The organism is Bacteroidales bacterium (assembly GCA_014860575.1).
Lineage (GTDB): Bacteria > Bacteroidota > Bacteroidia > Bacteroidales > JAAYJT01 > JAAYJT01.
This window is the reverse complement of record JACZJK010000004.1, coordinates 1-46,141: the sequence shown is the minus strand read 5'-3', so window position 1 is coordinate 46,141 and position 46,141 is coordinate 1. Positions and strand designations below refer to the sequence as shown.

27 protein-coding genes are annotated in these 46,141 nt (G+C 43.7%); 13 read left to right on the top strand and 14 right to left on the bottom strand.

Features of this window, described 5'->3' with window-relative positions; genetic code table 11:
• On the top strand, positions 1 to 5,740 hold a 5,740-nt coding region (locus IH597_00400; protein MBE0660903.1), incomplete at its 5' end, for a T9SS type A sorting domain-containing protein.
• A gap of 481 nt (positions 5,741 to 6,221) precedes the next feature.
• On the opposite strand, the gene IH597_00395 is transcribed toward IH597_00400, so the two are convergent.
• Genes IH597_00395 through IH597_00365 form a run of 7 tightly spaced genes read right to left on the bottom strand, consistent with a single transcriptional unit; the run spans position 6,222 to position 12,015 of the window.
• Complete coding sequence (locus IH597_00395) at positions 6,222 to 8,552, bottom strand: putative monovalent cation/H+ antiporter subunit A (protein MBE0660902.1); 2,331 nt, start codon at positions 8,550 to 8,552, stop codon at positions 6,222 to 6,224.
• Positions 8,549 to 8,968, bottom strand: a complete 420-nt coding sequence (locus tag IH597_00390; protein ID MBE0660901.1) for a monovalent cation/H(+) antiporter subunit G — start codon at positions 8,966 to 8,968, stop codon at positions 8,549 to 8,551. The genes IH597_00395 and IH597_00390 overlap by 4 nt, the downstream gene beginning before the upstream one ends.
• A 13-nt stretch (positions 8,969 to 8,981) precedes the next feature.
• Positions 8,982 to 9,254: a cation:proton antiporter gene (locus tag IH597_00385; protein MBE0660900.1), complete on the bottom strand. Its 273-nt coding sequence runs from the start codon at positions 9,252 to 9,254 to the stop codon at positions 8,982 to 8,984.
• Complete coding sequence (locus tag IH597_00380) at positions 9,251 to 9,724, bottom strand: Na+/H+ antiporter subunit E (GenBank protein ID MBE0660899.1); 474 nt, start codon at positions 9,722 to 9,724, stop codon at positions 9,251 to 9,253. Before IH597_00380 ends, IH597_00385 begins: the two co-directional genes overlap by 4 nt.
• Entirely contained in the window at positions 9,721 to 11,235 is a 1,515-nt protein-coding gene (locus IH597_00375) for a Na+/H+ antiporter subunit D (protein ID MBE0660898.1), read from the bottom strand. Before IH597_00375 ends, IH597_00380 begins: the two co-directional genes overlap by 4 nt.
• Before the next feature lie 16 nt (positions 11,236 to 11,251).
• The gene (locus IH597_00370; protein MBE0660897.1) at positions 11,252 to 11,605 is read right to left on the bottom strand and encodes a Na+/H+ antiporter subunit C; all 354 of its coding nucleotides are present in this window, start codon (positions 11,603 to 11,605) and stop codon (positions 11,252 to 11,254) included.
• A gap of 2 nt (positions 11,606 to 11,607) precedes the next feature.
• On the bottom strand, positions 11,608 to 12,015 hold the full coding sequence (locus IH597_00365) for a Na+/H+ antiporter subunit B (GenBank protein ID MBE0660896.1): 408 nt from the start codon (positions 12,013 to 12,015) through the stop codon (positions 11,608 to 11,610).
• Positions 12,016 to 12,223: 208 nt separating this feature from the next.
• Here IH597_00365 and IH597_00360 point away from each other — a divergent pair, with 208 nt between their 5' ends.
• On the top strand, positions 12,224 to 13,909 hold the full coding sequence (locus IH597_00360) for a Na/Pi cotransporter family protein (protein MBE0660895.1): 1,686 nt from the start codon (positions 12,224 to 12,226) through the stop codon (positions 13,907 to 13,909).
• Between the two features lie 91 nt (positions 13,910 to 14,000).
• Positions 14,001 to 16,277 (top strand): inorganic phosphate transporter, encoded by a 2,277-nt coding sequence (locus tag IH597_00355; protein ID MBE0660894.1) that lies wholly within the window; start codon positions 14,001 to 14,003, stop codon positions 16,275 to 16,277.
• A 50-nt stretch (positions 16,278 to 16,327) separates the two neighbouring features.
• Here IH597_00355 and IH597_00350 read toward each other — a convergent pair whose 3' ends face one another.
• The gene (locus tag IH597_00350; GenBank protein ID MBE0660893.1) at positions 16,328 to 18,025 is read right to left on the bottom strand and encodes a S8 family serine peptidase; all 1,698 of its coding nucleotides are present in this window, start codon (positions 18,023 to 18,025) and stop codon (positions 16,328 to 16,330) included.
• Between the two features lie 158 nt (positions 18,026 to 18,183).
• Between IH597_00350 and trmD the strand changes: the two genes are divergently transcribed.
• The 8 genes from trmD to IH597_00310 all read left to right on the top strand — a co-directional run bounded on the left by trmD (position 18,184) and on the right by IH597_00310 (position 29,462).
• Entirely contained in the window at positions 18,184 to 18,861 is a 678-nt protein-coding gene (trmD, locus tag IH597_00345; protein ID MBE0660892.1) for a tRNA (guanosine(37)-N1)-methyltransferase TrmD, read from the top strand.
• Between the two features lie 430 nt (positions 18,862 to 19,291).
• Positions 19,292 to 19,630, top strand: coding sequence for a 50S ribosomal protein L19 (gene rplS / locus IH597_00340; GenBank protein ID MBE0660891.1), 339 nt, complete (start codon positions 19,292 to 19,294; stop codon positions 19,628 to 19,630).
• A 100-nt stretch (positions 19,631 to 19,730) separates the two neighbouring features.
• Positions 19,731 to 20,261 carry a DUF5063 domain-containing protein gene (locus IH597_00335; GenBank protein MBE0660890.1) on the top strand — a complete coding sequence of 177 codons (531 nt, stop codon included), beginning with the start codon at positions 19,731 to 19,733 and terminating at the stop codon, positions 20,259 to 20,261.
• 343 nt (positions 20,262 to 20,604) lie between these two features.
• The gene (gene lpdA, locus IH597_00330; GenBank protein ID MBE0660889.1) at positions 20,605 to 21,996 is read left to right on the top strand and encodes a dihydrolipoyl dehydrogenase; all 1,392 of its coding nucleotides are present in this window, start codon (positions 20,605 to 20,607) and stop codon (positions 21,994 to 21,996) included.
• A 183-nt stretch (positions 21,997 to 22,179) separates the two neighbouring features.
• Positions 22,180 to 24,243, top strand: a complete 2,064-nt coding sequence (locus IH597_00325) for a BatA domain-containing protein (GenBank protein ID MBE0660888.1) — start codon at positions 22,180 to 22,182, stop codon at positions 24,241 to 24,243.
• Positions 24,244 to 24,282: 39 nt separating this feature from the next.
• A complete protein-coding gene (locus tag IH597_00320; protein ID MBE0660887.1) occupies positions 24,283 to 27,198 on the top strand; it encodes a DNA gyrase/topoisomerase IV subunit A in 2,916 nt (971 codons plus the stop codon).
• 211 nt (positions 27,199 to 27,409) lie between these two features.
• Entirely contained in the window at positions 27,410 to 28,633 is a 1,224-nt protein-coding gene (locus IH597_00315) for an FprA family A-type flavoprotein (GenBank protein ID MBE0660886.1), read from the top strand.
• Positions 28,617 to 29,462 (top strand): hypothetical protein, encoded by an 846-nt coding sequence (locus IH597_00310; protein ID MBE0660885.1) that lies wholly within the window; start codon positions 28,617 to 28,619, stop codon positions 29,460 to 29,462. Before IH597_00315 ends, IH597_00310 begins: the two co-directional genes overlap by 17 nt.
• A gap of 50 nt (positions 29,463 to 29,512) precedes the next feature.
• Here IH597_00310 and IH597_00305 read toward each other — a convergent pair whose 3' ends face one another.
• On the bottom strand, positions 29,513 to 33,226 hold the full coding sequence (locus IH597_00305; protein ID MBE0660884.1) for a hypothetical protein: 3,714 nt from the start codon (positions 33,224 to 33,226) through the stop codon (positions 29,513 to 29,515).
• A 244-nt stretch (positions 33,227 to 33,470) separates the two neighbouring features.
• Between IH597_00305 and IH597_00300 the strand changes: the two genes are divergently transcribed.
• Complete coding sequence (locus IH597_00300; GenBank protein MBE0660883.1) at positions 33,471 to 33,878, top strand: hypothetical protein; 408 nt, start codon at positions 33,471 to 33,473, stop codon at positions 33,876 to 33,878.
• 38 nt (positions 33,879 to 33,916) lie between these two features.
• Here the strand turns inward: IH597_00300 and IH597_00295 are convergent, their stop codons facing one another.
• The 5 genes from IH597_00295 to tsaD all read right to left on the bottom strand — a co-directional run bounded on the left by IH597_00295 (position 33,917) and on the right by tsaD (position 43,691).
• The gene (locus IH597_00295) at positions 33,917 to 35,377 is read right to left on the bottom strand and encodes a hypothetical protein (protein ID MBE0660882.1); all 1,461 of its coding nucleotides are present in this window, start codon (positions 35,375 to 35,377) and stop codon (positions 33,917 to 33,919) included.
• 33 nt (positions 35,378 to 35,410) lie between these two features.
• Positions 35,411 to 38,683 carry a choice-of-anchor D domain-containing protein gene (locus IH597_00290; protein ID MBE0660881.1) on the bottom strand — a complete coding sequence of 1,091 codons (3,273 nt, stop codon included), beginning with the start codon at positions 38,681 to 38,683 and terminating at the stop codon, positions 35,411 to 35,413.
• A 53-nt stretch (positions 38,684 to 38,736) separates the two neighbouring features.
• Positions 38,737 to 40,956, bottom strand: coding sequence for a T9SS type A sorting domain-containing protein (locus tag IH597_00285; protein ID MBE0660880.1), 2,220 nt, complete (start codon positions 40,954 to 40,956; stop codon positions 38,737 to 38,739).
• Between the two features lie 404 nt (positions 40,957 to 41,360).
• Positions 41,361 to 42,530 (bottom strand): hypothetical protein, encoded by a 1,170-nt coding sequence (locus tag IH597_00280; GenBank protein MBE0660879.1) that lies wholly within the window; start codon positions 42,528 to 42,530, stop codon positions 41,361 to 41,363.
• 138 nt (positions 42,531 to 42,668) lie between these two features.
• The gene (gene tsaD / locus IH597_00275; GenBank protein MBE0660878.1) at positions 42,669 to 43,691 is read right to left on the bottom strand and encodes a tRNA (adenosine(37)-N6)-threonylcarbamoyltransferase complex transferase subunit TsaD; all 1,023 of its coding nucleotides are present in this window, start codon (positions 43,689 to 43,691) and stop codon (positions 42,669 to 42,671) included.
• A 28-nt stretch (positions 43,692 to 43,719) separates the two neighbouring features.
• Here tsaD and IH597_00270 point away from each other — a divergent pair.
• Positions 43,720 to 46,141, top strand: a 2,422-nt coding sequence (locus IH597_00270; protein MBE0660877.1) for an AsmA family protein, incomplete at its 3' end; no start/stop codon positions are given.

The following is a 46,141-nucleotide window of genomic DNA, read 5'->3' as shown; positions in this document are numbered from 1 at the left end:
CACGGATGATAACGGCTGCACCGCGTTTGTCAGCATTTTGTTGGTTGATCCCACCGGCATCACCGCAACGATCACCGGCAAAACCAATGTAAGCTGCAATGGCGGCACCAACGGCACCGCCACAGTAACCGGATCAGGCGGAACAGCGCCATACACTTATTTGTGGAGCAATGCACAAACCACAGCTACAGCCACCGGCCTTTCCGCCGGCATTTACACCGTCACCGTCACTGACGATAACGGATGCTCAGCCCTGGCCTTTGTAGAAATCACCGAACCCACGCTGCTGATCGCAGAGATCATAGCAAGCACTGAAGTAAGCTGTTATGAAGGAAGCGATGGCACAGCCACTGTGAACGCCACCGGCGGCACCACACCATATACATATGAGTGGGATACCGATCCAATCCAGTACGCAGCAACAGCCAGCGGTCTTGAAGCTGGCATGTACACTGTGACTGTTATTGACGCCAACGGTTGCGAAGCAGAAGCGATTGTGTTCATTTATGAAGGTACGGTACTCGAAATTAATCCGATCTCAGATATTGGACCGGTTTGCATTAACAGTTTGATTCCAAATATTTTACTTTCGGCTGTTCCTGCAAATCCATCCGTCGTGTACAATTGGGTTGTAGATGGCGATAATGTGGGTCTGATAAATGGCTCAAGCACCGGTTTGAACCCTCATATTCCCGCTTTCTTAACATCATCATTTGCTGGTTTTGCTGAAGTAACTGTCACGGCAACTCTGAATGAATGTATAGTTACCGAAGTATTTACAATTTCGGTTATTGAGAGCGCAACGGCGGATGCAGGTTCAGATTTCAGTATTTGTGCCGGCGACACATACATATTGTCTGGAAACGTGGAAAATCATTCAGGCTTTTTATGGACTAGCAGCGGAACCGGAACTTTTGATGATGCCACATCCCTGACAGCTACCTATACCCCAAGCGTGGGTGATATTTATGCGGTTCAGGTTACTTTGACCTTGACTGCTTTTGGTCAGGAAAATTGCGATAATGCCAGTGATGAGATGGTGCTTTCGATTTTCCCACCTCCAGCAGCCAATGCCGGACCCGATGCTTTCATTTGTGAAGGCGAACAGTTCCAGGTTTCTGGTGCATCTGCATCCCATTATTCTTCCATCAGCTGGTCTCATAATGGTTTAGGTGAAATTATTGACGAAAACACCCTGAATCCGATTTATGTTCCAGGAACTGCTGAAACAGGAATAGTGACCTTGACGCTAACTGCAGCCGGATATGGAACTTGCGAAGCTTTTAGTGATGAGTTATTATTGAATATCGTGCCTGCGCCGCTTGCCAATGCCGGTTCGGACAACGACTTGTGCGGTGAAAGTTTTATCCTGCTCACAGGTAATTTTGTTGCAAATGCAAGTGTTCAGTGGACACAGGTTTCAGGGCCAAACATGGCGTTCATCTTTAATTCGAACACCAACAACGCCTTAGCCTTTGGGGTCGTACCCGGAGAGTATGTTTTTGAATACACGGTTACCCTTGGTTCCTGCTCAAATTCTGACCAGGTTACCATCACCAACTGGCAATCACTTGTTTGTTGCATTTATGCCGGGCCGGATATAACTGCCTGCGATACAGAATCAATATTCATGGATGCCATAATGCCAATAGTTGGCACGGGTATGTGGTCGCAACATTCTGGGCCGGGCCTGGCCAACATTGTTGATCCGTTTAATCCGCAAACCGAGGTCAATGAACTTGTTCCCGGAAGCTATATTTTCCGCTGGGCTAATTTCAACGGGCCGGCCTGCGATACTATATGTGATTATATGCAGGTAATTGTTTCAGGATCAGCAATCGCTGATGCCGGGCCTGATGCGAGCATTTGTGTGGGTGAGGTTTATGAACTCATTGATGCAACTGCAGGCAACTATACGTCTTTACAGTGGAGTACAAGCGGTACAGGCTTGTTCAGCGATGCAAACATTCTGAACCCAATTTACTATCCAACTGCAAGCGACATCCTAAATGGTTTCGCGGTTCTTACCCTAACAGCTCACTCAAGCCCTCCATGCCCGACTGTTTCAAGTTCCATGTACCTGACCATAAATCAACTGGCAGAAATTCTTGCAGTTGATGACACAGGAATACCGGTGAATGGATACGAAGGTGGTATTTCGGTAATAAACGTGTTGACTAACGATCTGATCAATGGCCATATTCCCGATATTTCGGAAGTGATCATTCATCTTATTGAGCCGGCCTCGCATCCGGGCATAGTGTTGGATATTTCCAGCGGCCAGGTTACTGTTGCTGCCGGCACACCTGCCGGAATCTATACCTTGATTTACAGCATCTGTGAAGCATTATGCCCTGCAAATTGCAGTGATGCCATAGTTACCGTTGAAGTGCTGGCTCCGGAAATCCTTGCCATTGACGACGATTATACTCAGAACCCGGTGAACGGCTACGAAGGCAATCCGAATGTCGGCAACGCACTGGATAACGACCTGCTCAACGATCAGCCTGTTGATATCAGTGAGATAACGATTGAAGTGCTAATTCCGGCGGCTAATCCCGGTGTTATATTGGATATCACTACAGGAATTGTGAGTGTTGCCCCCGGAACACCTGCAGGAACCTATACAATCACTTACCAGATTTGTGAAATTCTGAACCCCTGGAACTGTGATGATGCTGTAATAACTGTGCTGGTAATTGCTCCTGAAATCCTCGCCATTGACGATGACTACACTCCGAACCCTGTTAACGGTTACGAAGGCAATCCGAATGTTGGCAACGCACTGGATAATGACCTGCTCAATGGCCAGCCAGTTGATATCAGCGAAATTACGATTGAGGTTCTTATTCCGGCGGCTAACCCCGGAGTTATATTGGATATCACTACAGGAATTGTGAGTGTTGCCCCCGGAACACCTGCAGGAACTTACACCATTACTTACCAGATATGCGAAATACTGAACCCCTGGAACTGTGATGATGCAGTAATAACTGTGTTGGTAATTGCTCCTGAAATCCTTGCCATTGACGATGATTATACTCCGAACCCGGTGAACGGTTACGAAGGCAACCCGAATGTTGGCAATGCACTGGATAATGATCTACTCAACGGTCAGCCGGTTGATATCAGCGAAATTACAATTGAGGTTCTAATCCCGGCGACGAACCCCGGTGTTGCATTGGACATCACCACAGGAATTGTGAGTGTTGCCCCCGGAACACCAGCCGGAACCTACACCATTAATTACCAGATTTGCGAAATACTGAATCCATGGAACTGTGATGATGCGATTATCACTGTGCTTGTTATTGCTCCGCCTATTGAAGCAAACAACATCAGCTTCGGGCCGGTAAATGGATGCGTAGGCAATGTAAATACCGGCAATGTTCTTGTAAACGATTTGCTTAACGATAATCCAGTCAGCATAAGCGAGATTACAATTTCTGTATTGATACCACCGTCGCATCCGGGCATAGCGCTTGATCTGGCCACCGGAATTGTCAGCATTGCACCTGAAACCCCTGCGGGAGTTTATACACTTACGTACCAGATCTGCGAAATTCTTAACCCGGATAATTGTGATGATGCAGTGGTGGAGATTAGCATCTTCGAGCTGATTATGGAATGTCCTGATGATCTCGTTGTTTGTGAAGATGAGTTACCTGTTATCCTAAGCGGTGCTACTCCCGAAGGCGGGATTTATTCCGGCGATCATGTTGCCTTTAATCCGAACTCAGAGGAATACGAGTTCAGTGCTCCTAGCTGTGGCATCTATACGATCACTTACACATTCACGGATGATGATGGCTGTACAAGATCGTGCGAATTTACCATTACCGTTTTTGAAATTCCGAAGCCGGTTATCGTTGGTCCTTCAGAGGTTTTTTCATGCACCGAAACTGATTATAGTATTGATGAGCAATCTGTGTGCAACGATCATTCAATAATCTCCTACAATTGGGTATTAACAGGTGGAGTATTTGTTCCGGATGGTTTGACCACTGCTACAGGAACACAGGTAACGGTGCAGTGGGATAATAGTTTGGTTCCCGGAAGCTTATCGGTTCAGGCAAGTATTTTTGATGTGATTGAATGCATTGGAAATGATGAAATGACGCCAATTGTAAAACTGAGTCCCGAATTTGCCGGTCAGGTCAAGTATTGGAACCAGTTTGAAACCTACATGCCGACACCGTTCCCGACAGTGGATTATGCAACCTACCCGCATGATTACTTCTATGTGATCCTTTGCCTCGATAGTGGCCAGGGTGTCATTGAACTTGATACGGTTATTGTTCAGCCCAGATTGCTTGAAGGCATCATTGACCTTATGTCGTATTTCGAGTTTGATATGAATTATTTTGTACAGGAATATGGCTGCGAAGGATATTTCCTCAAAATCTGGGATGGCGGTCTGGTGCATTATGATATGCCCGGAGGTTCAGGATTGAACCCGCCTTTAGCAGCAAGACAACTTGGAAATAACTTTACCTATAACAATTGGGGTGGAGTGAATGCTACCGATGCGCTTGCTATCCAACTGATGGCAACCCAGATCAATATCAATGCTGCTCCCTACTATTTCAATTGGGTTGGATCTATGGCCTGGGCTCCGCGTTTTGGATATTATTCACACAGCGCTGCCGATGTAAACAGTTCGAACCCATACATGAATGGTGGAATAACCGCACTTGATGCGCTTACAACCAATTACCGTGCTGTAGGCCTGATTGATGCTTTCCCCAATAACCAGTCAGGAATTCAGTACTCACCAAATTTCCGTGTAACCGGAAGATTGGTTCCTGAATTACCATACACAACATGGCCCGAACCGTTCAATTATGAGTTTGCTGCCGGCAACCCTGTAGCGCCAACAGCAGGCAATCCTCATGATGTGCCTTTCTTCCATAGCAATACTTCCTACCTCTACTTTACACCGGCAACCGATCATAAATACAGCAGTACTGCCATTGCCCTCACTGACAGGAATTTTATCAATATCTATTATCTTGCGCTTGGCGACATCAATTCCAGTCTTGTACCAACTTCTGCGGGATTCAAAGCCGAAACAAACCTGGCGTTGGTTTTTGATGGTGAAAGGGCTGTGAACAAGGGAGAAATCGTTAATATCCCTGTTAGGGTCACACGTGACACAGAATTAGGTGCTGTTACACTTGGCCTGAATTACCGTATTGATCTGATTGAGGTGCTCGGAGTTGATCAGGAAGTGTTTATGATAGATTCGGAAAAGGGAATTGTTCGCATAGCCTGGGCCGATTATAACCCGGTTTATGTGAGTAGCGACGAGGCGATTGTAAATATCAGGGTAAGAATTCTTGACGACATTGATAGTGAAACCCGTTACTTTGAGTTGGATGGAATTTCTGAACTTGCCGATGGAGAAGCACAGGTGATTAAAAACATCGGACTTGCCACTGATGCGCTGAATACTTCCACCAGCAACAGTAAACTGTTTATTACCAATTATCCTAATCCGTTTAAGGAAACAACAATGATCAGCTATAGCCTGCCGGAATCCGGAACGGTGAAACTGGTTGTTTATAACAGCATGGGTCAGATTGTTGAAACACTTGTAAGCCAGCGCCAGGAAGCCGGTACTTACTTAGTTGAGTTCAGCAATCCAACAATTAAACCCGGCGCTTATCTCTACCGGATATTCCTGCAAGGCGAGAAGAGTGACCATATGCAATCAAACACTATGATCCACATGCCTTGATAAACGTGGATCATAAAGGTTTATATCCCTGATTTATTAAACCAGACCGGGGCCGTTTCAATTACAGAAACGGCCCCGGTTTATTTGCACATTACTGAAATCAGGATCGTACGGCTATCGAGTGGTTGATTAGTTGAATGGTCGATTGGTGAAATGGTTGATTGGTCGATTAGTGGGAGTGGTGGAGTAATGGTTTACTGGAGTGATGGTGTGGTGAAGTGATTGGTTAATTGGTTAATCTGCAAATTTGTAGTTCGCTGATTCATTGTGCTTTGAACCTTGGATTTTGAGTTTTGGATTTTGAATTTTGTGTTTCAGCCCCCTATGAGCGTGGAGCGTGGGGAGTGGGGAGTAGGGAGTAATGGAGTTATGTTTGGTTAATTGGTGGGGTAGGTGGAGTAATGGAGTGTTTGGTAGTCAATCCTTTGATCTTTGAATTTGGGAATTGGGATTTAGGACTTTTTACATGGGTCCCAAACGGCTAATTCTGCTTGTCCTTAACCAAGGCATCCTTCTTTTCCTTACCCATCCTGAGTTTCAACAAGGTGATTACACCAACTGCAGCAATGGAGAGCACTGTTATTTCTCCCATGGTATCAAGTGCCCTAAAGTCAACAAGGATCACATTAACTACATTGCGGCCATGAGCAAGTATGTAGGAGTTATCAAGGAAATAATGACTGATGGTTTCTGGTGGTTCAGAACTCAATAGAACAAGTAATATGACTGTAATAAATGAGCCAACAGAAATTGAAATGACGGCATCACGGATCTTTGTGCTTTTTGAAGAGTAGCTGGCAAAGCGTGGGATTTTATAAGCGATCAGCACCAGCAGGACGACAGTGAGGGTTTCGATTGAAAACTGCGTAAGGGCAAGGTCAGGTGCACCATAGAATACAAAAATAAGGGCAACTCCATAACCTGTTATCCCTATTGATGCAACAGCGCCCAATACTGACTTCGATTTGATAGCAAAAAAAGCAGCAAGTAACAGTACCACCACAATCAGAATCTCATAAAGATAGATCTGATGAATCGTGAGAGAAATAACGCTTAGGTCTACAAAGCTGAATAATGACAGGAATCCAATAACCAACACAGTAGTCATCATCCAGTAAATATAATGCCGCAGGTAGCCGTCTTGGAAAAATTTGGTCTGCCAGCTGGCAAACTTCACCATTCTATCAATTACTTTATAATAAACAGACTCCATAAGGTATTCGGAGTGCGACGTGTAAAAGTTATTAATCTGCCTGCCAATGCTTCTTATATAGAAGAAGAAAAAACCTCCTAACAGCGTGAGGACGCTCAGCAACAAGCTCAGATTGAAACCATGCCACAAATGTAAATTCGCTGTAAAAGTTGTACCCATACTTGCACTTGCTGCCGGAGCAATAATAGTTTCTGACAACAATGAAGGGAAGATCCCAAAAATCAAGCCCAGGGAAGCCAGCAACATTGGAGGAAACCATAACCGAAATGGAGCATGGTGGGGGTGTTTTGGTGTTTCCCTGAAAGGTCCGAAAAAGGGTTTTATCCCAACAATTATGGCAGTAGCAACCAGTAGCATGTTAACCAGCACTGCTATAGTTGTCAGCAATATTGTCACCCCTTCGCCATGGAGTGTGCTCTCGTAAATCATTTCTTTCCCAATAAATCCAAGCAGGGGAGGAAGGCCGGCATAAGAAAGTGCGGCAAGCACGGCCGCAATCATTACGTATGGGAGTTTTTTCCCCAGGCCTCCAAGAAAGCGCACATCCCGGGTGCCGGTTTCATGATCAATGGCGCCTGCCACAAGGAACAAGGAGCCTTTATACAAAGCATGAATTACAAGAAAAATGATGGCAGCCGTAATAGCCGTTTGTGTGCCTATACCAATCAAAAATACGAGTATGCCGAGGGCGCTGACCGTTGTATAAGCAAGGATACGTTTTAAATCCGTCTGACCCAGTGCCTGCACAGCACCAAGCACCATCGTAATGCCACCAAATATCAGCAAGGTATATGTCCACGGCTCAGTACCTCCTATGGCCGGGTTTAAACGGGCAAGGAGATAAACACCTGCCTTTACCATAGTAGCTGAGTGCAGGTATGCACTTACCGGGGTTGGAGCCTCCATGGCGCTGGGCAACCAGAAATGGAAAGGGAATTGGGCTGATTTCGAAAAAGCGCCCCAAAAAATCAGGAAGAGCATTGCAAAATACAGTTCATGTGAAATGATAGCGTCATGTTGTGAAAGCAAATCACTAATGTTAAAGCTACCACCGGCAAAGCCCATGATGATCATTCCGGCCAATAAAGCCAGGCCGCCGCCGCCGGTAACGAGTAATGCCTGCAATGCAGCATTCCTTGCTTTTTCCGATTCATGGTTAAAGCCAATCAGAAGGTATGAACTAATGCTTGTAAGTTCCCAGAAAATAAAGAGTGTAATCAGGTTATCAGATAAAACCACGCCAAGCATCGAGGCCATGAAGAAGAAGGTGTAACCATAAAATCTACCCAGCTTTTTATGTCCATGGAGGTAACTGCTTCCATAAAATACTATGAGGGCACCGATACCGCTGATAATTAACGCAAAAGTTAAGCTTAACCCATCAATCAAAAAACCAATATGAATATTCAGTTCCGGGAACCATTTATAATGGCTGCTTATAATTTCACCGTTTGCGATAGCAGGAATATAAGTTCCCAGATAAGCGAAAATGGACAATGGAACAAGGGTCAGAAAATATCCGGCGAGCCGGGGTGCAGCCTTGTGAATATATGGAGCGGCAATAGCCGCTATAAAACCAGCCAGAATTGCCGTTATCATAGTAGATCGTTTTTAGTACTATTCTCGTTTTCAGCTATTGTTGATCCGCCATTTTCTTCTTCTAAGCCACTCTCTGGTGAGCGGCTCCCTTTCTTGTATTTCCCTTCGAGGCGATCCAGCACAGTTTTATCCCACTTTTTATATTTTGATTTATGTGCAGCCCTTCCCATAAGATGTGCTCCCACAGGAACTGTCAGGAAAAGAAAAATATTGGTACCGATCACATGCACAGTAATGCCAAATTCAGCAAAGTGAATAGCCAATGCAATCAGAATGCTTGAAACACCTAAGGTTGCTGCAATTGTTGAGGCGGACATCCGAAGAAATACATCCGGCATTTTGAGTAAGCCAATGGCCCCAAGGAAAATAAAAACGGTTCCCAATACCAGAAAAAATATAACTACAATTTCCCTCATGTTATTAGTTTGATTATTCCTCGCCTCCTTTTTCGTAGTAGTAGGTGAATGCTACAGTACTCAGAAAAGCAATAAGGGCAAGAATCAGTGAAACATCAATGATAATGGATTCGTTGAAAAGTATTGAGTAAGATGAAATAAACCCGATACCAACAATGACGAGCAGGTCAAGGGCAACAACCCGATCCATCAGGCGGGGGCCACGGATAACCCTAATAAAAATCAGCACCATCGAAAGACTCAATACGGGCAGGATAAAGTAGAGCAGAATGTTAGTCAGGTTCATCGCATTGCCTCCAAAAGTTTCTTTTCAAGTCCATTTTTAATAGCGGCTACATCTTCCTGTTCATCGTTGATGTAAACAGAATATACGTAAAGCACCTTGCGGTCAAGCGAAACGTCCATGCTCATAGTACCAGGAGTGAATGTTATTATATTTGCAAGAAGGGTGATCTCCAAATCACTTTTTGCGGTAAGTGGAACGGCTAGAATGCCAGGGCGCATATAGTGTTTAGGTGTAGCTATATCAAACGCGATTATTACGGCTCCTTTCACGATTTCATAAATAAAAAGTGCCAAAAAGCTAAGTACCCTGGGGATTCGCATAAAATATCCGGGATGCTGTCTGCCGTAAATCAACCACAGGATAGCAAAGCTGATTAAAAATCCAAAAGCGAAGTTAACAACCGTCATTTTCATTGTCAGCATGATCCAAACGATCGTAAGAAACACATTGGTAAGGAACATTTTCATTATCTGGCCCCTCCTAAAACTACGTTAATATATTCTTGCGGATTTAACAATTGCTCGCTTGCACGTGAAGCCAGTGCAAAAAGCGGTTCAGGGTAAAAACCAATAAACACAGTAATGGCGGCAAGAAAAATGATAGGGATGACCATGAAAATAACCGGCCTGCTGAAGAGATTTACTTTTACTCTTTCAACTCCCACATGTTCTTTTGGGGAATTTTTCCAGAAAGCCTCATTCCATATCTTCATCATCGAAAACAACGTAAGCAATCCAACCAGTAAGGCCACCGCAGCAACAATATAACTCTGATCTTCAAAAGCTGCCTTCAATAAAAAGAACTTTGACCAAAATCCCGATAAAGGAGGCATTCCGGCAAGTGACAAAGCAGGTATGAGGAACAAGATAGCAACCAAAGGATAGCTGTTCAAAACACCTCCAATTTTCCTTACATCATAATCTCCTTTTAGCTGTTTTACGAGGCCACTTACCAGAAACAGGTTGGTTTTTACGATGATATGATGAAGAGTATAGAAGATAGCACCTGCAATAGCCAGCGGTGTGAATAAAGCCAGCCCGAAGATCATATAACCAATCTGGCTGATAATGTGAAACGATAGAATTTTGCGCATATCATACTGCGAGGCAGCGCCAAGTACACCTACAAACATTGTAAAAGCTGAAATTATGAGTATCAATGTATGCGTAAAGTCAATATTTCCAACAAACAACAGTGTGAACACCCTGATCAGGCTGTAAACACCAACCTTTGTTAAAAGCCCGGCAAAAATGGCGGTAATCGCTATAGGTGGAGTATGGTACGAAGCGGGTAACCAGAAAAATAGTGGGAACACTGCAGCTTTAATCCCAAATGAAGCAAGAAAAAACATGGAGACAACGGTAATCATGCCCTGGTTTTCGTGATTGGCCAACTTTACGGAAAGGTCGGCCATGTTCAATGTACCCACAATTCCATATAGAAATCCAACCCCTACCAGGAAAAGGGCTGAAGAGATAAGGTTGATTGTAACGTATTTGAAGGTGCCTTCAATTTGCTTTGATTCGCCTCCAAGAGTAAGTAATACAAAGGATGATATAAGCATTACTTCAAACCAAACATACATATTAAACAGGTCGCCGGTTACAAAAGCCCCGCACACACCCATATACAATGTGTTTATCAAAGAATAATATCCAAACTGTTTTCTGCGCTTATCAATTGTTACAAGTGAATAGATTGAAAGTGCGAACGCAATGATTCCGGTAATGAGTACCATAGAAGCGCTGAACAAATCAGCTACTATGGTAATACCAAAAGGTGCAGGCCATTCGCCCATTTGAACAGCTTGTATGCCATCAAGCCAAACGGTTCGCACCAGTAGGATACCAATGACAAGCAGTCCGGCGCTGCCCAAGACATTCAATGTAGATTGAATACTGCGCCGAAACCAGAAAATGGTAACAATGATTGCCATAGCCAGGGGCCATAGAATGGGTGCAACAAGAATTAAGTGGTTCATAGATGTGTAATTCCTGTTAGTTAGAAGTGTCAGTTACTTTTAGTTTATCCACATCGTCAACGCCTATTACCTGGTAAACCTGCTCAATAAGAACGATGACAAAGGCAGTTAGGCCAAAACTGATAACAATAGCGGTTAAGATAAGAGCCTGTGGTATGGGGTCGGCAACCTGCTCGGTGATTCTCTTTGCCCCTTCTTCAATTATCGGAGCCTTTCCACGTGTAAGCCTGCCGATAGTAAAAATCAACAAATTAGCAGCGTGTGAAAGCATTGCGAGCCCGATGATTAGCTTTACAACACAACGCCGCAGAATCATGTATATGGCTCCCGCAAATAATCCACCAATTACAAATGCAAGCAAAATTTCCATAATTATTCTTTCATCTTCAGAGTATATATAATACTGGTAGTAATGCCAATAACAACAAAATAAACACCCACATCGAAAAATATTGGTGTGCTTAACTGCCCGATAACCGGTAATGAGAATTTTGTCCAAAGGCCTGTAAATGCAGCTTTCCCAACAAAAGCTGAGAGCAACCCACTTGTAAGCGAAAATGAAAGCCCAAGTACAATGAATAACTTGGCATGAGGAAATAATCTTTTTGCAACCTTCACACCATTTGCGATAGCATATAATGCAAAAGCGGAAGCTGCCACAAGACCACCCACAAAACCCCCACCAGGTTCATAGTGACCCCGCATCAGAACAAAAAATGAAAACAGGAGAAGAACAGGCAATAATATCTTCGTTGAAGTTGACAGGATCAGCGATATCATGGGATCAGCCTTTAGATGAGCATTTTATTTTTTATTCCTTAAAACAGGGAATTTCATAAATTGTTTGAGGCTGCAAATGTAAAAGAAAATTGATTTGAAATATTTAACTATTGTGATATAATTAATTTTTGGGGCAGCAACGCTATCGCAATTATAAGCTATATTTGACCTTTCAAAATCGTGTCGAATTTCTTATTGAAATTACTGAATGACAACCTTCTGGCAAATACTTACAATCATTGGTTCGCTTGGCATCTTCCTGTTTGGAATAAAAATGATGAGCGAATCATTGCAAAAAGTTGCCGGCAACCGGATGCGTTCGATACTTTCTGCAATTACAGCCAATAAGTACCGGAGTGTTTTCACCGGACTGATTGTTACGGCCGTCATTCAATCATCGTCTGCTACTTCCGTGATGATTATCAGTTTTGTTAATGCCGGCTTGCTAAGTCTTTACCAGGCCATCGGTGCGCTTGTGGGAGCTAATATTGGTACAACACTCACTATCTGGATCATATCACTGCTGGGCTTCAAAATATCACTCAATGTTGTTTTATTGCCCCTCATTGCTTTGAGCATTCCTTTTTATTTTTCGTCGCGGAGTAAACTGAAATCCTGGGGCGAACTCATGATTGGGATTGCGCTGCTTTTCATGGGCCTCGAACTAATGAAAACCAACCTTCCTTTGCTGGATGAGAGCAGCCGGCTTATTCAGGATCTTGCCAGCTTCACCCACCAGGGTTTCTTTTCACGTATGATTTTCATTGTGGTAGGAATTGTTTTTGCTATTTTGCTACAATCTTCCAGCGCCTCACTTGCCCTCACACTGGTGATGTGCAATAACGGCTGGATTCAGTTTGATATAGCAGCAGCCATGGTGATCGGAACCAATATCGGAACTACCTCAACAGCAATATTTGCTTCCCTTATTGCTAATCGAACAGCACGGAAGGCATCCTTATCACATCTTCTTTTCAATGTAACCGGGCTTATTTGGGCATTGGCATTCTTCCAGGTGTTTCTGAATGGGATATCACGTCTTACCATTCTGGTTGAAGGCGCTTCTCCATACACCGAAATCAGTGCAATACCAATTGCTTTATCATTCCTGCATACTTCATTTAACCTGATCACAGCCATTGTAATAATAGCTCTTTTACCTCAGTTTATAAGGCTTCTCAACTTATTCATTCGCGAAACCAATACATCTGAGCATTTCAAGCTTACTTATTTTACATCGCCAATCAACACTTCCGAACTATCAGTACTTCAGGCGGGGAAAGAAATTCATGTGTTCGGAAAAAGAACAGAAGCCATGCTTGAATTCATCCCACAATTACTGATTGAAAAAAACGAGGATGACTTCAAGTCATTGTTTGAGCGCATCCAACAGTATGAGGATATTTCGGATCGGATGGAAGAAGAAATTGCATCTTACCTGACGAGGTTATCAGAAAGTGAACTCAGCTTTAAGAGCAGTAAAAAAATCAGGGCCATGCTTAAGATTATTGATGATATGGAAAGCATCAACGATATTTGTATGAAGATGGCTTTGTTGATCAGCAAAAAAAATGAAGACAAAGCCTGGTTCAACCAAAAAATGAGGAACGAGGTGGGAATTATTTTCGAAAAGGTTCGTGAGTCAGTTTGGTTGATGAGCCACCATATCGAGGATTTTGAAAGGCATGTAAATCTTCTGCATGTGCAGGAACTCGAAGATTCAATTAACAATTTGCGAACCGATTTATGGAGTAAGAACCAAAAACGCCTCAAGGCAGGAAAGATACAATATGCTACCGCGCGCTATTTTTCAGAGTTCGTTAGCCTGTTCGAAGAAATTGGCGACCATACAATAAATATCAGTCAGGCGATTGCTGAGTATCAGCATGATTGATAAAGTTTTAGAAACTTAACAATTAATTAATATTGCTTTTTTTTGCCACTTTCAAATGAGTGCCTATTTTTGGCCTCCCATTAAATAGCTGATGGATCAGATATATTTATTCATTGTAATCTTTCTTTTCATCCTCGCCATCTCTGATCTGATGGTAGGTGTAAGCAACGATGCCGTTAATTTTCTGAACTCTGCAATAGGCGCAAAAGCTGCTTCCTTCGGGGTTATCATGGCAGTTGCGATCCTGGGCATCATAGTGGGAACCACATTCTCCAGCGGCATGATGGAAATTGCGAGAAGCGGGGTATTCTTTCCCGTTCAGTTTCATTTTTCCGAGATCATGATCATATTTCTGGCCGTAATGATCACTGATGTTTTGCTGCTCGACACTTTCAGCAGTTTTGGCTTACCCACTTCAACTACCGTTTCTATCATTTTTGAACTATTGGGTGCAGCCGTAATTGTTGCCATTGTTAAAATTATCAGCGATGGCGGGACTATGCAGGATATGGGTAATTACATCAATGCCGGTAAATCCCTTGCCATTATTTCGGGTATTTTGCTTTCTGTGATAATTGCTTTCACAGTTGGTAGTATCGTTCAATTCTTTTCCCGTTTGCTTTTTACCTTTAACTTCAAACCAAAACTCAGGTACCTTGGTGGTATTTGGGGAGGGTTTGCAATTACAGCAATCACCTATTTTATGGTGATAAAGGGTGCACGCGGAGCTTCATTTATGAGCGCTGACCTGGTAGCAAGCATTGAGAACAATGCTTTCTCCATTATGATTCTCAGCTTCATAGCCTGGTCCATTATCTTTCAGTTATTGATATTGCTTTTCCGAACCAATGTGATGAGGATTGTGGTTCTGATTGGCACATTTGCCCTTGCAATGGCTTTTGCCGGCAACGATTTGGTTAACTTTATTGGCGTGCCACTTGCCGGCTTCGAATCTTTTAAGGTCTTTGTAAACGATCCTGCTTCTGATCCGAATCAGTTTCTGATGGGTTCGCTCATGCAGCCGATTGCCACACCTACATATATGCTACTTCTGGCAGGCGCTGTGATGTCGCTCACCCTGATATATTCCAAAAAGGCACGAACCGTAATTGATACAAGTGTAAACCTTAGCAGGCAGGACGAAGGTACCGAACGTTTTGGCTCCACCGCACTTTCCAGAAACATTGTCAGGCTTTCAATGAACCTCGGCCAGGGAATCAGCAATATGCTGCCGGCCAGAGTCAACAACTTTATTCATAATAGGTTACAGAACCATAATGATAAGCAAGATCCGCAACACTTGGTTTCATTTGATATGGTACGTGCATCAGTGAACCTCGTTGTGGCAAGTATCCTCATTGCTTCCGGTACCTCTCTAAAACTGCCACTCAGTACAACTTACGTGACATTCATGGTAGCCATGGGCACATCGTTTGCCGATGGAGCCTGGGGGCGCGAAAGCGCTGTCTACAGGATCACAGGTGTGCTTTCAGTTATTGGTGGCTGGTTCATAACTGCTTTTGTTGCATTTTTCGCCGCATTAATTGTTGCGTTTATTATGCTTAAAGGCGGTGTTATCAGCATGTTTGCGCTCATCGCAGTTGCAATATTTGTACTTATAAGGCAGCAGAAGTTCTATCGCAAGCGCGAAATTGAACGCAAAGCTGTATCCGATGAAGATGCCATTGAACTGCTCGATGATGTTAACGTTCTGACAAAGTGTACCAGCAGTATTATCAACAATCTTGGCACAGTTGCAAAGCTTTATCCGCGCACCCTCAAAGCGCTTTTTGAGGAAAACCGCAAAAAGCTTAAGGATGTGAAGGAAGATGTTGAAAAACTTAACAAACACACGAAACATTTAAAGGACAACATCCATAAAACTGTTGATAAACTACGGGAAGATTCTGTTGAAACCGGACATTACTATGTGCAGGCCCTTGACTATCTCAGGGAAATCGCCCATTGCATGAATTATATTTCAGAACCATGTTATGAGCACGTTAATAACAACCACAAGGGTTTGCTCAATGCACAGAAATCAGAACTGACCAAAATAATGCAGGAAACAACCAAGCTGATTGCCCTTATTCTCGACTCTATTCAAAAATCGGAGTTTTCGCGGCAGGAAGAATTGCTCAAACTTCAAGTTGTTATTCTTGATATCCTCGATCAAACGAGAAAGGCTCAGGTAAAAAGAATCAGGGGAAATGAAGCTGGCACAAAGAATAGCCTGCTTTATCTTAATATTATTGCCGAAACCAAGAACCTCATTCTTTTTATGGTGAACCTGTTTAAATCTCACAGGGATTTTGTAATCTATACCAACGGTTCGAACCCGGATACTAAGTCAACTACAACCAACTAAAGCAGCACTCCCAGTTCAAAATATCAGTTCTTCCATTAAGTTCTGCAATTTCAGAACCTGATTAGTTTGATGGTTTCGGGACCCGAGTCTAAATCAACCCTCAGGAGGTAAAGACCGGCCGGCAGCTCAGTCAAACCATATTCTACAGTTACTTTATTTGTCTGTGAATAATCCTCAATTATTAAAGCCTTTCCTGAGATATCGCTGATTACAATGCGATGGATCGCACTCTCTGGTTGGTTACATTCAATTCTTATGAAAGTGGAAGATGGGTTTGGGTAAACATTGATTAAATGTTTCCTGCCTGGCAGCATCTCAATTGAATTCATCAATAACTGCGCCTGCTCAAAATCAGGAATACCATAACCAAGCAGGAAATCGGGGTTTTGATACTGCGAACCGCTTTGTACAATGGCTTCATACACGTTAACACGATTTAAATTCATATTACTTTGCCATAAACAGGCGGCCATTCCTGCCAGCACCGGCGAGGAGAATGAAGTGCCGCTGCCATTGCTGACGTTACCGTTTGAGCCTACAATCGCAGTACCTGAACCTTGGGCAGCAATATCAGGTTTCACCCTGCCATCAGCGCTTGGGCCTATTGAGCTAAAGCCGGCATAGTTTCCTGATGCATTAACAGCTCCAACAGCCATAACCTGATTACCATCAGAAGGTGCAATAATATATTGCCAGGCACTACTACCTTCATTGCCGGCGCTGTTCACCACGAAAATCCCTTTGCTTGCAGCGCGGTTGGCACACATAGTTATAGGTGTAGAATTACCATCCATATCTGCGTATGTGTGGTTTTGCGCAGGATCATCAAATTCATAATACCCCAGCGATGAATTGATAACCCAAACGCCAACACTATCAGCAAATTCTGCACCGGCAACCCAGAAATATTCTTCCATGAGGTATTCTGAATTTCCGGGAGGGCCATTTGCATCTTCAGTCCTTAACAGCCAATAAGATGCTTCCGGCGCGGTTCCCACCATTAAGCCTGGCAAATTGGCTCCCATCGTAGAAAGTACCATGGTGCCATGAGAGTGTATGGATGATTGATAAACATTGTTGCCTGGCTGCACAAAATCGAGGGCTCCAAGAATACGGCCATGTGCCCGCAAACTGTCAAAAGCGGGAATAATATCCACATTGCTGAATCCTGCATCCAACACTGCAATGGCAATTCCCTGCCCGCGATAACCCTGGTTGTGCAGATGCTGACCATTTACCATCTGTATCTGGTTGGAGGCTGATCCATAATTATAATAGTCAGTCATTAGTGCTTTGGAACTGTTCTGAACAAATGACAAATCATACATTTCATTCTCAAAAAACGGTTTACTTTTCCAGTTGGACTTGCTTTTGACACTGCCATTCCCATTCATTGGAACCACCGCCGAAACAAAGGGCAAGGCTTGTAAACCGGGTATGATATTGGGGTTTTGGATCCAAACAGCAGCCGTATTGAACCAGCGGGAAACTGCAGCGATTTGTGCTCCCGGGGTGGTAATTGCCTGCAGATATGTTTGGTTTACAGGAATGTCATCCATCTGGATCGGGATGTTTTGCCTGTTCCTGCGGTCAATGGCTGCCTCACTCAGAAACTCTGATGGGTTCGCGATTGTATACGGAGAGTTGTTTTTATCAGTAAAGTGGATTACATATCCCGGACCCAAAGGTTGCCCAGATGTTAGAATAGCAAGACTGATAAAAAAGAGGGTAAACAGTAATTGTTTCATGCGTGTGTTTTTGACGGAATTCTCTAACTTATTGAAAGGAATACAAAAGTACGATTTTATATGCGAACGCCACTTAATCGGGAGAATGTGTAATAAGCAAACAGTGGTCAGATAATTAGCAGTATTTTTGCGATCCAGTTGCTTAACCATTTCGTACGATGCGCATTGATATCCTGACCATTTTCCCTGAGATGTTTTCGGGCCCTTTTGATCACTCAATTATAAAAAGGGCAAAAGAAAAGAAACTTGTCGAAATCTATTTTCATAACCTTCGCGATTTTTCTCAATCCAAACATCGCAATGTTGATGATTATGCTTTTGGTGGCGGAAGCGGAATGGTAATTATGGCCCAACCGATAGCAGATTGCATTGATAAGTTGAAACAGGAACGCAATTACGACGAAATCATCTTCCTGACGCCTGACGGTGTTTTATTTAGCCAGCCTGAAGCCAATCGTCTTTCGTTGCTTGAAAATATAATTCTCCTTTGTGGCCATTACAAAGGCGTTGACGAGCGCATCCGTGAACACTACATTACCCGTGAGATTTCGGTAGGCAATTATGTTCTCTCTGGTGGCGAGTTGGCCGCTGCAGTGATTTGCGATAGTTTGATAAGACTCATTCCCGGAGTGCTGAATGATGAAACATCCGCATTGTCCGACTCTTTTCAGGACAATTTGCTCTCACCACCTGTTTATACACGTCCAGCTGATTTCCGAGGCAATAAAGTTCCGGATGTTCTGCTTTCAGGCAATGAGGCACTCATCAATCAATGGCGGCTTGAGCAAGCCTTGAAACGAACAGGGGAGAGGCGGCCGGGCTTGCTGGAGGAGTAGATTGTATGGAGTGGTTAATTTGTCAATTTGTTAATTGGTTGAGTGTTTGGGAGTACTGGAGTACTGGAGTAAAGGAGTGATGGGATGTGGAGATGTTACAAATAGATTTGCGAAAAGCGAGTCCCCCTTGGAGAAGGGGGTCAGGGGGATTGACATTGTTCAATAACTGGAGTAATGGAGTTTTGGAACACCCGGAATAGGGAACATGAAACTCGAAACGCCGAACATCGAACACGAAACCTGTCACTTCGATAAGCACTGTGACCGGGACTCAAAACTTTGAACATTGAACCCGGAACTTTGAACTCCGAGCCTTTTCCAACTTTTTTGCGAACCGAGTTTGTTTTTGAAAAAAATATTGACGTATATTTGCACTCATTTTTGATTACACCCATTCCAAATACCTATTGTGATGAATAAGAGCGAATTAATGAAGTTTGTTGAAGAAACACTGGTTCCACAAAAAGAGCTTCCAAACTTTAAGGCAGGAGATACCGTAACGGTTCACTATAAAATTAAAGAAGGCGATAAAGAACGTATCCAGCAATTCCAGGGTGTTGTTTTACAACGTTCAGGAACTGGTCTCACCGCAAGTTTTACGGTTCGCAAGGTCTCCGGAAGCGTTGGTGTGGAAAGGATTTTCCCGGAAAATTCACCGTTTATTGATAAAGTTGACATCAACAAACGTGGTGTCGTTCGCCGGGCACGCATTTTCTACCTGCGCAAGCTCAAAGGTAAAAAAGCGCGCATCAAGGAAAAAAAATACTAGATTTCAGCTTTTGATATCAGAAGTCCCTTTACCGGGACTTTTTTTTTTGAGCGCACATTTTACGTAATTTTAATGTCGAAAAAATAAAAACAGATTTCCTATGACTTCATCTGAACCGGTTTATAGCCAAACAGCGCTTGATATGTTTACAGTGGCCAATGAGTATTGCATTTTTATGGAGAAGGCATGCAAGTACCAAAAAACCGATGTGTACAATTACCTTTTGAAAGTCTTCCCATTGCTTTACATCAAAGGAGCGCTGATGCCACAGATTGAAGTTGAATTCCCTGAAGCAAATGAACGCTATGTGACTGAAGAACAATGGCAGATAGTGTTTAACGAACTGAGGGAATTATTTGGTGAGGACGACTTGTTTAATCATTGCGATCCAAAAGATGAGTTTTTCGAACCGGTAAAACTAAGTCTGGCTGAGAACCTTGCAGATATATATCAGGATATGAAAGATTTTGTGCTTTTGTACAGCAAGGAAATGCATGCCGCCCGCGAAAATGCAATACATGAAGTAGGTCGTTTATTCAAATCACATTGGGGGCATCGGGTACTCAGGTGCCAGACACATCTTCATTTTTTATTGCATCGCAGGGATATTGAGTCAGAAGAAGTATATTAAATGCCCATTTTGCACAAATTTCAACTTTTCTATTACTCCATGGACTTCTAAGTGGTCAGGTACTCAACTATCAGTTATTAATTAGGAGCCATTTTTAAAAGTCATAAACTGCTGATTTTTATCTTATTTAGTCCCTGTCTCTTCAACGAGAAACGCTGAAAGTAAGCGGTTTGTGAAAGTCCCCTTTAGGGGATTTAGGGGCAAAAAGGCTTTTTGTAATAGACGTATTTCTCAATTTCCCATTCTCAATTTTGCATCCCTCATCAGCACAAACAATTCCTATTGGTAGCTTGTTATCCCTCAAAATTCTTAATTTCGCAAACTCACTCAAAATATCTTTATCATGAATTTCGATTTAATAGTTATAGGAAGTGGCCCGGGAGGTTATGTTGCCGCTATCAGGGCATCGCAACTGGGTTTGAAAACCGCTGTAGTTGAAAAAGCCGAACTCGGTGGTGTGTGTCTCAACTGGGGTTGTATCCCAACCAAAGCCCTGCTGAAAAGCGCGCAGGTATTCAACTATATGAAACACGCAGCCGATTATGGTGTGACCCTAAAAGAAGAACCAGTAGCCGATTTTTCCTCAATGGTGAAACGCAGCCGCGAAGTTGCAGCAGGCATGAGCAAAGGAATTCAATACCTTTTTAAAAAAAATAAAATTGAGCATATTGCAGGAACCGGCAAGATCAAGCCGGGTAAGACGGTTGAAGTTACTGCCGAAGACGGATCAATCAGTGAATACACGGCAAGTCATATAATCTTGGCCACCGGCGCCCGTAGCCGTGAACTCAAGGGATTGGAGCAAGATGGAAAAAAAGTAATTGGTTATCGTAAAGCAATGACCCTCGACAAACAACCCGAAAGTATGGTCATTGTTGGCTCAGGAGCTATCGGTTCGGAGTTTGCGTTTTTTTACAATAGTATCGGTACCAAGGTTACGCTCATTGAATACATGCCTAATATTTTGCCTGTTGAAGACGAGGAAGTTTCGAAGCAACTTGGCCGCAGTTTCAAAAAACAAGGTATTACGGTCATGACCGATTCAACAGTAGAATCGGTGGATACGAAAGGCAAACTATGCAAGGTTCAGGTAAAAACAAAGAAAGGAAAAGAAACCATTGAAGCCGAAATAGTTTTGTCAGCCGTTGGTATTGCGCCCAATATTGAAGGGTTGGGACTGGAAGAAACAGGCATTGAACAAGAAAAAGGCAAGGTAAAAGTTGATCATTATTACCAAACCAATGTTGAGGGCTATTATGCGATTGGTGATATTGTTCATGGGCCTGCACTTGCGCACCTGGCTTCACATGAAGGTATTATTTGTGTGGAAGCCATTGCAGGTAAGAACCCTGAACCCATTGATTATGGCAATGTTCCCGGATGTACCTACACAAATCCGGAAGTAGCCTCTGTTGGAATGACTGAACGAGCTGCACGTGATGCAGGTTATGAATTGAAAATTGGCAAATTTCCTTATTCGGCTTCGGGTAAAGCAAGCGCAGCTGGCAATAAGGATGGATTTGTAAAACTCATATTTGACGCCAAATACGGAGAATTGCTGGGGGCACACATGATCGGGGACAACGTAACCGAAATGATTGCCGAATTGGTAATGGCCCGAAAACTGGAAACCACTGCCGAAGAACTTATCAAAGGCATACACCCCCACCCAACAATGTCGGAAGCTGTAATGGAAGCAGCAGCAGCAGCTTATGATGAAGTAATCCATTTGTAAGATTGCTTTTAACCAGGCAGTGTCCCTGTACCCTTGAACCGTTCGCAGTAGCAGCAGCGGCAGCAGCAGCCACCGCAGTGAACCTTCAAATTCGAACCTTCAAATTCGAACCTGAAACACCAAACCTGAAACACAGAACCTTGAACTTTGAACCTTGAACTTTGAACTAAGCTTTTTAACCTGATGTTATTTGCCAATCCATTCATGCTGTGGGGACTGTTTGCCATTTCGATTCCCATAATCATTCATCTGTTCAACCTGCAACGTTACAAAAAGGTGTATTTCACCAATGTGAGGTTTTTGAAACAGTTGAAGCAGCAGTCACGCCGGCAATCGGTGCTGAGGCATTGGCTGGCATTGCTTTTCCGCATCCTTGCTATAATCGCGCTTGTGTTGGCCTTTTCCAAACCGTTTATTCCAACATCTGTAGGTAATATTTCTGATTCCGGTGGGATCGCCAGTATCTATATTGACAATTCCTTCAGCATGGGAGCCGAAGGTCGCGAAGGTTTGCTCATCAACGAAGCCATCAACAAAGCCCGTACGATCAAAGACAACCATTCCCGCTCTGATAAATTCAATTTCCTTACCAACGACTTCCTTGCCGTGCATCACCGCATGTTTTCGGCTGATGAGTTAGCTGATTTCATTGATGAAGTTGATGTAAGTCCGGCTATAAAGGATTTGCGTGATGTTTTAAACCGCCAGTATGATTTGCTCAACAGCGAATCAGGTTCCAACAAAACGGTTTACCTAATTTCTGATTTTCAGCGAAATGTGTCTTCTTTTGAAGGCTTGATTCCCGATACAAACATGCGGCATTTCATGCTGCACCTCGAACCGGTTCGCCAAACCAACCTGAGTGTGGATACCTGCTGGTTCGAAACACCCGCGCAGCAACCCGGGCAAATCGTTACGCTGAATGTTACAATCACAAACCACAGCGATAGTCCCAGGGAGCAAGTTCCTGTAAAACTGATTGTGAACGGAACACAAAGGGCTTTGACTTCCATTGATATCAATCCCCGTGAGAGTGCAACCGGTTCACTCAGTTTTTCCATCCGCGAAACAGGCATTCATCAGGGTTTTGTTGAACTCAGCGACTACCCGGTTACTTTTGACGATCGCTTATATTTCTCATTCCAGGTGCTGTCTTCAATCAATGTGCTCAGTATTTTTGATCAAAGCCCGGGCCCATATTTACGTGCGTTGTATGGGAATGACAGTCTTTTCAACTTCACCGAAACCAATGTCAGGCAGCTTAATTATGCTGAGCTAAACCGCCAGCAATTGATCATATTGAACGGTTTGAACACCATTTCCAGCGGTCTTGCCTCTGAACTTGGCCGCTTTGTCGAAAGCGGGGGCAGTCTTTTCATTATTCCTTCATCCCGTATTGACCAGGATTCGTACAATTCCTGGTTGCGATCCCTGAATAGCCTGACTTTCGGTGGGCAGGATACGACCCGTTTGCGCATGGCAGACGTCAATATTCTTCATCCGTTGTTCAAAGATGTTTTTGAAACCCAGGCCGGCAAACCAACGGAATTAAGTCCTGACACGGACCTGCCCTGGGTGAGCAAAAGGTATAAATTTGTGCTTCCACCACGTAAATCAATAGAAACGCTGATAAGCCTGAAGGATGCTGATCCGTACCTTGTTGCCGACAGCTACGGCGAAGGGAATATTTATATTATGGCTTCATCACTTGAAACTGAGGCTACCACTTTCCCGGTGCATGCCATTTTTGTTCCAACGCTTTATAAAATGGCTTTGCTGAGCACGCCTCGCCAGGATATTTACAACAAGGTGGGAACCCAGGAATCGGTGAGCATCGGAAATCTCAGCCCCGGCAGCGATCAGGTTTTCCAGCTTTCAGCAAGTGATGGGAACTTTAGGTTCATTCCAGGCCATCGCACCATTAATTACAACACCCACTTATTTGCGCTTGACGCCATCAAAACCGCTGGTAATTATCACCTTACTGCCGGTCAGGATACGCTACTCGTGCTCTCGTTCAACTACGACCGCCGCGAATCCGTGCCAGATTATTTAAGCGTTGAAGAGCTTTATGATATGGCTGAAAACACAGGAATCACTAATTTTGCAGTCATCAGCGAGAGTGAGCGGCCCGTTGGCCAGGTGATCAGTGAACTGAACAGGGGCAGGCAATTATGGAAGTATTTTATTATTGCCGCTCTGTTTTTCCTGCTGGCTGAAATCGCCGCGCTTCGCTTTTTGCCCTAATATGGTTCGAACCCAGCACACGAGAGACTATTTTTGAAGATGGAAGAAAATTTGCCAATTATACCTGACGAACCAACAGAACCTGAAGCGCAAGCGGTTGAGCAGCATGATTTACACCGTGTTACTCCACTTACCGGCATGTATGAGAACTGGTTTCTCGACTATGCTTCCTATGTGATCCTTGAGCGTGCTGTTCCTGAATTACTGGATGGATTGAAGCCAGTTCAACGGCGGCTTTTACATGCTATGTACGAACTCGAAGACGGACGCTACAATAAGGTAGCCAACATCATCGGGCACACAATGAAGTACCATCCACACGGCGATGCCTCCATTGGTGATGCGTTGGTTCAGATGGGTCAGAAAGAATTGATGATTGACACCCAGGGAAACTGGGGAAATGTGCTTACCGGCGACAGCGCCGCCGCTCCCAGGTATATCGAAGCCCGTCTTTCGAAGTTTGCATTAGAGGTGGCGTTCAACCCTAAGAACACCAAGTGGAAGCCTTCATACGATGGCAGGAACAATGAACCGGTTGCTTTACCGATGAAATTTCCCTTGCTGCTGGCCAGTGGTGTAGAAGGAATCGCGGTTGGGTTAGCGTCAAAAATATTGCCGCACAATTTCATTGAACTGATTGATGCTTCCATAAAAATCCTGAAAGGCGAAGATTTTCAAATATTTCCCGATTTTCTGACAGGCGGACTGGCTGATTTTTCGAAATATAGCAAAGGCCTGCGGGGAGGAAAGGTCAGGGTTAGAGCACGGATCAGTAAAATTGATAAGAAAACCCTGGCCATTACCGAACTACCTTTTGCCACTACAACTGGCTCGCTGATTGATACCATTATTGCAGCCAACGACAAAGGCAAAATCAAAATCAGGAAGATTGACGACAATACATCGGAGAATGTAGAAATTCTGATTCACCTTCAGCCCGGTGTATCGCCCGATACAACCATTGATGCCCTGTATGCATTCACCTCCTGCGAGATTTCTATTTCTACAAACAGTTGCGTGATTTATGAAGGCAAACCGCAGTTCCTTTCGGTAAATGATTTACTGAAAATCTCAACCAACAATACCCTTTCGCTTTTACGCGGCGAATTGCAGATTCGCAAAGATGACTTACTTGAAAAGCTTCATTTTGCTTCGCTGGAAAAAATCTTTATTGAGAAACGCATTTACCGTCGCATCGAGGAAAGTGAAACCTGGCAGGAAGTGATTGACGCCATTGATAAGGGACTGAAACCTCACACCAAACAGTTTATCAGGGAAGTCACCACCAACGATATCATCCGGCTTACCGAGATTCAGATCAAGAGGATCTCAAAATACAATTCATTCAAAGCCGACGAGGAAATTAAACGGCTACAGGATGAACTCAGTGAAGTACAGCATGGGCTTGATAACCTCGTGGAATTTGCCATTGATTATTTCAAACGTATTTTAAAGAAATACGGCAAAGGCAGGGAACGCAGGACCGAGATCAGGAACTTTGATGTAATTGAAGCTGCTGCTGTTGCTGCTGCCACACAAAAGCTTTATGTGAACCGCGAGGAAGGTTTTGCGGGAAGCAGCCTCAAAAAGGATGAGTTTGTCTGCGAATGTTCCGATATTGACGACATCATTGCTTTTCGTGATGATGGCACTTTCCTGGTAACCAAAGTGGCCGACAAGGTTTTTATGGGCAAGAACATCATCCATATTGATGTTTTCAAGCGTAACGATGAGCGAACCATTTATAATATGGTGTACCGCGAAGGCAAAAACGGAAATGCTTTTATAAAACGTTTCGCCGTATTGGGAATCACCCGCGATAAAGAATACGATCTTACATCAGGCAAGCCGAATTCAAAGGTTCTGTATTTTACCGCCAATCCCAATGGCGAAGCAGAAACGATCAAAGTTTTTCTGAAACCCAAGCCCAAGCTGAAAAAACTTAGTTTTGAGTTTGACTTCAGTACGCTTGCCATCAAGGGCAGAAATTCAAAAGGCAATATCCTGAACCGCAATCCAGTTCAGAAAATTGTTAAATCCGAGGAAGGCATTTCAACCCTCGGCGCCCGTTCAATATGGTTTGATGATACGGTTCGCAGGCTCAACACCGATGCCCGTGGTAAATACCTGGGTGAATTTGGCAGCGACGACCGGATCTTAACGATCATGTCGTCAGGAACATACCTTCATACCGGTTATGATCTTTCGTTGCATTTTGATGAGGACCTGGCCCATATTGAAAAACATAACAATGGAAAAATTCTGACTGTTATTTATTACAATGGTGTTAAACAGAATTATTTCCTCAAACGTTTTATTGTTGAACCGGCCGACAAAAAAGTATTGTTCGTACCTGAAGAAGAAGGCAGCAGGCTTGTTGCTTTCACGCTTCGGTCAGAACCAAGGGTTCAGGTTGAGTTTGATAAAAAGCTCAATCCGAAGCTGCTTGAAGATGAACTGATCGCTGCCAATGAATTTGTTGAAGTCATGGGAGTGAAGGCGATTGGGAAGCGGATATCAAGGCATGTTGTGAAGAAAGTTGGGTTTGTTGAAGAGGCTAAGGCTGAGGCTGAGGCTGAGGAAGAACAGCCGGAGGAAGTAGCGGGTGAATTTGAGGAGGAGGCTAAGGCTGAGGAAGAACAGACAGTGGATGTGGATGGTGAGGCTAAGGCTAAGGCGGAGGAAGAACAGCCGGAGGAAGTAGCTGGTGTGGAGGGTAAGGCTAAGGCTGAGGAGGAAAAATTGATATCAGAAGGAGAAATTGGTTTGGCTGGTGTTGTGGGTGAACCTAAAGAAGTTGTTAAAGAAAAGAAACCCGGAAAAACCAAAGACAAAAATCAGGAAAAGAAAGACGAGGAACCAAAACCGGCTGATGAACCAAAACTACCTGAAAACATTTCGCTCACTCCACCCCGGCCAAAAGAAGACAACAAACAGATGACGTTGGAGTTCTAGAAGTTCAAGAGACAAGAGACAAGAGACAAGAAACAAGAAACAAGAGACGGGGTCGAGGGACGAGGGACGAAGGGATCAGTAACCGGTAACCAGCAACCAGTAACCTGCAACTAGTAACCAGCAACCAGCAACTTTGAACTTTGAACCCGGAACAAACTAACTAATTAACTAATTGACCAATAAACTACCCGACCACTAAACAACCTCCCCCATGGACAACACAAGAATACTTGACCTAACTACCGATGTAAAATGGATAGGCGTGCTGGACCCAGATCTGGTGACTTTTGATGTGGTGATGGAAACCAAGTACGGAACAACCTATAATTCCTTTTTTGTTGACGATGTTGAAAAAACCATCATCGAAACCACCAAGGAAAAATTCTGGGATGTTTACGAGGCAAAAATCCGCAAGCTTACCGATCCCGCTGAAATAAAGTATATTATCCTCAATCACACTGAACCAGATCATTCCGGCAATCTGAAAAATCTGCTCAGCATTGCTCCAGATGCCACGGTGATTGGAAGCGGCAATGCCATCCGCTACCTGAACGATATGCTTGGCGAACCTTTCAGGCATCGGATCGTAAAAGACGGCGACATTTTAAACACCGGCAAAAAAACCTTTAAATTCATCAGCGCACCCAACCTGCATTGGCCTGATTCAATGTATACCTGGCTAGAAGAGGATAAGGTACTTTTTACCTGCGATTCTTTTGGCGCCCACTATTGCGATGAGCGCATGTTCGACGATCTGGTTGGTAACTGGGACGAAGCCTTCAAATATTATTTTGATGTGATCCTGAAGCCTTATAGCAAGTTTATACTGAAAGCCATTGATAAAATTCGTCCCTTGCCCATCAATATTATTGCTACCGGCCACGGACCCATTTTGCGGTCGGACTGGAAAAAATATGTTCAGCTTTCAGAAGATTATGCGAAGGAATATATTGGCCTGCCTGAGAAAAACAGGGTTTTCATTCCCTATGTTTCAGCTTATCAGAATACGGGCATCATGGCCGAAAAGATAGCCGATGGCATACGCAGCGCCGGTAACATTGAAGTGGATGTATGTGATATAGAAATGATGCCGCTTGGCGACATTGATGAAAAAATTGCCCGTTGCAATGGTTTGCTCATCGGCAGTCCGACAATCAATCAGACTATACTTCTTCAGATATTCCAGCTTTTTGCCCTCATCAACCCAATTCGCGATCGCGGCAAGCTGGCCGGCTCATTTGGTTCGTATGGCTGGAGTGGCGAAGCCGAAAAAATTATTGCAGCAAATATTGAGAGCCTGAAACTAAAATACATGGGCGAAGCGTTTTTCACAAAGTTTACACCCCATGAACCGGAACTTGAAAAAGCTTTTGAGTACGGCACAAGGTTTGGTGGCCAATTGCTGAAAATCCTGGAAAATGATAAAGACGAATAAAAACATTTTTGTTAGCCTAAGCCTGTTCATACTTATTGCTCTTACACTAGGTTCGTGCAGTGTTGAAAGGCGGCTCGCAACTGAGTTTTTTAAGAACCGTCATAACACAACAGTGATGGTGATTCCGGCAGACTTTGTTTACAAGCGCAATCTTAAGAAATATGAAGTAGCGGATGTCGGTCAAATGGAAGATGCTACACTTGACTCAGTGCTTTATACCCGGAGCATTTTCATGCAAAATGTTTCTGATTCCATTTTTCTCGAAACCTATATGAATGCGCTGATCAAGAACCTGCGTAACAAAGGGCTCAAAGTTTATCTTGAACCTGATGCCGACATTTTTCTGAAGGATACTACCAATAAATACATTGTTAACGTTGCCCAACTTATGCTCGAGGAAAATGTTGAACTGCTTTTTGATCCTGACTATGATGTTGAATACAGTTACATTGGTGATTTTTATCTGAACAAGGTTTCTCTCAGTTCCTGGTTCGAAATATCAGGTGTAAACGAAGAAGCTCCAAAAACTGCTGTTGCCTTTGCTGAGATGACCATGAGAGACGCATTTGATGGCCGGCTCCGTTTTTTCCCGTTTACCGGACACGTCATGTACAGTTATTCAGTTGATTCTATCCAGGTTGATGATCTTTACACAATGGCTGAAGCAGCTGGTACTGAGTATGCAAGTTACATTTTCGATTATCTTCTGAACCGTTATGTTGACCGCAATGTTCCAACGTACGAACCGCGCAGCATTTATTTCCGCTATGATTTCAACACCCGCATGCTGAAACAAGCGTATGATGAAAGGTTTGAGTTTATCGAGTAAACCTCAACTTCCAATGCAATAACTGAAATAAGTCGGAGAATTTAGTAAGATTAACGTCCGTAATACGATAGTGTCACCCACGTAGTTCCATTATAACCTTCAAATTCACCGCTGCTTGTATTGAAACGTATCATTCCCTGAACCGGAGGTGATGGCCTCTGGGCAGTTGTGCCTACGGGAACAATAATAGCTCCGGTTCCATGTACATCAAGTTCGGCGTTGCTGCGCGGTGCATTATTGATCCCCACCTGATTTGCGCTGCTTGAAATCATAGCGGAGCCATATTTATTCTCAAATTGTACGTTACTACCGCCTGTTCCTGCAAGCCTGATTTTTGCTTCAGGCTCTTGTTCGTTATAATAGCCCAGTTGCAATGTAGCTGTGGACCTGTTCCATTCAAAAGTGTTTCCACCAATCAGATTGCCGGCAAATGTAAGATCGCCGCTGGCTTTGATGCTGCCGTTCACATCAAGGTTTGCAGTCGGGTTGCCAACGCCGATACCAACCATGGGGCTGCCCCCTGTCTGCATGATGGCGAATTTGTTATTGCTGTTTTCAAGCCTGATTGGATTGCTTCCGGATAAATCATGTAATAAAATGGCAGATCCACTTTCTGCTTTTGGCCCTTCAGGATTTAATGAAAGCACCCCACTATTGGTATTCCAGGACATACCATTTACACTCAGATTTCCATAAGCGGTAATGTCGTTATTCACTATCAGATCCCCGCCGACCTGCAGCATTGCATCAGGAGTTGTAACGCCAATGCCAACAAAGCCGGTATTGAGAATCCGCATACGCTCAGTATTATTCGTCCGCAGAACCAATGGTTGATTATCAGATGTTCCGATATAATTGCTTGAAGGGTTTGTTCCACTATTTCCCAGGCTTGACCAGTAAGCGCCTGAGCCAAGATTTCGTTTGCTTATCACACCGCTTGCGTTCACAACCAGCACTTCATTTTCAGTACTAGTTTGCAATCCTTCGAGACGCAATGGATTTGTGCCGTTCACATGCAAACTGTTTGAAGGAGTGGTTACGCCAACGCCCAGGCGGCTGTTCGTATTGTCCCAATGCAGGTTTGAGGGGGATAATACACCGGATGTTCCACTGCCCACTAATACTTTACCAGTTGCAAGCGTTGTTTGACCTGTGCCTCCTTTACTTACACTTATTGTGTTGCCAGCCCATTGACCAATAAAGCTAGTTGACTTTATGTTGCCAATTACATCAAGCTTTTCTGTAGGATTAGTAGTTCCAAGGCCTATTCGCTCAAGGTTGATGTTTCCATAAAATAAACCTGCCGATCCAATAACAACCTGATGGTCTCCTGTAGCACTTGGTAACGTAGCTGAATTGCCTATTGCGATGTTGTTTGAACCGGTGGTTATACCAAACCCGGCATAATACCCGATTAACGTATTACCTGTTCCAGTGCTTATTGATCTGCCAGCAGCAACACCCAGTGCTGTATTTTCACTTCCACCTGTCGTAGATTGCAGTGCGCCTACACCCACCGCTGTGTTTTCCCTACCACCAACCGTGCTTTTCAGCGTGTTTACTCCTACTGCTGTGTTATCCCATCCCCATTGCAAAGAGTTAAGCGAGTATGCTCCAAGGCCTGTATTATGCATGCCTTCACCAGATCCATCTGCGCTAATTAAGAAACTCCCGGAATTTCTACCCAAAAATGTATTGTAAAATGATCCATACATATCATCCCCATAGTTATGAAGAAATCTTTCCCCATTTTTAAAAATAATTCCGGAACTTGAATTATTTGTATTAGGTAGTTCAATCGAACCGGTCAGTTCCAACTGTTGTGATGGCTCTTCAGTACCAAGGCCAAGATTTTGCTGGATGAATACATTGCCGCCTGTGAAATATCCGGAATAAGCTAAGGGATTTGTAGCCAGGCCGTAAACAGCACTATTGATAGCATCTTCACTATCTCCTTGTTTATAACCAAGATACCCATAAGAGCCAGTATTAGATCCAATCACACCCGCACCCATAGGCCCCATATCAGCAAAAAAGGCAAGGCTTCCTTTGAATTCTGACCTGCTTCCTTTTACAGCACTGTACGAACCTTCAAAACCCTCGCTAACCAACAATTCAGCAGTTCCAATGTAATTGGAGGCTTTAACCTGTCCGCTTACATCAAGCATGACACTTGGATTGAAATTTCCGATTCCCACTTTGCCATCAGCCAATATTCTTATATGTTCAATATTATTTGCGCGCAATGCCAGAGGCATGTTATTGGTTGTTCCTATGAAATGGTCAACCGGATCAAAGATAACATTGCCGCTTAACAACCAGTTTAAACCTGTGTTTATATTTCGTTTGCTTACTACCCCGTTGGAGGCTATAACCAGCATCTCATTTTGGGTCGTAGTTTGCAATCCCTCTACTCTCAATGGATCTGAAACAGCAACAAGGTGAAGTTTATTCCAGGGGTTATTGGTTCCGATGCCCACTTTACCGCCATCGTCAGCAAGGATAACATTACCATAGAAATAATCTCCAATCTCATAGTGTGGTGGGCCTCCTCGCAGAATTACATCGCCAGCTTCACCAAAACTATCATTAGGCTTGAAACCACCCTTGCCGCCGGTAAGTGTAATATTTCCACCGCGGCCGATGGGACTTCCAATTGAAGAGCCACCTTGTCCGGCTGTGAGAATAATATCTGAACCTGCGCCTCCTGCTTCTGGATGATCACCATACCCACCGCTTCCGCCAATAACCCTGAAGGCTGTTATTGCATCCTGCCCGCTGCCCGCATTAGGCGCTTTGATGTCAACTATCGCGGCAGGGTTTGTAAGCCCGATTCCAAGTAATCCCTCTGTGGAAAACCTCATTCGTTCACTATTACTTGTACGAAATGCCAAAGACATGCTATCAATTGTGCCAATGAAATTATTTGCAGCATCCGTGTTATTGTTTCCTGTCAATGACCAGGTCGAACTGATCATTTCTCCGTTAAAATGTAATTTGCCACCGATATTGTAAAGGCGGTCTGCGGAATCTGAAATAGGAGAAACTTGTTGAGTTAGCTCCAGACGACCACGAAGCTGAAATGTTTCATCTCCAACAACATCTAAATCTCCGAAGTCAAAAATGCCAATGCTGTTCCTTGCATTTTTTCTTACCTTTTCACTTGAATGATCAAGAAATTCCATCATTATAATTATAGCATCAGTCTTATTGATGATGCCATCACCATTTACGTCGGCTTTCGCTCGTTGTTCCCTTGTAAGATCCCCAGTAGAACCACCTAATACATAGTCCATAATCATTAAAGCATCAACATTATCCACAAACCCATCTCCATTAATATCTCCTGAACCGCCACTGAAAATAAAACTTCCATCAACATCCAGTGTTGCTGCAGGTGTAAGGGTTCCGATCCCTACACTTCCTTCAGTATAATGAATATTATTTCCGGAAATGCTCCAGGGTGAGAAGTTGCCTCCGATAGGAATCCAAGTTTGACTGCTTGCATCGTAAAAATAAAAGCCCTTTTCTCCGTTGATCTGATAAACCAGCAAGCCATCAGCAGGGCTTACAATAGCATCCCTTTCAGCCTGGGTCATACGGGGGGCAAGAAATCCAAGTGTAGTTGATTGAACATCAAGCATTGCCGATACATGTGCGTTGCTGCCATCAGTGTTGATGGCAACACCAGTGCTGTTTTGGGCAAAAGCAGTCGCTGAAAATAATACAGCAATAATTACAAATAGTTTGTTTTTCATTCTCATGATAGATGGTGGGTTTGGTTATCTGTTGATTAAATAGTTATAGAAAGTTCTGCTTGAAATCCTGTTGTAGTATGAATAACCTATGAAGCCACAAATATAGAAATTTGCAAATAAAGCAAACTTATTTAGGAATAATAAAGGCATTCAGAATCTTTTACTTCCTACTACCATAAATATGAAGATTCTTTCGGATATGTTTTCGAAAAAATAGCGTTTCAATTTTGCATTCAACAAGGGTAAAGATTTGGAAGATACCATCAAGGCATTCAACAATGTAAGTGATTACATCAGGGATTTGAATCTGGAAGATGCCAGGGCAATCCGTGAAAATCTTGATCAGGAAACCCTGGCAATATTCGACTTGCTAAGAAATGGAAAAACCTTGACGCCTGTTCAGATTAAGCAGGTTAAAAAAGTCGCTGTTGATACGCTGGCCTTATTAAAAGCTGAAAAACTCAGGATTGAAAGGTGGCGCGAAAGCCGCCAGATTAAAGCTCAGGTAAAAACCATCATCTTTAATACATTACAGTGGTTGCCCCAGGAAGTGTATAGCGATGAGGAAGTAAATGAAAAAACGATCAACATTTACCAACATTTATTCACCAATTACCTAGGTGGGCCGCATGATGCCTATTCACGCATTTCTGCCTGAAAAATTTGACTACCTGATTTAGGAACACAACAAAACTCCTAGATCACCACAAGTCGCTTGTTCACAGCTTCACCAGATGAAAGCAGAACTCTGACAATATAAATTCCCTTTTTATCTGGAGCAGTGAAGCCATTTAAACGATTGTGTTCTGCATCAATCTTATGAACCTTTGAACCTGTTAATGAATAAACCCCGATGGAGCGGGTGTGATCAGGCACGAACATGTATACTTCACTGCCTGCACGCACAGGGTTGGGAAGGATGCGGATTTCAATATCATTAACATCTGATTTAATAATATTATCTGAGAGGAGAATATTAAAATAGGAATTTGAAAAATCGCCCAAGGGGTCGGATTTCAGTACAAACAAATCCTGCTCATTCATAACCATCATTTCATTGATCTCACCGGCCATTACAAAGCCTCCATCATTGGTGCCGCGCATACGGTAAATGGCAACGGATGCATCGTTGGCAGTGATGATGTCGCGGTTAAGCAGATTGCCATCACCATCAATTTTAAGCAATGCTGATTCAAAAATAGTTTCACCAAAAGCTTCAAAGCGTATCTCGGTGATGAGAAAGGTGCCATCAGTCCATTCAATCACATCAGTAGCCTGTGTGTAAACATTGTCAGGATATGTTTGTGACCAGATTACCTCACCATACTGATCAACCCTGATTGCGCATGAATGCTCAGAATTAGGACTTGAGAAACCCACCATGATATAACCACCATCAGCGAGTTGTTTCACGGAGTTGGCAGCACGCATGCCATGTTCGTTATAGAGCTTTGTCCAAACCGAGTCGGCATTCTGATCGAATTTCCAGAGAAAAGCTTTTGAACTGCTTCCGCCGCCGGCAGAGCCAGTAAGCAGAAAGCCTCCATCAGAAGCAGGTTCAACGTGGGTGACAATGGTGCCTGAGTACCAACCGGGAGGAACAGGAGCATTGAGGGTTCTTTGCTCAAGCAATGCACCTTCCTGGCTCACCAAAAACATATTTGGCTGTGAACCAAGCTGACCCTCAGCGCCGATGACCACAATGCGGTTATCGGGTAACAAAACTGCACGTGCAATCACCGCTGAATTCTGCGGCAAATCATTGGTCCATTGTGAGGTCCAGAGTGTATCGCCCAGGCTGTTCAGTTTAACAATCCAGGGCCTGCTCAGCATGGTAGCTGTTCCGGTAACAACGAAATCGCCCGTTGAGGTTTCGATAACACTGTAGGCCCTCTCGGAATAATTATCCTTGCTGATGTTGGTTTCCCACTCCAGGTTTCCGGCTTCATCAAGTTTAACGATATAATAGTTGGCTGAATAATTTTCGCTGTCGTAGGCAGCAATGATATAGCCATTGTCAGAAGTTTGCCGGATATCGGTTGCAAACTGCGGCCCCGGCCCTCCAAAAAAAGTTACCCAGGGGGTTTGCTGTGCTGAGGTACTGGCAGAAGCCAGCAGCAGCACGATTGCGATTTTACGTTTCAGATTACTTTTCATTACATCAAGTTTGGGTTATGGCTAATAAGCAACTTACTGGATGATCAACTTCTTCCTCTCAACTTCCTGCTGCCCCAGGATTTCAACAAGGTACAGACCATGCTGGTTGATGTTCAGTTGCATGAAGGATTGCTCAGAATATCTGCTGAGTATCAATCTTCCGCTGTTATCATAAACATTCACCTGGTCGCCGCCTGAAATACCGCTGAGGGTGACCTGGCCGTTTGAAGGGTTCGGATAAATATTGACCCCTGTGTTTCGGGCAAACACATCTTCAACACCCACTGTACCAAGCTCAAGCGATTCAACCATTGACAATCCCAGCATCTTAAAGAGGCCTTCAAAATGTGGCATGTTATGATCGTAGGTTGCCACAATGTTGGCCGTAGCGCTGGTTTGCTGCATATACACTTTCCATTGGATGGGTTCATTGAATTCAAAACCATCTTTCACAGGCGTGTCAGGGTCGTTGCCATAGGCGGTCAGCACGGCATGGTTCGCATTCCATTGAATAACGCCGGCACATTTGTCAACACCATAATCATTATAAAACACTCCTATCATATCACCTGGGCTGAGGCTCATGCCAATCTGCTGAATGGCTTCCGGGATGTGAATGTTGTGAGGCATGGCTGTGGGAGTAAACTCCCAACCCGCCGGCATGGTGAGTGCTGCCGGAATTCCAACAACATTGCTGGCAGGGCTGCTTTCGCCATAGCTAAATACAGCAGTTACCCCATATAAATAGGTTTCCCCTTCTTCAATGGTGTCAGTAAAACTCAGTTCTGAAATTGGGTTGGTGGTAAGCTGCATACTATCGCGGTAAACATGGTATCCGATGAGATTGAGGTTTTCAGGTAAGGTTGCTGACTGCCCAGCCTGCAGCACCAGGCTATCACCATTGATGGCATCGGAAACAAGTCCCCGGATATTCCAGTTTTTAGAAAAACCATAAGCATACAGTGTAGTCCATTCTGAACCATTGATCCTCAAAAGGTCGCCTGATCCGGGTATGGCCGGGCCGCCATCAACTCCTGCGTTATATTCAAGGCCTTCCACTTCCATTTCATATCCGATCCAGAGATAATCGAGACCGGCAATGGCAATGGGGAAAGGAAGTGCAATATCATTCCATTGATCAGCCACCAGGTTATTTAATGGAAGACTGATCAAGGCGGAGTCAGCAAATTCTCCGGAATAAACCTTAAGTGTGAAGTCTGCATTGTTTCCTGTGAGATAAAAACCAACCTGGTCAAGTTGTTTATTATTATATGGCATCAGTTCGAAAGGCATGAAACGGGCTGCCAGTTCATAAGTGCCATTGGAAGTTGCAATACTTGAAAAAGGCTCCCCATTTCCAAAACGTAATACATCGGGCGAAGCCCCTGGCGGAAGCCAGTTGAGGGTAACAATATTTTCGTCAAGCGAGGCTGTAAGGTTCGATGGAGGCATAATGACACCTTCGCCTTGCATTGGCACCTTCAACTCACCTGTTCCCTGGTAGCCAAAATATTCAATAGACAAGGTATCAAGAAAATCACCAGGGGCTGAAGGGGTGAAACTCACAGTTACAGAAATGCTTTCACCAGCCGGAATAGACCATGTTGGCATGTAAGATGCAAAATCATCAGTTCCTGTCTGACCCGAAAACAGCATGATCAGTGCATCACTCAGGTTAGTGATTTCAACTTCTGACAGCGACATTTGCCCTACACCTTGCATGCCGAAATCAAGGCTGGAAGGATTAGCAAGCAAAAGAACCGTCCATTCCAAATTAATGATCACTGGCAAATTGGTAACTGGGTTATTTAAATTGTTGGTTACAAATGGAAGCAACAATTCATAGGAAGTCCCCATTCCCGTTGTGTTCACGGTAAGTGTAATATTTGTAGCTGAATCACCAGCGGATATAGTTCCGCTGTTGCTGGAAAGGCTTAGCCAGAATGGAAGCTCATTAACCTGCCAGTCCAGGTCGGAAGCTCCGGTATTGCTGAGTGTTAATAACATCGTCCAGACCTCTCCACCTTCAAGAGTCTCAGAAATAAAAGCAGGATCAATAAGAAGGCCCGGTGCGCCAACCTGCACGGTTCTCTCAACAGGCGAACTCTCTCCTACATCAAAGACAGCAGTCACACCATAAACATACACTCCGGGATCAACATTGCTATCAACAAAGAGGCCATCGTTAAGCGGCTCAGGATATAGCAGTGAACCATCCCGGTAAATATTATATCCGAGCAGGTCAAGATTCAGCAACTGAATGTTGGTTGTAGCCGGGAAAAGAATTTCTTCAGTACTTTCAACCAGTTCAGCCTCTGAAGGCTGAAGCGGTTCTTCAGGAAGACCCAGAACTACGAGTGACTCGGGGTTTTCCTGATCCAGCAGCATCACCCGGATGAGCCAGTTATAATCAAATCCGGCATAGGTAGCAGCAAACCAGTCGCTACCCAGGTTAACCATATCTCCGAACCCGGCAACAGCCGGACCTATGTCAAAAGCGGCCGAGCCATCAAAACTATTGTATTGTGTGAGCTCAAATCCCACCCAATATTCTTCGTTGGGTTCAATCTCAACCTGAACTTCAAACTGGAGCTCATTCCACTCATTGTAACTTAGATCCGTTGCAATTTGTTCATACACAAGGGTTCCGGCATTTTGACCTTTCCATATTTTGGCAGTGTAGCCGGTAAATTCACCGGTAGGGAAAAATGCAACCCTTGAAATGGTATTACCAATGAAATCATTAAGCGCCGATGCCGGCCATCTTGCGGCAATTCGGAATGAGCCCGCCTGTGAAATGCCAAGGGAAGCGTTTGCTATTCCATTGTCGTAACCCAGCCAGCTACTTTCAGGCCCGTCATTGCCCCATGAAAGTTCCACATCATTCCCCTGAACATCAGCCACCAGGTACTCAGGGGCAGGAATGATGACATTTGCGGTGATGGGTGATACATTCACCGGATTAGCCGTATCGTTGCTGAAAACCATCATGGTTTCATTATAAACAGCAACCGCGGATGGCGTAAAAACAACATCCACATTTTCGTAGGTTCCGGCAGTTATGTTGAGGCTAGTTGCTGCAGCGCTGAAGTCGTCATTGCTGAAAGTGATATCATTAATCTCGAGAATACCATCGCCCAGATTCCAGATGGTGATGTAAGTTGTATAGGTTTCACCAAAAGCAATATCACCATAATCCAGGTAATAGCTGTTGACAAAAATACCTGGCTGAGCTGAAATATTTATGGGTGCGATCATTACGAGCGCAGAAAATAAAATCGTTGAGAGGAGAAGTAGCTTTTTCATGTTCCTGGTATTGTTAGCTGTGTATTTTATGAAATGCTGTTATAATAATATGATTAACGGATCATCAGTTTTCGCTGATCTTTTGAACTTCCGTTTAATATGATAAGGTGATAGAGTCCGCTTGAAAGATTTCTGATATCAAAACTGTAAGTACCGGCATTTCTTCCAATTTCGTTGGAGAACACCAAAGTTCCCAAAGTATTGTAAATTTCAATCCGTCCGTTAACAATGGCTTCACCAAACTGCAGATTTACAGTTTCGGCGGCCGGGTTCGGGAACATGCTTCTGATCAGGCCATCGCCTGTTGAATTTAACTCACTGATACCCGTTGTGGTGTTCGGAAGCATCATAAAGTTTACAGGAACATATATTTTCGGATTCAACACATCATTGCTATTGATCACAAGGTTGGCATTCATCAGTGTGTCTTCCATTATAGCCATGAGCCGGATATAGAGTGTATCGGTTTCCTGTGGACCGGCTGTACCTGCCGAAGGTGGCAACAACTTGATCCATCCCGGAGGTGGAATAACGTCAAGATCATAAACAACAATCTGGTCTGCGCCTTCACCCAATTCGGTGAAACTGTCGTGCAATGCAAGCATTACCAGCTTGTTTTCCTGCCAGTCGGGGCTTACAAAAATGTTCTTAGCCATATCAATGTAGGTGCTGTCGATGCTCAGGTTCGCGCCGGCGAATGAAACACCCGTCTGGTTACCGGTTTCCGGCTCAAGGCGTATTGCTTCAATCGCGCCTGTTGATCCTGACTGATGATACACCCAAAGATAAGGCGCACCCGGCGACCAGCTATCCCATGCCAGGCCTTTGATATTATAAAGAGTAGTGTAGAAATTCAGTTGCTGCCCTTGTTTGCTGATCTTTCTTATGATCCCGCCGTTGGCAAGATAAAAGTTTTCATTCTGCGGATCAATGGCCATGGAGGCTGCAAAGAAATTTGTATTAATAGTGAAATCAATGGTTTGGTATGTTTCGGGGTCAATCTTTGCGATCACATACTGTGAAGCAGCATACAGGTATTCACCGTCGGAAGTGATGGAATACCAGGTACTGCCAAAACCGCCTGGAATAATGTCTTTACTTATGATCTCAGAACCATCTTTTGCAATCCGGTAGATATAGGCCGGAACACCAAAATCGGGGTATGTAATGATGTATATCTGATCGTTGATAAAAGTCATGGAGCGCATGTTCTTGTCAAAGTCGGGATCAGTCAGGGCAGTGACATCAAATTGAAACAATCCCGAACCGGGATCAGTAGTGCCCATGTTGGGATATTCGAGGGTTGCGAACCAGTTAAGATCCCACAATTCAGAGAGGTTGCCAATATATACCGGCACATAAACAGAATCTCCCGGAAGCAGGTCGTTCTGGATGGCATTGGGCGAGACAACGACTTCAGGCCCGGGAACGCCAGTGGTTTCAGGGGAAAGGTCGTAAAGCACCACCCAGGCCAACTGATCATTATTTGTTTGGTAATTTGATCCCTGCAAGGCGGCAAATACAACTTTTCCGGGAATGATCTGATCGGACAAGGTGAAAGAAAATGCCTGGTCAACGCCAAAAGGATTCATGTTAACGCCTTCAAAAGTTACACCGGTTAATTGCCCATTGGCAGGATTGATCTGGTAGGCCTTTGGGCGCACGTCGGTAGATGTATATTTCATTGAAAAAACCCAGAGATAGGGGCCGCCCTCGGTCCAAGTGTCCCATGCAAGTCCGGATGTTGGAAGATCCTGGATAAAGGGAACAGCTTTGATAACATTTCCCTGGATATCCATTTCATAAATGAGATTGTCATCGCCGCTTACCCAAAAGTGACCGGTGGCAGGATCATAAGTAAGGCCGCGGTGATAATACGGAGGCGTCTTAAATTGAACCCCTGTTCTCTGGCTGGTTGTCATGTCAACCTGGTAAACAGTATCAATACCGGCTCCGTAAAGAAATTCACCATCATAAGCCAGGTCAACCCAGTTTTCCATGAGAGTGCTATATGTCCAGTATTGAATAAGAGAATCACCTTCTGCATTGATTTTATATAATTTACGCTGCCATCCTGCATCCGGATCAAAGCCAGTAAGCCAGTAATGACTTTCTGCAAACTCAATACCGCGTAAACTGCGATCGGGCGTTGGTGTTAAAATACCGGCGTTAAATGCACCTAAGGTATCTCCTAGGCTTGTTGTCTGAGAAGAAACAGGATAAGAAAAGCAAGCTATAAAAAGAGCGATGGTAAAGAGTCTGAAATTTTTCATAGTTTGATAGATTAATAAATTCAAATATTAAGCTTACCATATTTTTTGGAAAATTCGAATTGTATTTAACCAGCAATCCTGTTTAGACTAACATAAACAGTAAATGAAGATTAGATTTACTAATATTCAATGAACTCATAGAATAAACACCTGTATCGAAGTAATTGTTTATCAATACAGTGTTAAGCTTTTGTTAAATACTGTTCTACAGAATAAGAGATAGGGGACTCAGAAATTTGTTGAATCAACTATGAGGCGCAGTAAATATAATGCATGGAATCGTTTAAGCATTCTGAATATTAAATGAACATCATGCCTGCATTTCTTTAGTGTACATAAGGAGTAAACAATTTATTTTAGGCTAAATACAACCTGACAAATGATCACTCAAGTATAGCAGTCGCTTACTTTATAAGGTTCCTGTTAGCATGAATTACTTCAGCAATTACGTCCCTCATTATTTCTGTAGTTCGAAAAACCATTTCCTGATCTGATGGAAAAGGTAATGGCTTGGTATTAACAGTTTTGCGGGTTTCTTCAGTAAGTGCCTCCATGTCTCCGATGGCACGCGCTGATAAATGCTCAAAAGTGCTGCTGGCTCCAACAGGTTCTTTCTTGAGTAACCGACGCGGGTTCTCAGATATAAATTCGACGTCACCTTCGATAGTGCAATGTTTGCGCTGCAAGGTTTCTATCACAGCACAGGAAATATCTTTGAATTTAGGGGATTTTACATCATTGCCCAGGCTGTCTTTTACCACATTTCCGCGACGGTCGAGGGCATATTCAAATCCATCCTGAATTCTTTTTTTCTCAACCCTGTCTTTATCACTTGTTAACTCAGGTGAAACATCAATCATCCTGATGTTTGTAACAATATAATAGTCATACTCCAGGTTCTCATCCAGGTCACGGAAATGGTATTCCACCCATTCGCTGTCAAGGTTGGCAGGCTTAATGGCCAGCAACTGGTTCTCAAAATCATCACCAAGATTGATGGACGTTTGGTTCTGAACCATTACAAGTACCCGGCTGGTTCCCATGAACCTGGCTTCCTGGATCATTTTATCAACACCACGATGGGTGCTGCTGTAACTACTGGCTTTGATAAACTCATGGAAAGCCTGCCGGTATGCTTCCTTTTCATTTTGCCCCATGAGCCGGAGCGCGTTATCGTAATAATAATCAGCGGCAGAAGCCCGAACCGAAACAATTTCTTCGTCGTAATTGACATAAGGATAATTGATGACCCGATCAGGAAGTTGTAGCGGTAAAACGGTTCTAACCAGCGATTGCCTTTCCCTTAACTGCATATAAATACCAATCATTTCCTCGAGATTGCGCGGATCATTATTGAGTTTTAGAAAATTAATGCGTTCCCAGTTGCGCTCGTTGGCAATGCGGTAAGCTCTTTCAAGTACAAGGATTTCTTCGGCATTGCCCGGATCTTTTCTGAGGTTTTTGACTGATTTCTCAATGGCAGCCTCATACCTGCCACGTTGCAGAAGCTTAGAAGATGTGCTGCAGCCGGCAATAAACATGATGGCAAAAATGAAGAGGCTATACTTTTTCATTACGCTAAGCTATTAGTTTACGATTATTAAACTTTTTCAAAAATAGGGAAAGAATCAATAGATATTTTGCAAATGCTGATCAATTATTTAAGAGTAAATTTCTAATTGCTTTGCCTGGGATCGAAACACTGTAAAATCCTATTTCTGTAAACTCCTTGAATATGGCGCTACATCCAGTCCGCTAAAATCCTTTTCTAGAAATTTGTAATAACCTGCTATGGCGATCATGGCGGCATTATCAGTGCTGTATTGAAACTCTGGCAAATAAACATTCCAGCCTTTGCTGGCATGCAATTCCAGCATTTTATTCCTTAGTCCCGAATTTGCTGAAACGCCACCTGCAATAGCAATCTCACTGATGCCAGTTTGTTCAGCGGCTTTAATCAGCTTGTCAATTAATATTTCAATGATAATATCCTGAACCGATGCCGCAAGGTTGGCCTTATTGTTCTCAATAAAATCAGGATCTTTTTTAAGCTGATCACGCAGAAAATACAGGATAGAAGTTTTTAGCCCGCTAAAACTATAATCAAGACCCGATATTTTAGGTTTCGGAAAGTGAAAAGCTTTTACATCTCCTTCCTTCGCCAGTTTATCAATCACAGGTCCGCCCGGATAAGGCAAGCCCATGATTTTAGCTGTTTTATCAAAAGCTTCACCGGCGGCATCGTCAATGGTCTGGCCAATAATTTTCATGCGGAAATAATCCTCAACCAGCACAATCTGGGTATGTCCGCCCGATACGGTCAGGCAAAGAAAAGGGAATTTGGGAGTAGGTTTTTGCCCGCTTTCATCCTGGATAAAATGCGCAAGTATATGTGCCTGCATGTGATCCACCTCAATCAGCGGTATCTGTAGCGCCTGAGTGAACGATTTGGCAAATGAAACGCCAACCAGCAGCGAACCCAGCAATCCCGGCCCACGCGTAAATGCCACGGCATGGATATCATTTTTCTGTATTTTTGCCGTTAGTATAGCAGTTTCAACAACGGGAATGATATTCTGCTGATGGGCGCGGCTGGCAAGTTCGGGAACGACACCTCCAAAGTTTTTATGAACCGACTGATTGGCAATGACGTTGGCAAGAATTTTGGTATCAGCAAGCACGGCTGCTGATGTATCGTCGCACGAAGATTCAATTCCGAGTATATAAGTTGTCATTTAAAATATTTTGATCTCTTTTTTTCGAATGCGCAAAATTATCAAAAAAGCACTTAGGATATTGATGTGGGCAATTCTCACATGCATAGTTCTCCTGGTGGCTTTATTCTTTCTCGTACAAAACAGCCGCATTCAGACGTTTTTGGCGCAAAAAGCCGCATCCTATCTCAGCCGCGAACTAGAAACCAGGGTTTACATCGAAAAGCTTAAGATTGTTTTTCCGCTTGATATTGATATTAAGAACTTTGGCATTGACGATAGGCGAGGCGCCACCATATTGCGAACCGAAAAACTGCAATTGAGCCTCACCAGCCTGAGCCGCAGGGATCATAACATTAACATCGGCCGGGTCGCATTTGAAAATCCGGAAATCAACCTGCTTACTTACGAAGGTGATTCGTTGACGAACTACCAGTTTATTATTAATTACTTTGCCAGTGGTGAACCAGATACAACGATTTCAGCACCCTGGTCATTCAGTCTGCGTAATGCAAGCATCTCAAATGCTTCATTTGCGATGCACAATTTTAATTTTGAACCCGAACCTGATTTTTTAGATTTCAATCATTTGCAACTGCAAGGACTTCATCTCGTACTGAGCGACCTGCAATATTTCAATGACACCCTGAACGTTCAGTTACATCACCTCAGCGCAAACGAACACAGTGGCATTGTTTTGAACCGCTTACGTGCCGACCTTTCGCTGACTCCTGAAGGAATATTTACCAAAAATCTGGTCATACAGACTCCCAACTCTGATTTACTTCTCGATCTAGCATTTCTGTTTAATGATTTTTCAGCTTTCTCCTATTTTACCGATAGCGTTACAATTCATGCCGACATCTACCATTCAGAGCTGGACCTTTCTGATCTTGCCGGCTTCGTACCTGAACTTGCTGGGATGGACAGTAAGGTTGCGTTTGAAGGCCAGGTTAGGGGTGAAGTTAATAGTTTGAGGTTAAAGGATTTTGCATTGAGTTACGGCAGTTTTACTTCTTTCAGGGGAAACATTAACATGGACGGGCTTCCCAATATTGAAGAAACATTCATTCACCTGAACGCAAAGAAGCTTACCACACATTACACCGACCTGCAAACCCTGAAACTCCCTTCCCAAAACGGTCCAAGATTTCTTGCCTTGCCCGAGGAAGTGAAGCAACTTGGACATGTGATTATTAAAGGGAGATTTACCGGATTTTATACAGATTTTGTTTCTGATGGAAGCTTCAGCACCAACCTGGGAACACTAACAACAGATATTTCACTCAAATATAATTTTGATAACCGGAAGATTGTGTATGCAGGCCAGGTTGACACTCGGCAATTCAACCTGGGTCGTTTTCTTGATAAGGAGGAAATCCTCGGCTTCATAAACATGAAAGCAACTGTGGATGGCCACGGGCAATTCCCCTCCACCTTTAATGCGAAGTTTACTGCCGATGTTTTTTCCTTTGATTTTATGGGAAATAATATTGATTCACTGATTGTAACCGGAGAATTGCTTGAGAAAAAATTTAATGGCAACCTTGCAATTCGCGATGAACTTCTTAGCCTCGATTTCCTTGGGCTGTTCGACCTCAATCATGATCCGCCTGTATTCAATTTTAGCGCAGTGTTGAATGATGCTTATCTCGCCCAACTGAATTTGATTGAACGGGATAGCAGCGCGCGCTTGTCAACAAAAGTTGAACTTGATTTCACCGGAAATAATCTTGACAACCTGCAAGGACATATTCTGATCAATGAAACACGCTACTACGAAAAGGGTGAGATGATCAGTATAGATACCTTCGATTTGAATGCACTCCCTGTCAATGCTGGTAAGAGAGTTCTTGCCTTGCGATCCGATTATATGGATGCAGATATTGAAGGTAATTTCAATTACAGCGAGATTTATCCTGCTTTCCGGAACATACTGCGTTTTTACCTGCCTTCATTTGAGGAAGATGAAACTCTTGCCGATACAGAGGTTCCTGAGCAATCGTTCACATATTATGTAACATTGAAGAACACCCAGGATATCAGTCAATTATTCCTGCCTGATGTTGTGGTGAATACCAATGCGATCATCGAAGGCCGGTTCAACTCAAGTGAAAATATCGTAGGTATTGCAGCCAAAGCTGGCGATATTTCATTGTATGGAACCACATTAAAGGATTGGAAACTGACAATGAACGCCACAAGCCAAAATCTCTACGTCAGAACCGGCGCCGGACGATTGCAGGTAATTGACTCTGAAAATGGTGAAACGCCTGAAATAGGTCTTGATAATCTGTTGATAGATGCAAATTTTGCAGGCGATTCAATTGTTTACAATATTGCATGGCGCGATCCTGATGATCCTCAGGCCAATTCCGGCGATCTGAGTGGATTCTTCACTTTTGTGAATAACCCGCAGCTGGAATTGCGGATTACGGAATCAGCGTTCACAGTCAACTCAACATCATGGT

Bases quoted from the DNA above. Each gene is read 5' to 3' on its own strand.
- IH597_00395 (MBE0660902.1), bottom strand. From the start codon at position 8,552: ATGATAACGGCAATTCTGGCTGGTTTTATAGCGGCTATTGCCGCTCCA.
- IH597_00390 (MBE0660901.1), bottom strand. From the start codon at position 8,968: ATGAGGGAAATTGTAGTTATATTTTTTCTGGTATTGGGAACCGTTTTT.
- IH597_00385 (MBE0660900.1), bottom strand. From the start codon at position 9,254: ATGAACCTGACTAACATTCTGCTCTACTTTATCCTGCCCGTATTGAGT.
- IH597_00375 (MBE0660898.1), bottom strand. From the start codon at position 11,235: ATGAACCACTTAATTCTTGTTGCACCCATTCTATGGCCCCTGGCTATG.
- IH597_00370 (MBE0660897.1), bottom strand. From the start codon at position 11,605: ATGGAAATTTTGCTTGCATTTGTAATTGGTGGATTATTTGCGGGAGCC.
- IH597_00365 (MBE0660896.1), bottom strand. From the start codon at position 12,015: ATGATATCGCTGATCCTGTCAACTTCAACGAAGATATTATTGCCTGTT.
- IH597_00360 (MBE0660895.1), top strand. From the start codon at position 12,224: ATGACAACCTTCTGGCAAATACTTACAATCATTGGTTCGCTTGGCATC.
- IH597_00355 (MBE0660894.1), top strand. From the start codon at position 14,001: ATGGATCAGATATATTTATTCATTGTAATCTTTCTTTTCATCCTCGCC.
- IH597_00350 (MBE0660893.1), bottom strand. From the start codon at position 18,025: ATGAAACAATTACTGTTTACCCTCTTTTTTATCAGTCTTGCTATTCTA.
- trmD (MBE0660892.1), top strand. From the start codon at position 18,184: ATGCGCATTGATATCCTGACCATTTTCCCTGAGATGTTTTCGGGCCCT.
- rplS (MBE0660891.1), top strand. From the start codon at position 19,292: ATGAAGTTTGTTGAAGAAACACTGGTTCCACAAAAAGAGCTTCCAAAC.
- IH597_00335 (MBE0660890.1), top strand. From the start codon at position 19,731: ATGACTTCATCTGAACCGGTTTATAGCCAAACAGCGCTTGATATGTTT.
- lpdA (MBE0660889.1), top strand. From the start codon at position 20,605: ATGAATTTCGATTTAATAGTTATAGGAAGTGGCCCGGGAGGTTATGTT.
- IH597_00325 (MBE0660888.1), top strand. From the start codon at position 22,180: ATGTTATTTGCCAATCCATTCATGCTGTGGGGACTGTTTGCCATTTCG.
- IH597_00320 (MBE0660887.1), top strand. From the start codon at position 24,283: ATGGAAGAAAATTTGCCAATTATACCTGACGAACCAACAGAACCTGAA.
- IH597_00315 (MBE0660886.1), top strand. From the start codon at position 27,410: ATGGACAACACAAGAATACTTGACCTAACTACCGATGTAAAATGGATA.
- IH597_00310 (MBE0660885.1), top strand. From the start codon at position 28,617: ATGATAAAGACGAATAAAAACATTTTTGTTAGCCTAAGCCTGTTCATA.
- IH597_00305 (MBE0660884.1), bottom strand. From the start codon at position 33,226: ATGAGAATGAAAAACAAACTATTTGTAATTATTGCTGTATTATTTTCA.
- IH597_00295 (MBE0660882.1), bottom strand. From the start codon at position 35,377: ATGAAAAGTAATCTGAAACGTAAAATCGCAATCGTGCTGCTGCTGGCT.
- IH597_00290 (MBE0660881.1), bottom strand. From the start codon at position 38,683: ATGAAAAAGCTACTTCTCCTCTCAACGATTTTATTTTCTGCGCTCGTA.
- IH597_00285 (MBE0660880.1), bottom strand. From the start codon at position 40,956: ATGAAAAATTTCAGACTCTTTACCATCGCTCTTTTTATAGCTTGCTTT.
- IH597_00280 (MBE0660879.1), bottom strand. From the start codon at position 42,530: ATGAAAAAGTATAGCCTCTTCATTTTTGCCATCATGTTTATTGCCGGC.
- tsaD (MBE0660878.1), bottom strand. From the start codon at position 43,691: ATGACAACTTATATACTCGGAATTGAATCTTCGTGCGACGATACATCA.